The sequence below is a fragment of the Isoptericola sp. NPDC056134 genome (assembly GCF_042264825.1).
GTDB classification, from domain to species: domain Bacteria; phylum Actinomycetota; class Actinomycetes; order Actinomycetales; family Cellulomonadaceae; genus Isoptericola; species Isoptericola nanjingensis.
Map to the genome: position 1 here is coordinate 46,027 of NZ_JBHJVM010000010.1, position 55,016 is coordinate 101,042.

The window sequence follows — 55,016 nt, forward strand, 5'->3', positions numbered from 1 at the left end:
AGGAAAGAGGGGGAGGGGGAAAGATGACAAGGGAGGGGTCAGCCGCGGGGGGGGGGTGGGGGAGTCTCTTTTTCCGCCGGGGGAGGCGGGGACCCGCGCCTCGGGGCCCCCACCCCCCCCCACGGCGTCCGCCCCCCGCGTCGTGGCCGCGACCAGCCGGACGCGGCGGTCGCGGGGGTCCGGCCGCCGGGACGCCATCCCGGCCGAGACCAGGCGGTCGACGATGCCCGTCACCGTCGCGGGCGCGACCCCCATGACCTCCGCCAGCCGGTGGGAGCTCGTCTCTCCGTCGAGCTGGAGGATCGCCAGCGCGCGCAGCTGCTGGACGGTCAGGCGGGTGTGCAGCAGCGGCTCCAGCCGCTGGGACAGGAAGGTCTCGCCGATGGCGTGGTGGATCCGGACCAGCTCGTCGAGCAGAGCGCGGCGCTCGTCGTCGGGGCCGGCGTTCCCGGGGGCGTCGCCGGAGGACGCGGCGGGCTCGTCGGTCGTCGGGATCACGGGGCAGACTGTATCCCGATCCCTGGGAACCCGCCGGCGTTCCTTAGCGTTACCCTAAGGAATCGCGACGGCGTCGTCGTGCCGTCCTGCCGACCGCCCGTCTGGAGTGAGCGTGTTCCGACTTGCCCGCCTGTCCCTGGCGAACCGCGCCGTCGTCGCCCTGGCGACGATCGCGATCTTCGTCTTCGGGGCGATGAGCCTGGGCTCCCTCAAGCAGGAGCTCATCCCGTCCCTGGAGCTCCCGGCGGGCGCGGTCGTCGCGACCTACCCGGGCGCGTCGCCGGAGGTGGTCGAGCAGCGTGTCACCGAGCCGCTCGAGGCCGCCGCGCAGTCCGTCGAGGGCATCGAGTCCATCGGCTCGACGGCGTCGACCGGCAGCTCGGTCACCACCGTGCAGTTCGAGTACGGCACCGACATGGACGCGGCCACCCAGCGGCTCCAGACCGCCGTCACCCGCATCCAGTCCCAGCTCCCGGAGGACGTCGAGCCGCAGGTCGTCACGGGCTCGCTCGACGACCTGCCCGTGATCCAGCTCGCAGCGGCCGGCGCGGACGGGGACGTGGACGCCGCGGCGCTCGCGGACACCGTCGACACCGTCGTCGTGCCCGCGCTCGAGGACCTGGACGGCGTGCGCTCCGTCGCCGTGACCGGCGGCGAGACCGACCAGGTGCTGGTCGACGTCAAGACGAAGAAGCTCGCCGAGGCGGGCCTCACGACGCAGGACGTCGCCGACGTGCTCAAGGACTACGGCGTGGTGCTCCCGGCGGGCACCATCACCGACGACGACGTCACCTACTCCGTGCAGGCCGGCTCCAGCATCGACAGCGTCAAGGAGCTCAAGGCGCTGCCGCTCGTGCCGGACCCGGCCGCCGCGGGCGCGACGACGGGCGCTGGCGACGCGACCGGCGGCACCACCGGCGAGGTCGGCGACGGCACGGGCGCCCCGCCCGCGGCCGACGGCGCCGCGCAGGACCCCGCGCAGGGCGCCGAGGGCGCCACCGCCCCGCAGACCCCGGCCGCCCCGGAGCCCGTGACGCTCGCCGACGTGGCCACCGTGAAGGTCGTGCCGGTCGAGGCGACGTCGCACTCCCGGCTCGACGGCGAGTCCTCGCTGGGCGTCGCCATCACCAAGACCCCCGACGGCAACACCGTCGACGTCTCCCACGCCGTCCAGGACGCGATGGACGACCTGAAGCCCGAGCTCGAGGACGCCGGGGTCACCACCGCCGTCGTGTTCGACCAGGCGCCGTTCATCGAGGAGTCCATCGAGGGGCTCGCGACCGAGGGCGGGCTCGGCCTGCTGTTCGCCGTGATCGTCATCCTCGTGTTCCTCGTCTCGCTGCGCTCCACCCTCGTGTCGGCCGTGTCGATCCCGCTGTCGCTGGCCGTGACCTTCGTGGTCATGAACGCCACGGGCTACACGCTCAACATCCTCACGCTGGGCGCCCTGACCATCTCGATCGGTCGCGTCGTCGACGACGCCATCGTGGTCATCGAGAACATCAAGAGACACCTGTCGTACGGCGAGGACAAGAAGGCCGCCATCCTCACCGCCGTGCGCGAGGTGGGCGGCGCGATCACCGCGTCGACCATCAGCACGGTCGCCGTCTTCCTCCCGATCGCGCTGGTCGGCGGCATGGTGGGCGAGCTGTTCCGCCCCTTCGCGATGACCGTCGCGATCGCGATGCTCGCGTCGCTGGTCGTGGCGCTGACGATCGTGCCCGTGCTCGCGTACTGGTTCGTCAAGGCGCCCGCCGTCGCCACCGACCCGGCCGAGGCGGAGCGCGTCCGCGAGGCCGCCGAGGCCAAGGAGCGCCGCGGGCTGTGGCAGCGCGCGTACGTCCCCAGCCTCGGGGCCGCGCTGCGCCACCCGTGGGTCACCCTCGTCGTCGCGGTCGCCGTCCTCGGCGGCACGCTCGCGCTGGTGCCCCGCCTGGAGACCAACTTCATCGGGGACTCCGGCCAGGACACCGTCACCGTGACGCAGACGTTCGAGACCGGCGCGTCCCTCGAGGCGCAGGACGCCGCGGCGGGCGAGGTCGAGGACGCCCTGGCCGACGTCGACGCCGTCGAGAGCGTGCAGACCACGGTCGGCTCCGGCGACGCCGCGATGGCCGCGTTCATGGGCGGCGGGTCTTCGCCGCAGGCCACCTTCGCGATCACCCTCGACCCCGACGCCGACGGCGTCGAGGCGCAGAGCGAGATCCGTGACGCCGTCGAGCCGCTCGCCGACACCGGCGTCACGACCGAGGTCAGCGTCTCCGGCGGGGACTCCGGCTTCGGCTCCAGCACCGTGGACCTCGTCGTGCAGGCGCACGACAGCGGCGACCTCGAGTCCGCGGCCCAGCAGGTCACCGACGCGGTGTCCGACCTGGACGGCGTGGCCGAGGTGACCAACGACCTCTCCGCCGCGCAGCAGGTCGTGCAGGTGTCCGTCGACCGCGAGAAGGCCGCCGAGGCGGGCCTGACCGAGACCCAGGTGTCCGGCATCGTGTCGGGCGCGATGGACCCGGAGCAGACCGCCGGCGAGGTGGACCTCGGCGACGGCCCGATCGACGTCGTCGTGAAGACCGGCGACGCCCCCGCCACCCAGTCCGAGATCGAGGACCTCGAGGTCCCGACCGCCGCCGGCACGGTGCCGCTCACCGACGTCGCGACGGTCGAGAAGGTGGACGTGCCGACGTCGATCTCCCGCACCGACGGCCAGCGGTCCGCGACCGTGTCGGTGACGCCCGAGACGCAGGACGTCGGCACGCTCAGCGCCGACATCACCGCCGCGACGGACGACCTCGACCTGCCCGCGGGCGCGACCGTCGAGATCGGCGGCGTCGCGGCGGACCAGGCCGACGCGTTCTCCGACCTGGGCCTGGCCCTCGTGGCCGCGATCGCCATCGTCTACCTGGTGATGGTCGCGACCTTCGGGTCGCTGGTGCAGCCGCTGATCCTGCTGGTCTCGGTGCCGTTCTCGGCCACCGGCGCGCTGCTGGCGCTGCTCGCCACGGACACCCCGCTGGGCGTCCCGGCGCTGATCGGCGTGCTGATGCTCGTCGGCATCGTGGTGTCGAACGCGATCGTGCTCATCGACCTCATCAACCAGTACCGGGACCCGGCGCACGGGCACCCCCGGTCGCTGGACGAGGCGGTGCGCGAGGGCGCCCGCAAGCGACTGCGCCCCATCGTCATGACCGCGCTGGCGACGATCTTCGCGCTGACGCCGATGGCGATCGGGCTCACCGGCGGCGGGTCGTTCATCAGCCAGCCGCTGGCGCTGGTGGTCATCGGCGGGCTCATCTCCTCGACGCTGCTCACGCTGTTCGTGGTGCCGGTGCTCTACGAGCTCATCGAGCGCCGCAAGGAGCGCCGCGGCACCAAGCGCGACTCGCGCGTGGTGCGCAAGGCCGAGAAGGCGGAGCGTGCCGCGGCGCGCGCCGCGGAGAAGGCGGAGGCGGCCGGGGAGGCCGCCGCCGTCGCCCGCCGCCAGGCGGGCACCGACCCGGCCTGATCGTCGCGGGCGCGATCTCGGGGACTGTGCGCGACCGGACAGTCCCCGAGATCGCGCCCGCAACGATCAGGGGTCAGGCGTCGCGGCGCTTGAGCGTGATCGCCGCGGCGACGAGCAGCACGACGGTGTACCCGACGAGGACGGCGTAGCCCACCCACGGGTCGAGCAGGGCGTCCGTCTCGGCGCCGCGGGAGATGATGCGCTCGCCGGCCACGCTGGGCAGCAGCTTGTTCACCCAGTCCGTCCACGCGGCGTCGGACGCCTGCACGACGATGCTGAAGATGAGCGGCACCACGAAGAAGATCGCCACGATCGTGAAGATGGCGCCGGCGCTGTGCCGCATGAGGGTGCCGACGGCGAGCGCGAACGCCGCCACCGTCGCCAGGTAGAGCACGCAGCCGACCAGCGCGCGCACCTGCTCGGGGTCGGAGAGGTCCACGCTCATCCCGGCGTCCTCGAGCAGGGGCGTAGTGGAGACGAACGCGATCACCAGGGCGACGGCCACCACGACGGCGGTGGTGAGCACGATGACGACCAGCTTGGCCCACAGCACCGGCAGGCGGCGCGGGACGGCGGCGAACGTGGACCGCACGGTGCCCGTGGAGTACTCGCTGGTGACGATGAGCGTGGCCAGCACCCCCACGGCGAGCGCGCCGAACGAGTAGCCGAACGACACGATCGTCGTGCCCGTGAGGCCGATGGCCTGCAGGCCCGGGTCCTGCGACATGCCCTCGGCCATCTCGGGGGTGTCGACCATCGTGCGGACGATCGCGGCCATCATCAGCGCCAGCCCCACCATGACGACGGCCGTGATCACCACGGTCCACACGGTGGAGCGCAGGGTGCGGAACTTGATCCACTCGCCGCGCAGCACGCGGCCGAACGTCACGCGGTGCACGACGACGGCCGGCGCGGCCTCGCGGGCGGGTGCGGTGGCGGTCATCGGGGCGCTCCGTCCGTCGTCGCGCCGGTCTCGGCGCCCGTCGCCCGGCCGGCGTCGTCCAGGGCCTCGGCCTGGTACTCGACCGAGTCGGCGGTGAGCTCGAGGTAGGCCTCCTCGAGGGTGGAGGACACGGGCGTCAGCTCGTGCAGGACGGCGCCGCCCGCGGCGGCCAGCTCGCCCACCCGGGCGGCGTCGAGGCCGGTGACCTCGAAGGCGCCGTCGTCACCCGGCGCGACGTCGCCGCCCTCGCGCCGCAGGGCGTCGGCAAGGTCGGCGGCCTGCGGCGAGCGCACCCGCACGAGGCGGCGGGAGGCGCCGTCGACGAGCTGCTGCACCGGCATGTCCGCGAGGATCCGCCCCCGCCCGATGACGATGACGTGGTCGGCGGTGAGCGCCACCTCGCTCATGAGGTGGCTGGACAGGAACACCGTGCGGCCCTCGCCCGCCAGGAAGCGGGCGAGGTTGCGCACCCACAGCACGCCCTCGGGGTCGAGGCCGTTGACGGGCTCGTCGAGGATGAGGGTGCGCGGGTCGCCCAGCAGCGCCACCGCGATGCCGAGCCGCTGCCCCATGCCGAGGGAGAAGCCGCCCACGCGCTTGCGGGCCACCGCCGAGAGGCCGGTGAGCTCGATGACCTCGTCCACCCGCGAGGGGGCGATGCCGTGGGTGGCGGCCAGCGCCAGGAGGTGCTGGCGCGCCGTGCGGCCGGGGTGCGCCGCCTTCGCCTCCAGCAGCGCGCCCACCTCGGCCAGCGGCCGGCCGTGCTGCGGGTAGGGGCTGCCGTTCACGGTGACGTTGCCCGCCGTCGGGCGGTCGAGGCCCATGATCATCCGCATGGTGGTGGACTTGCCGGCGCCGTTGGGGCCGAGGAAGCCCGTCACGACGCCGGGTTGCACGGTGAACGTCACGTCGTCCACCGCGAGCTTGGGTCCGTAGCGCTTGGTCAGGCCGTGTGCTTCGATCATGTCGCCCCTGGAGATCTTCTCGGGTGCCGTCGTCATGCCGTCGTCACGGGGAGCACGGGTCCTTCCCGAGCCTACGTGCGGGTCGACCCCGCGGCATGGGCAGGGGCCGGGTGATCTCCGCCGACAGGGCATGCTGCGGCCATGGATGCTCGTGACCTGCCCGGGGACCTCGACCTCGCCCTCGCGGCGGCCCTCTCCGGCGCCGCGCTGGGGCTGCGGTACTTCGCGCACGTGCGGGACCTCGCGCGCGACCACAAGCTCGACGGGTCCGTCGTGACCGAGGCCGACCTCGCGGTCGAGGAGCGGGTGCGTGCCGTGCTGCTCGCGGCACGGCCCGACGACGCGTTCCTCGGCGAGGAGACGGGCGCGCTCGGGTCCTCGGGCCGCCGGTGGATCCTCGACGGCATCGACGGCACGCTCGTCTTCGTCGAGGGCGACGACCGGTGGCAGACCCTGATCGCGCTCGAGGAGGGCGGCGAGGTGACCGTCGGGGTCGCGATCCTGCCCGCGCAGGGACAGGTCTGGTACGCGGCCCGCGGCCGGGGCGCGTACGTCGCGGACGTCGTCGACGGTCACGTGACCGGCGCGCGGCGCCTGCGCGTCGGCGCGCCGCCGGGGTCGCTCGGTCCGGCGCGGACGGCGGTGCTGCCCCCGCTCGCGATGGTGGCGGCGCGGTACCGCGCCGAGGTGGAGCCGCTCGTCGAGGTGGTCGAGGTCGCGGAGTGGCGCGTGCACGGCGCCCTGCTCGTCGCGGCCGGCGAGCTCGACCTCGCGGTCCAGGTGGGCGGCAAGGTGTGGGACTACGCGCCGCTGTCCCTCATCGTCACCGAGGCGGGCGGCGTCTTCGGCGGCGACCACGGGCAGCCGCACCCCGTGACCGGGACCGGGCTGTTCGCCGTCGACGAGGCGACGGCGGAGGCCGCGCGCGGCGTCCTCGGAAAGAGTCGCCGACCTGGGAACGTCTGAGGAACGCCGCGCGTTCACTACGATGGATCGCACGGCCAGCGACCCGGCCCTGCGCGCGCGACGACCCGTCGTCGGGCACCCGGCAGCCGCGACCAGGAGGAGTTCATGACCAACCCCGTCTTCTCGAGCAGCGACGTCTTCGGCGAGCCGCGCCGTACCGGGGCTCGCCAGGGATCCCGCCCCGGCGGCACCACCACCGCGCAGCCGCAGTACGGCGCGTACGGTGCCGGGGCGGCCGGCACCACGGGCGCGCAGGCCGCCGACGCCGCGAGCCTCGACGCCATGTACCAGGCGCCGTCCGCCACCACGGCCGACACCAAGCGCCTCACCTACGACGACGTCATCATCAAGACCGGCGGCCTGCTCGCGCTGCTGATCGTGGTGGCGGCCGCGACGTGGAACTTCGCCCCGAACCTCTGGCCGATCGGCATGATCGCCGGCCTGGTGCTGGGGCTGGTGAACGCCTTCAAGAAGAAGCCCAGCCCGGCGCTGATCATCGCCTACACGGTGGCCGAGGGCGTGTTCCTCGGTGGCATCTCGATCGCGTTCGCGTCGATCGCCGTCGGCAGCTCGGGCGCCCCGCTCTCCGGGATCGTGCTGCAGGCCGTCGTGGCGACGCTGGCGACGTTCGCCGCCGCGCTGTTCCTGTTCAAGTCCGGCAAGGTGCGCGTCACGCCGAAGTTCACCCGTTGGCTGCTCATCGCCATGGTGGGCTACCTCGTCTTCTCGCTCGTCAACGTCGTCCTGACCTGGACCGGCGTCCTCGACGGCTGGGGCATGCGCGGCGGCGTGATCGGGATCATCGTCGGGCTCGTCGCGGTCGGCCTGGCCGCCGCGTCGCTCATCGTCGACTTCGACTCGATCAAGCGCGGCGTCGAGCAGGGCGTCCCGGCGCAGTTCGCCTGGACGGCGGCCTTCGGGCTGATCGTCACCCTGGTGTGGCTGTACCTGGAGTTCCTGCGCCTGCTGGCGATCTTCCAGAGCGGCGACTGACCCTTCGGTACGCCTCCGGAACGCCTGGCCCGACGGCCGGTCACCCTGCGGGGTGGCCGGCCGTCGTCTTGCCCGGTGCCGGTGCGCGGCGCACCGCCCACGCGACCAGCAGGAGCCCGGCGGCGACCAGGACACCGTGCCCGACGCGCACCGCCGGGGTGCCGAAGAACTGCGGCAGGTAGAGCAGCAGCCCGGCGGCCAGCGGGACGCCGGCCCAGCGCGGTCGGAGCGCGCCGCGCCACCATGCGACGGCGGCGAGGACGCCGGCCGCGGCGACCAGCGCCAGGCCCAGGCCGAAGAGGGTCATCGCGGCAGGCTGCTCGCGGAGCACGTCGACGTCGGCGAGCAGCGCCGGGTCCTGCGTGCGCAGCGCGGCCTGCGCGATCGTGCGGATGCCGAAGATCTCGGCGCCGAAGTAGAGGGAGCAGAGCGCGGCCCCGGCCCAGGCGGTGACGACGGCGCCGGTGGCGGCGCGCGCACCCGGGGCGACGGTGCCCGGGGCCCTGCTCCCGCGCAGCAGCGCCCGCAGGCCGAGGAACGTCGGCGCGAGCAGGCCGAGCCCCGTGATGCCGCACAGGTGCGCCAGCACCCACCGGCCGGAGGCGAACGACTCCGCCAGCGCGAGGGTCGGCACGGACTCGTCGGGCCACGGACGGAGCGCGGGGAAGAGCAGCAGGAGCACGCCTGCCGCGACGGCGCCGCCCGCGGTCCAGGCGGTGGTCCGGGAGGTGGGCGCCGGGGTTGTCGTCGGGCCTGATGCCGGGCCTGCCGTCGGGGCGGGCATCGTCGTGCGGGCGGCGTGGGTCGTGCGGGTCATGGCTGCTCCTTCGGTGCGGGCGGAGACGAAGCGTCCGCGAGGGTGGTGACCCCGGCGACGAGCATGTCGACCAGGGCGTCGAAGCTGCGGTCCAGGTCCTCGGGCAGGCGGAAGCCGCCGGAGAGCTCGAGGGCGACGAAGCCGTGCACGCCGGCGCGCACCACGCGGACGGCGTCGATCGTGCGGTCGTCGGGGAGGCCGAAGCCGTGCAGCACCGCCCCGACGAGCGCGACCACGCGGGCCCCGGCGGCGCGGTGCTCGGCGTCCTCGGGGGCGTCGGGGTCGGGGGCGAGCTGGACGGCGGCGTACCGGCCGGGGTGCGCGCGGGCGTAGTCCCGCCACGCGCGGGCGAGGGCGCGCAGGGCGTCGGGGCCCGCGCGGCCGACGGTCGCCGCGGCGCTCGCCGTCGTCAGCTCGTCGAGGGCGACCAGCGCGACCTCGCGGCGCAGCGCCGCCAGGGAGCCCACGTGCTTGTACAGGCTGGGGGTGGCGACCCCGGCGGACGCGGCGACCTTCGCGAGGGTGAGGTCGGCGAGCCCGGTGGGCCCGCCCGCGTCCACCTGCTCCAGGGCGAGGCGGACCACGGCGTCCCGCGACAGCCCGGCCCTAGGCACAGGCACCCCGCCCGTCGGCGCCGTTCTCCTGAGGGGCAGAGTGGGCGGGGGCGGCGGGCAGGCCGGCGAGGAAGTCGAGCACGGCCGGGGTCACGACCTCCGGCGCCTGGTGCTGGGGGTAGTGACCGACGCCGGGGACCAGGAGCTCCTGGCCGTCGAGCGCCTCCCGCATCCGGGCGAGCTCCGCGCCCGCGTCCTTGTAGTCGGGGTCCAGCTCGCCGACGACGACGAGCGACGGCGCCTGCACCTTCGCCACGAGGGGCTCGATCACGGAGTGGTCGAGCGCGACGGCGAGGTCGCGGAACGAGCGCAGGTGCGCCGCGTCGGCCATGCTGCGCCGGATCTGCGCGACGTGCTCCGCGTGCCGGGGGCCCTTGCGGCCCTTGGCGAACATGGAGGTGTAGAGCGACGCCCACGCCGCCGCGCCCCACGGGCGGACGAACAGCGCGCGGTACAGCAGGCGGTAGGTCCGGGCCTGGGCGGGCGAGGCGGTCTCGCGCAGGTGCGGGGCGAGCAGCACCAGCCCGCGCACGAGGTCGGGGCGCTCGGCGGCGGCCCACACGGCGGCCGACCCGCCCATGGAGCTGCCCAGCAGCACGGCGGGGCCGGCGTCGAGGTGCTCGACGAGGGCGACGAGGTCGGTGCCGGTGGCCACGTCGCCGTGGGCGGTGAAGGTGGTGTCGGAGTCGCCGTGGCCACGCAGGTCCGCGACGACCACGCGGTGGCCGGCAGCGACGAGCGCGGGGACGACGTCGTCGTAGGTGGAGCGGAGGTCGCCCATGCCGGGGACGGCGACGACGAGCGGGCCGCTGCCCGCGTCGGTGTACGCGATCCGCCCCTCGGGGCGGGCGAGGTATCGGAGCTCGAGCTTCGCGGTCATGTCCATAGCCATCAAGCTAATGCTATTAGCCACGCTTGGCAAGAGGCTTCTCGAAGAAACTTCCGGGGCGATGTCGATCCGGCGGTTCCCCGTTCGACCTGGGGATGAGAAGGTCGCCACGAGGGTGACCGTGACCACGACAAGGAGCGGGACGATGGCCAAGTACATGCTGATCATGCGGGGGACCGACGAGGGCCAGGCCGCGTACGAGGAGATGGACTTCACCGAGGTCATGGCGGCGATGGGTCGCTACAACGAGTCGATGATGAACGCCGGCGTGCTCGCCGCGGGCGAGGGGCTGTCCGACGCGTCCGAGGGCGCCGTCGTCGACTTCTCCACCGACACTCCCGTCGTCACCGACGGTCCCTACGGCGAGACCAAGGAGCTGTTCAACGGCTTCTGGATCGTCGACGTGGCCTCGAAGGAGGAGGCGATCGAGTGGGCCAAGCGGGCGCCGCTGAGCGGTGCGGGCACGAAGCTCGAGGTGCGTCGCGTCAACGGTCCCGAGGACTTCCCGCAGGACAACGAGTGGGTGCAGAAGGAGCAGGGGTGGCGCGAGGAGCAGGCCCAGCGGGCCCAGTGAGCGCCGTCGAACCGCACGACGAGGGCCGCGCCGACGACGGTGCGGCCCCTCGTCGCGTCGTCGAGGCGGTCTGGCGCATCGAGTCCAGCCGCATCGTCGGCGCGCTCGCCCGGTACACGAACGACTTCGCGCTCGCGGAGGACGTCGCGTCGGAGGCGCTCGCGGAGGCGCTGGTCGCCTGGCCGCGCGACGGCGTCCCGCGCGACCCGGTCGCGTGGCTGCTCGCGACCGGGCGGCGTCGCGCGATCGACGCGTTCCGGCGTCGGTCCGGGCGCGACGAGCGGTACGCGGCGCTGGCCCGCGAACTCGGCGAGGGCGGCGCCGTCACGGGCGGGCCGGGCGCCGTCGTCGAACCGGCCGACGACCTGCTGTGGGACCCGGACAAGATCGAGGACGACCGCCTCGCGCTGCTGTTCGTGGCCTGCCACCCCGTGCTGTCCAAGGAGGCGCGGGTCGCGCTGACCCTGCGCGTGGTGGCCGGGCTGAGCAGCGAGGAGATCGCGCGGGCGTTCCTCGTGCCCGTGCCCACGGTGCAGGCGCGCATCACCCGCGCGAAGAAGACGCTGACGGCGGCGCGGGTGCCGTTCGAGGTGCCGGCCGCCGAGGACCGCGCGGAACGGCTCGGCTCGGTGCTGAACGTCGTCTACCTCATCTTCTCGGAGGGGTCGACGGCGTCGGGCGGGGACGACTGGATGCGGCCCGACCTGGCGTACGAGGCCGTCCGCCTCGCCCGCGTCCTGACGCGCCTCGCGCCCGAGCCGGAGACGTTCGGGCTGCTCGCGCTGCTGGAGCTCACCGCGGCGCGGTTCCCCGCGCGCACCGGGCCGGACGGCGAGCCGGTGCTGCTGGAGGACCAGGACCGGCGCCGCTGGGACCGGTCCGCGGTCCGGCGGGGACGCGACGCGCTCGCCCGGGCGGTCGCCGTCGGGCGCGGGCTGGGGCCGTACGGGCTGCAGGCCGCCATCGCGGAGCAGCACGACGTCGCGCCCTCCGTCCCCGAGACCGACTGGGACCGCATCGTCGTGCTCTACGAGGCGCTGCACCGCGTGGCGCCGTCGCCCGTCGTCGAGCTCAACCGCGCCGTCGCGGTCGCGATGGCGGCGGGCCCGGCCGCCGGGCTCGCCGTCGTGGACGACCTCGTCGCGCGCGAGGTGCTGTCCGGGTCGTACCTGCTGCCGTCCGTGCGCGGCGAGCTGCTGGCCCGGCTGGGGCGGACCGAGGAGGCACGGGGCGAGCTGGAGCTCGCCGCCCGGCTGTGCGGCAACGCCCGCGAGCGCGGCGTGCTGGAGGCGAAGGCCGCCGCCCTCTGACCCGCGACCTGTCAGAGCCACGCGCAGGTTCTGATGGTCGTGGCCCTGACAGGTCCCTGGTCCGCCGAGTAGTCAGGGCCACGCTCATGGATTCGTGATCCTGGTCCTGGCAGGTCGGCGGGGGAGGGTCGCGACGGCGACGCCGGCCAGGGCCAGCACGCCGCCGAGCAGGACGACGGCAGCAGGCACCTCGTCGAGCAGGGCCCAGGACATCAGCACGACGAGCGGCGGGACGGCGTACGTCGACGCCGCCGCACGACCGGCGCTGACACGGGCCAGGGCGTACCCCCAGGTGGTGAACGCGATCGCGGTCGGGAACACCCCCAGGTAGACGACGCCGAGCAGGGACGACGACGGCGCGACGGACGCCTGCGAGATCAGCGCGGGCAGGAACGGCAGCGCCGCGACGGTGCCGGCGAGGCAGCCGAGCCAGGTCATGGTGAGCGCGTCGGCGTGGGGGAGCAGGCGCTTCTGCAGCGTGGCGGCACCGGCGTACAGCACGGCGGAGGCGAGGCCGAGCGCCACGCCGGCGACGTCGAACCGGCCCGTCGTCGTCGCGACGGCGATGACGACGACGCCCGTGAACGCCACGGCGATGCCCGCGAGCAGGCGGCGTGGGAAGCCCTCGCGCAGCAGGACGCCGGCGAGGACGGCGACGAGCATCGGCGCGATGTTGACCAGCAGCGCGGTGGTGCCGGCGTCGAGGTGCTGCTCCGCGGCGTTGAGGGTGAGGTTGTACGCGCCGAACCAGGCCACGCCCCAGGCGAGCACGAGCAGCAGCACCCGGCCGCGCGGGAGGCGCACGGGGGTGCGGCGGCGGACGCGGGCGACGAGCAGGATCACGGTCAGCGCCACGGAGCCGACGGCGACGCGGCCGAGGGTGAGCGCGCCGGCGTCGAGGTCGTGCCCGACGGCGCGCACGCCGACGAACGCCGAGGCCCACAGCACGACGGTGACGGCCATGGCGGCCGCGGTGAGGGCGCCGGCGCGGCCGGCGGTGTTCCCCGGCGTGGCGCTCGGTGCGGGCGGCGCGGTGCGCGCGGTGGTCTCGGCCATGGGAACGATCGTCGCCGACGTATCCCGTGAGCACCAGTTCATATATCTACCGAATGCTTCAGTGTCGCTGTATCGTCGCGAGCATGCTCGACGTCCACCGGCTCCGCGTCTTCCGCTCCGTCGTCGCCAGCGGCTCGGTCGCCGCGGCGGCCGCCAACCTCGGGTACACGCCGTCCGCCGTGAGCCAGCACGTCGCCGCGCTCCAGCGCGAGACCGGGCTGCAGCTGCTCGCCCGGCACGGCCGCGGCGTGCGCCCCACCGCGGCGGGCCAGGCGCTCGCCGCGCAGGCCGACGGGCTGCTCGCCCGCCTCGGGGAGGTGGAGACGTTCGTCGCCGACCTGCGCTCCGGGCGCTCGGGCAGCCTGTCCGTCGCCTACTTCGCCTCCGTCGGGGCGGCGTGGCTGCCGGCCGTCGTCAGCGCGCTCAGCACCGGGTTCCCCGGCGTGCGGCTCGACCTCGAGCTCACCGAGGAGATCCCCACCGACCCGTCGAAGCGCGCCGACCTGCAGCTCGCCGTCGCGCAGCCCGATTTCCGGCCTGCCGCCGGCACGACCGCCCACCACCTGCTCGACGACCCGTACGTCGCCGTCGTCCGCCAGGACCACCCGCTGGCCGGGCGGGACGAGATCGAGCTCGCGGAGCTGGTCGGCGACCGGTGGATCGACAACGACTTCGCGCGCGGCTGGTGCCGCCGCAACCTGCTCGAGGCGTGCCGCGCCGCCGGGTTCAGCCCGGCGTTCGCGGTGGAGGCCCACGACTACCCGACCGCCCTCGCGTTCGTCGCCGCCGGCATCGGCATCACCGTGCTGCCCGCGCTCGGCTCCGCGCGCCCCGCGAGCGGGACGGTGGCCGTGCCCGTGGTGCGGCCCGTGCCGGTGCGATCCATCTACGCCCTGGTGCAGGACGCCGTCGCCGACACCCCGCCGGTGCTGGCCGCGCTCGCGGCGCTGCGCGACGTCGCCGGGTGCCCGGTGCCGTCCGCCGCGTAGGCTGGACGGCGCAGCCCCGCCGGGCATCGCCTGGCCTCTGCACCCCGACTCTGCACGACGACGAAGACGAGGTACCCCTGTGACCACGCTCCCCACCGCCACCGGCGGCTTCGGCGACAAGCCCCAGATCACGTTCCCCGAGGGCGACGCCCCCGCCGGCCTGCAGGTGCAGGTGCTCGAGGAGGGCACCGGCCCGGTGGTCGACGCCGGCCGCACCATCGTCGTGAACTACCTGGGCCAGACCTGGGGCGGCGGGGTGTTCGACAACTCCTACGACCGGGGCCAGACCATCGACTTCCCGATCGGCGTCGGCGCCGTCATCGGCGGCTGGGACAAGGGCCTGGTCGGCCGCAACGTGGGCGACCGCGTGCTGCTGTCCATCCCGTCCGAGCACGGCTACGGCCAGCGCGGCGTGCCGCAGGCCGGCATCCCCGGCGGCGCGACGCTCGTCTTCGTCGTCGACGTCGTCGGCGTGCGCTGACCTCTTTCGATCGCGAGGTAGTGCGGAAGCTGCCGAGGTCGTACGAGCCGCGTCTCGTACGACCTCGGCAGCTTCTGCACTGCCTCGGCAACTTCCGGACGACCTCGCGTGCGGGTCAGCGGCGGCGGGACCGCGTGACCGTGAACTTCGGGTTCTGCGCGACGTGCACGGTGGGCCCGGCGGCGCGGGTCAGCGCCTCCCGGTAGTGCAGCGCCGTGTTGAAGACGCACCACAGCTCGCCGCCCTGGCGCAGCGCCCGCCCGGCCGCGCGGAACATGCGGTGGGCGGCGTCGGTGCGCACGGCCGTGCGGTCGTGGAACGGCGGGTTGAGCAGGATCAGGTCGGCGCTCGCGGGCTCCAGGTCCTCGCCCGCGTCCCCGCGCAGCGCGACGACGCGCCCGCCGACGCCGTTCGCCTCCGCCGTCGCCTGCGTGGACGCCACGGCCGCGGCGGAGCGGTCCGTCCCCACCACGCGGGCGTCCGGGTACCGGAGCGCGAGGACCGTGGCGAGCAGGCCGCTGCCGCTGCCCAGGTCGACGGCGTCGTGCACGCGGTCTGCTCCCGGCCACTTCTCCGCCGTCGTGAGCAGGAAGCGGGTGCCGAGGTCGAGCGTCGTGCCCGCGAACACCCCGCCGTGCGCGGCGACGGTGACGTCCGCCGGCGACGTCCCGCCCGACGGTGCCGCGGCCGCCAGCAGCTCCCGGTCGCGCAGCACGGCGCGGGCGGGGAAGGCGGGGGCGGCGTCGCGCGCCTCCGGCCGGACCCCGGTCGCGACCAGCGCCCGCGACTTCTGACGAGCGAGAGTGGCGCGCACGTCGGTGAACGACGCGGCCAGCACCTCGTTCATCGAGCGCGTCATGTGCTTGACCCGCCCGCCGGCCAGCACGACGACGTCGTCCGCGGCGTACCTGGCGACCGCCTCGGCGATCTCCGTGAGCTCGGCGAGGGACGGCGGGAGCTGGAGCAGCACGAGCCGCGCGCCGGCGAGCAGGTGGGACGCCTCGGTGTACAGGTCCGCGCGGACGAGGTGCACCTCGCGTCGCCCACCCCGAACGAGGTCAGCGAGGTCTGCGGAGAGGTGGTGGTCGAGCGCTGCCTCGGCGGTCACCGCGTCGGTGAAGGACCGCACCCGGGACGGTCCGAGCGTCAGCGCCCCCAGGGTGAGCGCGCCGAACCGGTCGCCGATGACGACGACGTCGTCCGGACCGGCGTCGGCCAGGAGGGGAGCGGCCTCGTCGAGCAGCAGCCGATCGGTGGCGTCGACGGCGACGGGGCCGTCCGGCCGCGAGCCGTCCTCGGGCCACGGGGCGAGCGCGCCGAGGACGGCGGCCAGCCGCGCGGCGGGGTCGAGGCTCTCGAAGGGCTCGGTGGGGGCGGGGGAGTCGGGCTCGGAGGCGTGGTGCACCCGACCAGTCTCCCTGACGGGGACGCCGGCGCCCGACCGGGCGCCCTACCCTGGCGCCATGAGCGAAGCCCCCGCCGCGCCGGAGCCGACGTCGACCGCGCGCGTGTCGATCACCTACTGCACGCAGTGCCGGTGGCTGATGCGCGCGGCGTGGGTGGCGCAGGAGCTGCTGCAGACGTTCCGCACGCGGCTCTCCGAGGTCGCGCTGGTCCCGGGGACGGGCGGCGTCTTCCGGGTGGAGCTCGACCCGGGCGACGGCCGGGACGCCGTGCTGCTGTGGGACCGCGCCGCCGAGGGCGGGTTCCCGGAGATCCCGCCGCTCAAGACGGCGATCCGCGACGCCGTCGCGCCGGACCTCTCGCTCGGGCACACGGACCGGGTGCAGCCGCGGGGTTGAGCCGATCTGTTCGGCAGCTCGTCGATCTCCTCGGCACGTTCGGCTGCCGAAGAGATCGATCCGCTGCCGAACTGATCGGGAGTGGCGCTCAGCGGGACCGGCGGGCGGACTTCTCCGCCTTGCGCGCGGCCTCGGCCGCGACGCGGTCCTCCTCCTCGCGCACCTTGGCCGCCGTCGCGCGCTCGTCGACCAGCCACTGGGGCGGGTCCTGGCGCAGCTCGTCGATCTGCTCGGTGGTCAGCGGCTCGGTGACGCCGCCGCGCGCGAGGCCGGCGATGGAGATGCCGAGCCGGCCGGCGACGACGGGACGCGGGTGGGGCCCGAGGCGGCGCAGCTCCTCGAGCCACTGCGGCGGATTCGTCTCGAGCTGCTCGAGCTCGGCGCGCGTGATGCCGTGCTCCTGGAACTCGGGCGGGGTCGCGGGCAGGTACACCCCGAGCTTCTTCGCCGCGTTCGTCGGCTTGAGGACCTGCTGGGAGAAGGGGGTTCCGGCCATGGGCACCAGGGTAGTCGCGGCGGGCGGCGCGGCACGCCCACGTAGCCTGGTGCCGTGACCGACCAGCCGGGCGAGGCCCTCGACGACACGGTGGACGACGAGCCGGACGACGCCGTCGAGAGCGAGGACGCCCTCGTCGAGGCGGCCGACGACGGACGTCCCACCTTCCGGCTCGGGTACGTGCCCGGCGCAACGCCGGGCCGCTGGGCGCGCACGTGGCGCGACCGGCTCCCGGGCGTCCGGCTCGCCCTGGTCCAGGTCGACGCCGCCGACGCGCCCGCCGCGCTGGTCGAGCGGCAGGTGGACGCGGCGCTCCTGCGCCTCCCGGTCGACGGCGACGTCCTGCACGCCATCCCGCTGTACACGGAGCTACCCGTGGTCGCCGTCTCGCGCGACCACCTGCTCGCGGCGACGACGGAGGACGAGGTCGTCGCCGCCGACGACGTCGCGGACGACGTCGTGTGGCTGCCCGCGGACGACGTCCTCTACCCGGCGGGAGAGCCCGTTCCCGGCCGGGCGCCGGAGGCGTACGACGACGGCGCGGGCGGCCTCGTGGAGCCCGAGCGGCCCGCGACGGCGGCCGACGCGATCGCCCTGGTCGCGACCGGGGTCGGGGTCACGGTCGTGCCCATGTCGCTGGCGCGGCTGCACCACCGCAAGGACGTCACCTACCGGGTGCTCGACGGCGGGCCCGGCGCGCCCGTCGGCCTGGGGTGGCTCGTGGACGGGCTGCCCGACGACGTGCGTGAGCTGGTGGAGGAGATGATCGGCATCGTGCGCGGCCGCACCGCCAACAGCTCCCGGGGCCGTGCCGCGGCCGGGCGGTCGGACGCGAAGACCGCGGAGGTCACGAAGCCGGCGAGGGCGCAGGGCCAGCGCGGCGGTGGCGCTGCCCAGGGGCGTGGCTCCGGCCAGCGCGGCGCGGCGCGGCGCGGCGGGGGCTCGCGGCCGTCGCCGCCGCGCAAGGGCCGGCGGCGCGGCAGCCGCTGACGGAGCCGGCCACCGCGCCCGGTGGGCGGTCGCTCAGCGCCCGGCTCAGCCGGCTGTGCTTCCGGAGGCCGCCGCCAGGGCGCGCACGGTGTCCACCGTGTCCGCCTCGGCGGCGGACTTGTCGTCGCGGTAGCGCACCACCCGCGCGAACCGCAGCGCCATGCCCCCGGCGTAGCGGGTGGAGCGCTGCACGCCGTCGAAGGCGATCTCGACCACCTGCTCGGGACGCACCTGCACGACGTACGACGACCCGTCGGCGGGCGACGTCGCCAGCTCGGTGAACCGCTCGGTCTGCCAGGTGAGCATCTGGTCGGTCATGCCCTTGAACGTCTTCCGGGTTACAAGTGCAGGAACGACGTGTCGGTGCGGTAGCGCACGACTCGTGCGGAGCGCAGGACCACGCCTCCCGTGTAGCGACTCGATCGCTCGACGGGCGCCGATGGCGACCTCGACAACCTGCTCAGGACGCACGTAGACCGCGTGGCCCTCGCAGTGCGTCTCAAGTTCGAGCAAGCGTTCCGTCTGCCAGGCGAGCATCTCGCCGGTCATCCCCTTGAAAGTCTTCCCGGCCATCAGCCAGCCGCTTCGTTCAGGATCTTGTGACGTCATCCAAGGTCCCCAGTCACCAACGCGACCATCTGTGCCAGGCTCTGCCCGTGGACTCCAGTCGCGAGATGTTTCGCATCCTCCCGTTCCCGTTCAGGGACGACAGGTTTCCTCCATCGCTCGGCGCTGTGGTGCAGACGACGGTCTTGGACGGCGTCGAACCCGCGCGCGAGGTGGTTCATTTCTCGGACGGGGCGTGGGCGATCGGTGACGGGCGCAACGACCCGAACGTGCCAGGCGCGTCAATCGCGACTCATATCGCTCATGCGATCGAGCGGAACAGTTCGATCGCCACACTCGCGACGATGCCCCCAGGATTCATCGCAAGGAGGTCCGGGCCTGGAGGCAGGTGGACGGTTGCACTGCTCGACGAGTCTGACTGACGGTCGGCTTGGTCTCGCGTGGCGGTCCCGTCTCAGGACGGGAGATAGGAGCGCAGCGTTTCGATCGTGTCGGCCTCGGTCGCGGGCTTGTCGTCGCGGTAGCGGACCACCCGCGCGAACCGGAGGGCGACTCCTCCGGCGTACCTGCTCGACCGCTGCACGCCGTCGAAGGCGACCTCGACCACCTGCTCCGGGCGAACGTGGACCACATGACCCTCGCGATGCGTCTCAAGTTCGAGGAAGCGTTCCGTCTGCCAGACGAGCATCTCGTCGGTCATCCCCTTGAAGGTTTTTCCGACCATCGCCCAGCCGCTTCGGTCAACATCCTTCGAGGTCTTGCCGAGCATGACGAAGCCGCCGGCGCCGGGGTCGCGCGCGCCGAGGTGGATGTTGGACAGCCAGCCCTGGCGGCGGCCGGAGCCCCACTCCACGGCGAGCACCACGAGGTCGAGCGTGTGCCGGGGCTTGACCTTGACCCAGCCGGCGCCGCGGCGGCCGGCGGCGTAGGGCGCGTCCAGGGCCTTGAGCACCAGCCCCTCCTGACCGACGGCGACGGTGTCGGCGAAGAACCGTTCGACCTCCCCGACGTCGGCGGAGACCAGTCGCGGCACCACGACCTCGGGCGGGAGCACGCGGTCCAGCACCTCGAGGCGCTCGGCCGCGGGCGCGTCGATGAGGTCGGTGCCGTCGTGGTGCAGCACGTCGAAGAACCGCACGCTGAGCGGCACGGTGGCGCTGCCCGCCTCGGCGTCGTGGCTGCCCGTGCGGGCGGCGGTCTCCTGGAAGGGGCGCGGGCGGCCGGCGTCGTCGAGGGCGATCGCCTCGCCGTCGAGCACCACCGTGCGCACGTCGAGGGAGCGTGCGACGGCGACCACCTCGGGCAGCCGCTCCGTGACGTCGTCGAGCGAGCGCGTGAAGACGACGACGTCGTCGCCGCGGCGGTGCACCTGCACGCGGATGCCGTCGAGCTTGGTGTCGGCGGCGACGGCGCCGCCCTCGAACCGCTCCAGGGCGGCGGCGACGTCGGGGGCCGACGCCGCGAGCATCGGCCGCACGGGCCGGCCGGGCTCGAGCCGGAACGCCTCCAGGGCGGGCGCGCCGCCGTCGAGCGCGGCCCGGGCGATGGGCCCGGTGAGGGCGCTGAACATCGCCGCCCGGCGCACCACCGGCAGCGGGACGTCGGCCGCGGCGGCGATCGCGTCGAGCAGCAGCGAGTCGAGCGCTCCCTGGCGCAGCTCGCCCAGCACGAGGCGGCGCACGAAGTCCTGCTCGTCGGCCGTGGCGCGCCCGAACAGCTCGTCGACGGCGGACCGGCGGGCGGCCTGCGAGCCGGCGCCCGCGAGCTGCTCGAGGCGGCCGAGCGCGCCGTCGACGTCGGCGGGCGTGAGGGACGGCTCGGCCGCGGGGTCGGGGAGGCTGCCCAGCGTGCGCCACCCCAGGCCGGTGCGGCGCTGCCGCGGCCTGCCCGACAGGAACGCCGCGACGACCTCCACCTCGTCGCCCGGCTCCGCGGCGCGCAGCGACTCCGCGAGCAGCTCCCGCTTGCGCAGCCGCGAGCGCGTCGCGGCGACGGCGGCGTGCGTGGTGACCAGCTCGGAGAGCAGCACCCGACGATCGTCGCACCCGCCTCCGACGCTGTCGCGGCGCCGTCGGACCCCCGGCCTGCTGCGGTGGGCAGAACCGCGTGCGTCCGGAAGGTCGCCCTGGGAGCGTGGCGGCATGGGAGCGACGAGTGAGCTGGGCACCGTCGCGGTGCTCTCGGACGTGCACGGCGTGCTGCCCGTCCTGGAGGCGGTCCTCGACGAGCCGGACGTGCGCGCGGCCGACGCCGTCGTCGTCACCGGCGACCACGCCGCGGGACCGCAGCCGCTGGCGGTGCTCGACCGGCTGCGGGCGCTCGGCCGCCGGGCGGTGCTCGTGCGCGGCAACGCGGACCGCGAGCTCGTCGCGCACGCCCGGGACGGCTCGGGCCCCGTGCCCGACCCCGTCGCCCCCTGGGCGGCGGCGCAGCTGCGCCCCGCCGACGTCGCGCTGCTGGCCGGGCTGCCGCACCCCGTGGAGCTGCGCGTGCGCGGGTTCGGGCGGGTGGTGGCCTGCCACGGGACGCCGCGCGACGACGAGGAGGTCGTGCTGGTCGACTCCTCGCTCGAGCGATGGGCCGAGGTGCTGGGCGGGCTGGACGACGACGTCACGACGGTGCTGTGCGGGCACACGCACATGCCGTTCGTGCGGCTGGTGGACCGGCGCCTCGTCGTGAACCCGGGCAGCGTCGGGATGCCGTACGGCCGTGCCGGCGGGTCGTGGGCGCTGCTGCGCGGCGGCCAGGTCGAGCTGCGACACACGGCCGTCGACGTGGACGCCGCCGTGGCGGCGCTGGTGGCGGGATCGTCATACCCGAACGTCCAGGAGTGGGCCGACGAGTACCTGCGGTCGGCGGCGAGCGACGCGGACGCGCTGCGCGTCTTCGGCCCGCGGGACGGGCGCGACGCCCGCCCCGCGGGTGGCGACGAGGTGGGTCAGAGCTCCTCGTAGACCGCCGGGTCCTGGTCGGCGGTGCGCCCGTCGGGGCGGCCGAGACCGGTGATGCGGGCCATCTCGTCGTCGGTGAGCTCGAACGAGAACAGGTCGAGGTTGTCGGCCTGCCGCTCCGGGCTGGACGCCTTGGGGATGGGCACGACGCCGAGCTGCACGTGCCAGCGCAGGATGGCGCGCACGGGCGAGACGCCGTGGGCCGCCGCGACCTCCGCGATCACCGGGTCCCCGAGCATGTCGCTCGCCCGGCCCAGGGGGCTCCACGCCTCGGTGACGATGCCGCGCTCGGCGTCGGCGGCACGCTGGGCGGCCTGCGGGAAGTACGGGTGCAGCTCGACCTGGTTCACGACCGGGGTCACGCCGGTGGCCTCGATGACGGCGTCGAGGTGCTCGGGCAGGAAGTTCGAGACCCCGACGTGCCGGATCAGGCCGCGCTCGCGGCAGTCGACCAGCGCCTGGTACGCCTCGACGTACTTCCCGATGCGCGGGTTGGGCCAGTGGACGAGGTACAGGTCGAGGTGGTCGAGCCCGCTGCGGTACACCGACTCCTCGACGGTGGCGACGGCGTCGTCGTAGGCCTGGCGGCGGCCGGGCAGCTTCGACGTGATCAGCAGCTGCTCGCGCGGCACCGAGGAGGCCCGTACGGCGCGGCCGACGGTGCCCTCGTTCTCGTAGCTGAACGCCGAGTCGATCAGCCGGTAGCCGGCGTCGATGGCGCGGGCGATCGCGTCGGCGCCGCCGTGGCCCTTGAGCTTGTACGTGCCGAAGCCGACGGCGGGGATCGCGGTGCCGTCGGCGGCGTTACGGGTGGGGACGTCGGGCGTGGTGCTCTGCTCGCTCATGCCCCCATTCCACACCCGCGGCCACACCGGCCGTCCAGCGGCCGCCGCGCCCGGATGGTGCTGCGCGCGACGTCCGCCCTGCTGTGGGGGCCGGCGCGCGGGCTCACCGAGGACCCCGTGCGCTGCCGGCGGCTGCTCGACGTCTTCGCCTGGCACGCGCACGGCCCGCCCCCGGAGCGGGGACGGGCCGTGCGCGGTACGTGCGTCAGGCGGCGTCGGGGTAGGGGACGCCCGTCGTCGCGTGGCAGCGGTAGCCGTGCGGGTTCTTGTCGAGGTACTCCTGGTGGTAGTCCTCGGCGTAGTAGAACGGGCCGGCCTCGACGGCCGGTCGCAGCTCGGTGGTGATCGGGTCGTAGCCCTTCGCGGCGAGCACCTCGGAGTACCGCATCGCCGTCTCGCGCACCGCCTGCTCCTGCTCCGGCGTGGTCCAGTAGACCGCCGAGCGATACTGCGTGCCGACGTCGTTGCCCTGCCGGAAGCCCTGGGTCGGGTCGTGCCGCTCCCAGAAGATCTTGAGCAGCTCGGCCTCGGAGACCTTCGCCGGGTCGTAGGCCACCAGGGTGGTCTCGGTGTGCCCGGTGCGCGCCGTGCACACCTCCTCGTACGTCGGGTTCGGCGTCGTGCCGCCCATGTACCCGACGGCCGTGCTCACGACGCCGGGCACCTGCCAGTAGATCTCCTCGGCGCCCCAGAAACAGCCCATCGCCAGGTACAGCACCCGCGTGCCCTCGGGCCACGGGCCCGTGAGCGACGTGCCGAGCACCGTGTGCGGGCGGGCGGCGGGCAGGACGGGAGACTCGCGCCCGGGCAGCGCGTCCTCCGGCGCCACCATGGTGGTCTTGCCGGAGCGGCCGAGCAGCTGGTCGAAGATCGAGTTCATCGGGTTACCTCCTTGAGAGGGACGCGGTGGTCCCGTAGTGCGCAACGACATCGCCCGCCGGGGTGTTCCATGCTCGAGGGCGAGCCGGGCGCTACGGTCCCGTCATGGCCGACGACCGCCCCGACCTGCCCGACCAGCTCCTCCTGCCCGACCCGGCGGCGTGGCGGGCCTGGCTCGACGAGCACGAGGACACCACTCCCGACGGCGCGTGGCTGGTGCTCGCGAAGAAGGGGCGCCCGTCGCCGACGACGCTCACGCACGCGTCAGCGCTGGAGGAGGCGTTGTGCAGCGGGTGGATCGACGCGCAGATGCGGAGCCTGGGCGCCGACACGATGCTGCAGCGGTTCTGCCCGCGCCGGACGCGCAGCCGCTGGTCGGTGCGCAACCAGGAGATCGTGGCCCGCCTGACCGACGAGGGCCGGATGCGGCCCCGCGGGCAGGCGGAGATCGACGCGGCGAAGGCGGACGGGCGCTGGGAGGCCGCGTACCACGGCTCCGCGCGCGCCGAGGTGCCGGACGACCTCGCCGCGGCGATCGCGGCCAGCCCCGCGGCGTCGGCGATGTTCGAGGTCCTCACGGCGCAGAACCGGTACGCGATCCTGCACCGCCTGGGGGCCCTCAAGACGGCGGAGGCGCGCGAGCGCAACGTGGCGAAGTACGTCGCGATGCTGGAGCGCGGCGAGACCGTCCACCCGCAGCGGCGGCGTCCCGCCGCAGGGTGACGGGGCCGCCAGGAGGTCCCGTCAGCGTCCAACCTGTGGACGCGCCGTGAAGATCCCGGTCGACGGCCGACCGCCGCGCCGGCGCGCGGGCGTGGCCCCCGCGCGTCGAGACCCCGGGCCGCCTAGGGTTTCCGCGTGAGCTCGGAACGTACCTCCCCCTCGGGCGCGGACAGCGTCCCACTGAGCGTGCGCGCGGCGGCCTCCTGGTCGTGGCGCGTCCTGCTGATCGCCGCCGCCGTCGCCGCCTTCCTGTGGCTGCTGGCGGCGCTCAAGACCATCGTCGTGCCGGTCGCCATCGCGCTGCTGCTGACGATCCTGCTGGCGCCCGTGCGCCGGACGCTGCAGCGGTGGCACCTCAGCAAGGGCCTGGCGACGGCCGTGTCGATCGTCGGGCTGATCGTGCTGGTGGGCGGCCTGGTGACGCTCGCCGGCACGTCCATCGTCAGCGGCTTCCAGGATCTCGCCGACCAGGCCGTCGAGGGCTTCCGCCAGTTCACGACCTGGCTCGCCGAGGGCCCGCTGAAGCTCGACTCCGACCAGCTGTCCCAGTACGGCCAGCAGCTCCAGAGCTCGCTGGTGGAGAGCTCCGGCCTCGTCTCGGGCGCGCTGGGCGCCGCGACCACCGTGGGGCACGTCTTCGTCGGCGCGCTCATCGCCCTGTTCTGCACGATCTTCTTCCTGCTCGACGGCCGCACCATCTGGACGTGGCTCGTCAACCTGCTGCCCGTGCGGGCCCGGGAGAACGTGCACCAGGCGGGCCGTCGGGGACTCGTCACGCTGTCGGCCTACGTGCGCACCCAGATCCTGGTCGCGTTCGTCGACGCCGTCGGCATCGGGATCGGGTCGGCGTTCTTCGTCCCCGCGCTCGCGCTGCCGATCGGCATCCTCGTCTTCGTCGGCTCGTTCGTGCCGATCATCGGTGCGATCGTCACCGGTGCGATCGCCACCGCCGTCGTGCTGGTGGCGAACGGCTGGGTCGCGGCCCTCATCATGCTCGGCATCGTGCTGCTGGTGCAGCAGGCCGAGAGCCACATCCTGCAGCCGTTCCTCATGGGCCACGCGGTGTCCCTGCACCCGGTGGCGGTGGTGCTCGTGGTCGCGGCGGGCAGCCTCGCCGCGGGGATCGTGGGGGCCCTGTTCGCGGTGCCGCTCGCGGCCGTGCTGAACACGATCCTGCTGTACCTGCACGGGCACGACAAGTTCCCCGAGCTCGGCACCGAGGACCACGTGCCGCTGCTGCGCCGGCGACCCCAGCTGCCCGGTACCCTGCTCTGGTCGGGACGGGCGTCGCAGGACACGGCGACGGCGGGCGGTACCTCGGACGGCAGCACGACCGACGCCCCTGCCCCGCCCGACGCGGGCCCGGCAGGAGAGAACAGGTAAGTGGCAGCACACCCCCCGATCGACCGCGTCACCCTCGAGGACGTCCGCACCGCCGCGGCCCTCCTGGACGGCGTCATCACCCGCACCCCGGTGCAGGCCTTCCGCGCGATGTCCGAGGTGGCGGGCGCGCCCGTCGTCCTCAAGTGCGAGAACCTGCAGCGCGCCGGGTCGTTCAAGATCCGCGGCGCCTACACGCGCCTGAGCCGGATGTCCGACGAGGAGAAGGCGCGCGGCGTCGTCGCCGCCAGCGCGGGCAACCACGCGCAGGGCGTGGCCCTCGCGGCCCAGATGCTCGGCATCCACGCCATCGTCTACATGCCCGTGGACGCCTCGGTGCCGAAGCTGCGGGCCACCCGCGGCTACGGGGCCGAGGTGCGGCAGGTCGGCGAGAGCGTGGACGAGGCGCTCGTCGCCGCCCGCGCGGAGGCAGCGCGCTCCGGGCGCACGCTCATCCACCCGTTCGACCACCTCGACGTCGTCACCGGTCAGGGCACGGTCGCGCTCGAGATCCTCGAGCAGGTGCCCGACGTCGGCACGGTCGTCGTGCCGCTCGGCGGCGGCGGGCTGGTCGCGGGCATCGCGACCGTCCTCGCCGAGGCCGCACCGCAGGTCAAGGTCGTGGGGGTGCAGGCCGAGACGGCCGCCGCGTACCCGCAGTCGCTCGTGGCCGGGCGACCGGTGCCGCGCGCGCTCGGCGCGACGATGGCCGACGGCATCGCCATCGGCACCCCCGGCGACGTGCCGTTCGAGGTGCTGGCGCGCCTCGGCGTGGAGGTGCGCACCGTCTCCGAGGAGGAGATGTCGCGCGCCCTGCTGCTCGTGGCGGAGCGGGGCAAGCTCATCGTGGAGCCGTCGGGCGCCGCCGGGGTCGCGGCGGTGCTGGCCGCCGAGCCCGGCTCGCTGCCGGGCACGATCGTCCCCGTCCTCACCGGCGGCAACATCGACCCCCTGCTGCTGCTGCGGGTGGTGCAGCACGGCCTCGTCGCCGCCGGCCGGTACCTGCAGCTGCGCGTGTGCATCGACGACAAGCCGGGCTCGCTCGCCGAGCTGCTCGACGTCGTCGCGCACGCCGGCGCGAGCATCGTGCAGGTGGAGCACACCCGCACCGACACCTCGCTCACCGTGGCGCAGGTGCTCGTGAACCTCCAGCTCGAGACCAAGGGGCAGGAGCACTGCGAGGCCGTCGTCGAGCGCCTGCGCGCCGCGGGGTTCGCGGTCGCGTGACCCGACCTGCGCCGCCCCGGCCGCGCCCGGGTCAGCGCAGCGCGCGCCGGTAGTCGCCGGGCGCGTACCCGCAGATCTGGCGGAAGGTGTCGTAGAAGCTGCTCTGCGACGTGAACCCTGCCGCGTGCCCGACCTCCACCGTGGTGGCGCCCGTCGTGATGAGCAGGCGCTGCGCCTCCGCCACCCGGCACCTGGCGATGTAGGTGCCGAGGGTGGTGCCCACCACCCGCTTGAACAGCGTCATCGCGTGGCTGGGGCTGAGGTGCACGGCGCGCGCGACGTCCGACGGCGAGATGGGGGAGCGGTAGTGCTCCGCCACGAACTGCGCCATCGCGGTGGCACACGCGGCCGCGCCGGACGGCCCGGCCGCGCCCGCCGCGTCGCCCGCCGGGCCCGGTGTCCCCGCGGCCTCCGCGGCCGCGAGCGTCCGGCGCACGAACGCCTGCACCTCCAGCATGACGACGACGTGGTCGCCGCCGGCCAGGACGTCGCGGTGCCATGTCGCGAAGAGCGCGTCGACGTCGCGGGCGAGCGCGGCGGAGGGCACGACGACGGGGCGCGCCCGCAGCAGCACCGCGATCTGCTCGGCCGGCAGGGCCCAGCCGAGCACCTCGGTGAGCGGCACGTGCACCCACGACACGGCGGACTCCACCGCGTCGGGCTCGACCAGCTGGTGCGGCGTGCCGCCCCAGAAGAGCGCCACCTCGCCCGCCTCGACCCGCAGCGTCGACCCGCCGAACAGGTACTCCAGGCGACCCGAGTGCACGAGGTTGAGCTCGAGGTCGTCGTGCCGGTGCGGGTGCTCCATCACCGGGGGTGCGCCGCGGCGCACCCACAGGGCGGCCTCCTCCAGGCGGACGTCGTCGACCGTCAGCGTCATGCCGGGAGCCTAGGGCGATCGAAGGATCCCGGAAAGCGGGGCGACCGATCCGGAGGATCGACCGCCATCCTCGGGCCTAGCGTCGCTGCATGGCTCATTCCCCGAAGATCACCATCATCGGCGCCGGCGGCTTCGTGTTCCCGTTCCGGCTCATCGGTGACCTGCTCAGCTTCCCTGCCCTGCGCGACGCCACGCTCTGCCTCATGGACCTCGACGCCCACCGCCTGGACCGGGTGGCGGGCGCGGCCCGCGAGCTCGTGGACCACCACGGGCTGCCCACCGTCGTCGAGCAGACCACGGACCGGCGGGCGGCCCTCGACGGGGCCGACTTCGTCATCATCACGTTCCAGGTGGGCGGCGTGGAGTCCTACCGGCACGACGTCGAGATCCCGCGCCGCTACGGCGTCGACCAGACCGTGGGCGACACGGTCGGCCCCGGCGGGGTGTTCCGCTTCCTGCGCTCGGTGCGCGCGTACCAGGACATCGCGGCCGACGCGCTGGAGGTCTGCCCCGACGCGCAGTTCATCAACTACGCCAACCCGATGGCGATGGCCACCGCCTACCTCAACGCCCTCGGGCTGCGCACGGTGGGCCTGTGCCACAGCGTGCAGGGCACGACGCGCATGCTCGCCCGCACCCTCGGCGTCCCCTACGAGGAGGTCTCCTACCGGTGCGCCGGCATCAACCACCAGGCCTGGATCCTCGAGTTCCGCCGCGGCGCCGAGGACCTGTACCCGCGCCTGCGCCGGGTCATGGCCGAGCGTCACGTCCGCGGCCGGGCGGCGGCCGACCTGCTCGCCGACGACGGCGACCACTCGGACGCCGCGCTCGCCGCCAGCACCTACGAGGGCGGCAACGAGCAGGTGCGCACCACGCTGATGAACCACTTCGGGTACTTCGAGACGGAGTCCAGCCACCACGCGTCGGAGTACGTGCCGTGGTTCCGCAAGGATCCCGCCACGACGCTCGAGTACCTCCCGGAGCGCTGGGACTACTACGAGATCTGCTCCTCCCACGACGAGCAGGGCGACGTGGACGAGCAGCTCGAGCGGCTCAAGGCCGACCTCAGCCCGTCCGTCGAGTACGGGGCGTCGATCGTCAACGCCGTCGTCACGGGGGTGCCCGCCGTCGTCTACGGCAACGTGCCCAACGCGGGCCGGGTCATCACGAACCTGCCCGACGACGCCTGCGTCGAGGTCGCCTGCCTGGTGGACGCCGACGGCGTGCAGCCGACGTCGTTCGGGGAGCTCCCGCCGCAGCTCGCGGCGATCAACCGCACCAACGTCAACGTCCAGACGCTCGCCGTCCGGGCCGCCCTCACCGGCGACGTCGAGCACGTGCACCACGCCGTCGCCCTCGACCCGCTGACGTCCGCGCACTGCACGCTCGAGCAGGTCCGGGCGATGACGGACGAGCTCCTCGAGGCCCACGCCGCGCTGCTGCCCGCCGCGCTGCGGCCGGCGTCGTCCGCGTCGTCGTCGGCGTCCACCGTCGAGCGCGACCCCGTCCTGGCGCACTGAGCCCTCGTGGTGCCCCCGCGACGCCTCACCGTGCCGGTCGGGCTGTCCACCCTGACCAGCAACCCGGCGTTCGCCTCGCCGTGGGGCGCCGTGATGGCCGTGGCGACCGTCGCCGTCGTGCCGCTCCTCGTGGTGTTCCTGGTCTTCCAGAAGACCTTCGTGCAGGGGATCGCGAGCACGGGGATCAAGTAGTCGTCGGCGAGGTGTCTGTCGGGAGGTCTCCCGTTCGTCGTGCTCATGTACACGGCCACGAGGGCCGTGCAGGATGAGGAACCGACCCGAAGGAGATCGTCGTGCGCTACCTGATGCTGGTGCTGTCCACCCCCGAGGACCCGGAGCTGCGGCCGGAGGACGCCGCGGGCGCGCCGCCCATCGAGGGGTGGGTGGAGAAGTACTACGGCAGCGGCGCCGCCGTGCTCGGCGACCGGCTCCGCCCGCCCGCCGACGCGGTCGGGGTGCGGGTGCGCGGCGGGCGCGCGCTCGTCACCGACGGGCCGTTCTCGGAGACCAAGGAGGCGATCGGCGGGTTCGACGTGATCGACGCGCCCGACCTCGACACGGCGATCACCATCGCGTCCGAGCACCCCATGGCCCACGGGGGCGCCATCGAGCTGCGGCCGTTCTGGCCGCTGGGCCTCGACGGCTCCGGCGCGACGGACGGGGGCGCGTGATGCGGTACCTGATGCTGGTGATCGAGCCCGACGTGCCCGACCGCGAGCCGGACGCCGACATCGAGGACTGGGTGCGCCGGCACGACGCCGACGGGTCGCGCGTGCTGGGGGAGCGGCTCCGGCCGGCCGCCGACGTGCGGCGCGTGCGGGTGTCCGACGGCCGCACCCTGGTGACCGACGGGCCGTTCACCGAGACGAAGGACGTCATCGGCGGGTTCGACATCGTCGAGGCGCCCGACCTCGAGGCCGCGCTCGCGATCGCCGCCGAGCACCCGGGCAGCCGGGGCGGCGGCACGGTCGAGGTGCACCCCTTCTGGCCGACCGACGGGAGCGCACCGGCGTGACGGGGCCGGCCGCCGTCGCCGTCGAGGACGCCTTCCGCGGCGAGTGGGGGCGCGTCCTCGGCGCGGTGGCCCGCGCCACCGGCGACCTCGACCTCGCGGAGGAGTCCGCGCAGGAGGCGTTCGTGGCGGCGCTGCGCACCTGGTCGCGCGACGGCGTCCCCGACCGGCCGGGCGCGTGGCTCACGACGACGGCGCGGCGGCACGCCCTCGACGTGCTGCGTCGCCGCCGCGTCGAGGCGGAGAAGAGCGAGACCGCGGTGCGGCGGGGCGAGCGGGTCGACGGGCCGGGACGGGCCGGCGACAGCGTGCACGACGAGGTCGAGCGCGGCCTCGACGACGGGGGCTGGTCGCCCGACGACCCGGACGGCGACCTGGTGCGGTTGCTGTTCACGTGCTGCCACCCGGCCCTGCCGCTCGACGGCCGGGTGGCGCTGACGCTGCGCTCCCTCACCGGCATGACGACGGGGCAGGTCGCACGCGCCTTCCTCGTGCCCGAGGCGACCATGTCGCAGCGGCTGGTGCGCACCAAGCGGCGCATCCGTGCCACCGGCATCGCGTTCCGGGTGCCGCCGCCGGCGCTGCTCGCCGGGCGCACGGACGCGGTGCTCGCGGTCCTCTACGTGCTGTTCACGGAGGGCTACGACGCCTGGGCGGAGCCCGCCGACGAGGTCGAGGGATGCGCCGAGCGTCGCGCGCTGGCCGGGGACGCGGTGCGGCTGGCCCGGCTCGCCGCCCGGCTGCTGCCCGACGAGCCCGAGGCTCGCGGCCTGCTCGCCCTCCTGCTGCTGCAGCATGCGCGCCGCGACGCGCGCACCGGGGACGACGGCGTCGCGCTGACCCTGGCGGAGCAGGACCGCACGCGGTGGCGCCGCGAGGAGATCGACGAGGGGCTGGCGGTGCTCGACACGGCGCTCGCGGCGCGTCGACCGGGGCCGTACCAGGTGCAGGCCGCGATCGCGGCGCTGCACTGCCGCGCGACGACCGCGGCGGAGACGGACTGGGCGGAGGTGCTCGCCCTCTACGACGTGCTGCTCGACCTGGCGCCGTCGCCCGTCGTCGCGCTCAACCGGGCCGTGGCCGTGGCCGAGGTGCGCGGCGTCGACGCCGCTCTGGCCGCCGTCGACGCCGTCGGGCAGGACCCGGCGCTGGCGGGCTACCACCTGCTGCCGGCCCTGCGGGCGGACCTGCTGACGCGCGCCGGGCGCCCCGCCGACGCCGTCGTCGAGCTGCGCCTCGCCCTCGACCAGGTCGACCGCGAGGGCGACCGACGCCTCCTGAGCGCCCGCCTCGCCGCCCTCGCGCCGAGGTAGTACGAGACCTGCCGAGGTAGTACGAGACCTGCCGAGGTAGTGACTACCTCGCGAAGGCTCGTACTACCTCGGCAGATTCGGTACTACCTCGGCGTCGGGCGGGTCAGACCGCGGCGGCCTCCGGCTCGGTGACCATCGGGTAGACGCCGTTCTCGTCGTGCACCTCGCGGCCGGTGACCGGCGGGTTGAACACGCACACGCACGTGATGTCGGTGCGCGGGCGCACCTTGTGCTTGTCGTGGTCGTTGAGCAGGTACAGCGAGCCGGGCTTCAGCTGGTGCACCTCGCCGGTGCCGAGGTCCTCGATCTCGCCCTCGCCGGACGTGATGAAGACGGCCTCGATGTGGTTGGCGTACCAGAAGAAGCTCTCGGTGCCGGCGTACAGGGTGGTCTCGTGCACGGAGAAGCCGACACCCTCCTTCGCCAGGACGATCCGCTTCGAGCGCCAGTTCTCGCTCTTGACGTCGGCGTCGGTGTCGGTGATCTCGTCGAGCGTGCGCACGAGCATGGGTGGTACCTCCGGTGGTTCGGGTGCGGTGGGTCGGGGGCGGGTCAGGCCGTCGGCGCGGGCAGGACGGCGGCCACGGAGTCGCTGATGATCCGCAGGCCGCGCTGCAGCTCGTCGTAGGTGATCGTCAGCGGCGGCAGCAGCTTGACGACCTCGCCGTCGGGGCCCGAGGTCTCCATGAGCAGCCCGCGGGAGAACGCCTCGTCGCAGATGCGGCCCGCGGTCTCGCCGTCGGGCGTCTGCAGACCGCGCGCGAGGCCGCGGCCCTTGGCGACCAGCACGTCGTCGCCGTAGCGGGCGACGAGGGAGTTGAAGTGCGCCTCGACGAGCGCGCCCTTGTCGGTCGTGGCGGTCTCGAGCGTGTCGTCCGTCCAGTAGGTCCGGATCGCCTCGGCGGCCGTCGCGAAGGCGGGGGCGAAGCCGCGGAAGGTGCCGTTGTGCTCGCCCGGCTCCCAGATGTCCAGCTCGGGGCGCACGAGGGTGAGCGCCATCGGCAGGCCGTAGCCGGAGATCGACTTCGACAGGCAGATGATGTCGGGCACGATGCCGGCCTCCTCGAACGAGAAGAACTTGCCGGTGCGGCCGCAGCCCATCTGGATGTCGTCCAGGATCAGCAGGATGTCGTGGCGCTTGCACAGGTCGGCCAGGCCGCGCAGCCACTCGGCGCGCGCGGCGTTGATGCCGCCCTCGCCCTGCACCGTCTCGACGATGACGGCGGCGGGCGCGTTGAGGCCCGAGCCGCTGTCCTCGAGCAGGCGCTCCAGGTACACGAAGTCGGGCACGTCGCCGTCGAAGTAGTCGTCGTACGGCATCGGGGTGGCGTGCACCAGGGGGACGCCGGCGCCGCCGCGCTTCATGGAGTTGCCCGTCACGGACAGCGCGCCCAGCGTCATGCCGTGGAATGCGTTGGTGAAGTTGATGACCGACTCGCGGCCCGTCACCTTGCGCGCCAGCTTGAGGGCCGCCTCCACCGCGTTGGCGCCGCCCGGGCCGGGGAACACGACCTTGTGGTCCAGCCCGCGCGGCTCCAGGATCACCTCGTTGAACGTCTCGAGGAACTCGCGCCGCGCCGAGGTGAACATGTCCAGCGTGTGCACCATGCGGTCGTCGGCGAGGTAGTCCAGCAGCACCTGCTTGAGCAGCGGGTTGTTGTGCCCGTAGTTGAGGGTGCCGGCGCCGGCGAAGAAGTCGAGGTACTCGGTGCCGTCCTCCGCGTACACCGTCGCGCCCGAGGCCCGGTCGAACACGACGGGCCAGGAACGCGAGTAGCTGCGGACCTCGGACTCCAGGGCGGTGAAGCCCAGTGGGTCGTCGGCGGCGGACGCTTCGGTGGTGGGGACGGTCGGGGTTGTCACGAAGGACACTCCTTGAGGTGGTGCGCGCCGGTGCGGTGTCTTGTGGTGGAGAGGGCTGCGTCGTCACCTGCGCGCCGAACCGGCGCAGCCCGAGGTCTGGGACCTGAGAGGTACGGACGTCAACGGGGAGGGCGGATGCCCTCGATCACCAGCAGCGGCTCGGCCTCGTGGCCGTCGGGGAAGTGCGCTGCCTCGTAGCCCGGCGTCTCGTGCAGGGTCGCGCCGCGCTCGGCGGCCCACCGCGCGAACACGCGCCGCGAGGACGCGTTGTCCGTGGTCACGGTGGTGTGCAGCCGGGTGACGGCGGGGCCGTCGCCCTCCGCCGTCGCGTCGACGACGGCGTCCAGCAGCCGCCCCGCGACGCGCCGGCCGCGGGCCCGCGGGTCGACGGCGACCTGCCACACGAACAGCGTGGCGGGGTCGGCGGGCAGCCGGTACGCGGAGACGAAGCCCACGGGCTCGCCCTCCGTGCCGGTGTCGTCGGGGAGGAACGCCAGGCGGCAGGTCGCGGCGAAGTGGTCCGCGAGCAGCAGGTAGGCGTAGGAGGAGTTGAGGTCGAGCGAGCCCGAGTCGCGCGCCAGGCGCCACATCGCGGCGCCGTCCTGCGTCGTCGGCGGGCGCACCGTGAGGCCCGGGAGGGGCTCCGCGGCGCGGGACGACGCGGTGTCGTCGGCGTCGTCGATCACGCTCTCGGTCGAGCTGTCGTCGGTCGAATGGTTGGTCGTTGCGGTGTCCGTCGTGTCCATACCGCCATCGACCATAGACGCATCGCGGGGGAAAGTTCACCTTGGCCATGACCGTTCCTCGACCGGCCGGGCGTGGCGGCGGGGCTCTGATCGTTGGCAGCGCAACGAAAGGTCGTGTCGACCATCGACGGATCATCGACGGTTCTGTGGATCGCCATCTGTCTCGGATGATGAGACCGGCGGGGGTGAAGTCGCCGGGGTGTGTCGCCGGGACGACGATGGGCGTGCCCGTCGGGACGGGCACGCCCAGGGCATGCGTCGGTGCCGGGCAGGGCCCGGGGGAGGTCAGCCCGCGAAGGGCGTGGCCTTGAGGATCTCGACGGGGATCTCGCGACCGTTCGGCGCGGTGTAGGCCACCTTCTCGCCGATGCGGTGCCCGTCGATCGCGGCGCCGAGCGGCGACGTCGGCGAGTACACGTCGAGGTCGGTGGTGCCGGCGATCTCGCGGGAGCCGAGCAGGAACGTCATCTCGTCCCCGGCCACGACCGCGGTGACGACCATGCCGGCCTCCACCACGCCGTCGTCCGCGGGCGTGCCGATCTGGACGTGCCGCAGCTTCTCGGTGAGCTCGCGGATGCGGGCCTCGTTCTTCGCCTGCTCCTCGCGGGCGGCGTGGTAGCCGCCGTTCTCCTTGAGGTCGCCCTCGTCGCGGGCGGCGGCGATGCGCTCGGCGATCTCGGTGCGGGCGGGGCCGGAGAGGTGCTCCAGCTCGGCCTGCAGCCGGTCGTGAGCCTCCTGGGTGAGCCAGGTGACAGTGCTCTCGGTCACGAGGGCTCTCCTTTCGTGGTGCTCGATGGCCTGTTTCGGCCGTGCGCGGGCGACCGACGGGCGTCGGCACGCGCGTCGGCTGGGGCAGGACTGCGTGTGAATCCCTCAGGATAGCCCGGGCAGGCGACAGAACCCAGGCCTCTGCCCTGGGCGAACAGGGTGACCCCGGTCGGACGTCGGGCCCGGGGCGGCGTCAGGAGGCGTCGGGGACGTCGCAGGACTCGACGACCGCGGTCGTGGCCTCCTCGGACGTGCGCACGGTGACGGAGTACGTGGAGGTCTGCTGCTCGACCGGGCCGACGGGCACCTCGAGGGTGCCGACCTGGGCGTAGCTCTGCGCGAGCGCCTCCACGTCGCAGACCGCCGTCGTGCCGGGCGGCATGTGCACCTGGAAGGTGACGTCGACCTGCTCGGCGTCGCGGACGTCGAAGCCCACCATCTCCACCGTCACCGGGTCCCGGCGGGTCTGCTCGACCGAGAACCAGGCGGCCACGCCGACCGCCGCCGCGAGGGCGGCGCCGATCGCCACCTTGGCCCCCGTACCGAGCGGGCGGCGGCCGTCCTGCCGACCGGGCGACGTGCCGTACCGGTCGGCGGGGGGAGTGGGGCTGCCGGGCTCGCTCATGGTGCACCATTGTCCCTGAACCTCAACGCCGACCCGTCACCCCGGGAGGGACCTTGTCCTCCGCCTCCTCCGTGCCGCCCACCCCGCGGCCCGAGCCCCTGCGTCTGATGGCGGTGCACGCGCACCCGGACGACGAGTCCAGCAAGGGCGCCGCGACCACCGCGCGGTACGCCGCCGAGGGGGTCGAGGTGCTCGTCGTGACCTGCACGGGCGGCGAGCGGGGCGACGTGCTCAACCCGAGCTTCCAGGTGCCCGAGGGGCACGAGTTCGACAGCATCGAGGGTCGCCTGGCGGTCCGCCGCCTGGAGATGGCGGCCGCGGCCGAGGCGCTCGGCGTGCGGCAGGCCTGGCTCGGCTTCGTGGACTCCGGGCTGCCGGAGGGCGACCCGCTGCCGCCCCTGCCCGAGGGCTCGTTCGGCCTGGTGCCGCTCGACGAGGCGGCCGCGCCCCTCGTCGAGCTCGTGCGCGAGTTCCGCCCGCACGTCATGACGACGTACGACCCGTCCGGCGGGTACCCACACCCCGACCACATCAAGTGCCACGAGGTGTCGTTCGAGGCCTACCACGCGGCGGGCGACGCCTCCCGGTACGTCGTCGAGGGCGGCGCGGAGCCCTGGGAGCCGCTGAAGCTCTACTACAACCACGGCTTCTCGATGGCGCGCATGCGCGCCGTGCACGAGGCGATGCAGGGCGCCGGCCTGGAGTCGCCGTTCGGCGACTGGATCGAGTCGCGGGCGGCGCGTGAGATCCCCGAGCGGGAGGCGACGACGCACGTCGCCGTCGCGGACTTCTTCGCCCAGCGGGACGCGGCCCTCGTGGCGCACGCGTCGCAGATCGACCCGGACGGGTTCTTCTTCGCCGTCCCGCGCGACCTCGAGGCCGACGTGTGGCCCACGGAGGAGTACGAGCTCGCCGACTCGCGTGTGCCGACGTCGCTGCCCGAGGACGACCTGTTCGCCGGCCTCCGCGAGGAGGTCCGATGAGCGCCGTCTGGACCCTGCTCGCCGCCGCGCCCAGCCCGAGCCCCAGCCCGGGCCAGGGGCCGGACGAGCTCCAGGTGACGCCGGGCCTCGCCGGGTTCGTCGCGACGTTCGCCGTGGCCGTCGCCTGCGTGCTGCTCTTCCTGTCGCTCACGCGGCACCTGCGCCGCGCGCAGCGCAACGCCGAGGACCAGGGCATCCCGCTCGAGGAGCCCAAGCACTTCGGGCTCCACGGCCCGGGGCGGGGCCCCGGTGCGCCCGGCGACGCGTCCGACGGTGACGGGCCGCGCGGCGACGGCGGTGCCGGCGACGGCGGGACGGGTGACGACGCGGACGGCGAGCCCGGCCGATGAGCGCGAGCGTGCGGGTCACGGTCGGCCAGCTCGCGATCACGGCCGACCACGACGCCAACCGCGAGGCGGTCGCCGAGGCCTTCCTCGCCGCCGGCCGCGTGGGCGCGGACCTGCTCGTGCTGCCCGAGTACTCCTCCGGCTACGACCCGCACGGCGTCGGCGTCGAGCACGCCGAGCCGCTCGACGGCCCGTTCGTCACCGCCCTGCGCCAGCACGCCGCGCGGTACCGCATCGCGGTGGTGGCCGGCACCACCCTGCCCGCCTACGGCGCCCCGGCCGCGAGCACCGGCCAGCACCCGGCCGTGACCGGCGCGTTCCCCGCCGTCAGCGGCGCGTTCCCCGCCGTGACGGGCGCGTTCCCCGCCGTGACGGGCTCGTTCCCCGCGGTGACGGGCTCGCTGCCCGCCATCACGGGGACGACGCCGGCGGCAGGCTCGGCGCCCGAGCCCCCCACGCGCGCGTTCAACACCGTCGTCGCGGTCGACGCGACGGGCACGGTCGTCGGCGCGTACCGCAAGGTGCACCTCTACGACGCGTTCGGCACGCGCGAGTCCGACCGTCTCGAGCCCGGCCCGGCCGGTGTGCCGCCCCTCGTGCTGCGGCTGGGGGACCTCACGTTCGGCGTCGTCACCTGCTACGACCTGCGCTTCCCGGAGTCGGCGCGCCGGCTCGTGGACGCCGGGGCCGACGTCATCGTCGTCCCGGCGGCGTGGGTGGACGGCCCGCTCAAGGCGGACCACTGGCGCACCCTGATCCGCGCGCGGGCCATCGAGAACACGGCGGTGGTGATCGGCGTCGGGATGTCCGGCCCCGGGCTGGTGGGCCGGTCGCTCCTGGCCGGGCCGGACGGCGTCGTCGGCCTCGAGCTCGACGAGACCCCGCAGGTGCGCACCGTGGACCTGGACCCGGAGCCGCTGGCCCAGGTGCGCCGGCAGAACCCGTCGCTGGCGAACCGGCGCTACCTCGTGGTGCCCGCGGGCTGAGCCGGCCGGGCCCGGCCGCGCGCGGCTACAGGGCCGCCAGGTAGATCGCCACGGTGTGGCAGGTGAAGCCGACCACGGTGAGCGCGTGGAAGATCTCGTGGAACCCGAACCAGCGGGGCGACGGGTCCGGGAACTTGGTGCCGTACACGACGGCGCCGAGGATGTACGCGATGCCGCCCGAGGCGACCAGCCAGGCGACGGCGGCGCCGCCCGCGGCGGCGAACTGCGGGATGTAGCCGACGGCGACGCAGCCCAGCGCCACGTAGACCGGGACGTAGAGCCAGCGCGGCGCACTCATCCACAGCACGCGCCCGACGAGGCCGAGGATCGCGCCGCTCCAGACGACGGCGAGGAGCACGGTGGCGGTGCCGCGCGGCAGCAGCATCACGGCCAGGGGCGTGTAGGTGCCGGCGATGATGAGGAAGATGTTGGCGTGGTCCAGGCGTCGCAGGACGGCGGCGGTGCGGGGCGACCAGGTGCCGGTGCCGAGGTGGTAGACCGCGCTGGTGCCGAACAGCATGACGGCGGTGACGCCGAAGACCGCGCACGCGACCTTGTCGGCGGTGGTGTCGGCGAGGACGACGAGCACGATCGCGGCGGCCAGCGCCAGCGGCGTCGTCACGGCGTGGATCCAGCCCCGCAGGTGCGGCTTGAGGAGGGCTGCCTTCCCGGCGGCCGCCGCCGACACGGTCTGCACGGCGTCGCCCATGACGCCCTTCGCCTCGCGGGCGACCTCCTTGACGTCGTCGACGTCGAGGCGGTCGGCCCGGTGGCCGTTCGGCTGGGCGGCTGCTGCCACGGGTGCTCCTTCTCGATCGGACGACAAACCTACGCATCCGTAGGTTACGCCAGCGTAGGGGACGCGGCGCGGGCGCAGCGACCCCGCGCCGTGAAGATCGTGCGCAGGGGTTGCGGGGCGTCGCCGGGCGTCCGCCAGGCCCGGGACCTGCGGGTCCACGGGAGCGGTACCGTTGTCCCGCTCTCCGTCCGTCCCGCCCCCGCCGGGTGCCCGCGCCGTCGCGCGCCCGCGGCCCGGCCCGAACCCTCGAGGTCCCGCGTGCGCATGCCCCACCTGCTCTACGGCCTGTACGAGCGGCGCCTGGCCGCCTCGCTGCCGACGGCGCAGACGCCCCGGCACGTCGGCGTCATCCTCGACGGGAACCGGCGGTGGGCCCGGTCGTTCGGCGAGACCGCGGCCACGGGGCACCGGCGCGGGGCGGACAAGATCGCGGAGTTCCTGGGCTGGGCCGAGGAGCTCGGCGTCGAGGTCGTCACCCTCTGGATGCTGTCCACCGACAACCTCGCGCGCCCCGCGTCCGAGCTCGCCGACCTGCTCGACATCATCCGCGACGCCGTCCAGGACCTCGCGGAGTCGGGGCGCTGGCGGCTGCGCGTCGTGGGCCGGCTGGACCTGCTGCCGGGCGAGCTCGCGGACGCCGTGCGCTCCGCGGCCGAGGCGACGAAGGACGTCCGGGGCCTGCAGGTGAACGTCGCCGTCGGTTACGGCGGCCGGCACGAGATCGCCGACGCCGTCCGGTCGTACCTCAAGCAGGAGTCCGCCACCGGGGCGTCGCTCGAGGAGCTGGCCGAGCGGATCGACGTCGACGACATCGCCGCCCACCTGTACACCAAGGGCCAGCCCGACCCGGAGCTCGTCATCCGCACGTCGGGCGAGCTGCGCGTGGGCGGGTTCCTCATGTGGCAGAGCGCGCACTCGGAGCTGTACTTCTGCGAGGCGTACTGGCCCGACTTCCGCCGCGTGGACTTCCTGCGCGCGCTGCGCGACTTCTCCCGGCGGGAGCGACGGCTCGGCCGCTGAGCCGGCCTGACGGGGACGTCGTCGGGCGTCCGTCGGAGGCCTGCGGCACACTGCGACGGTGACCCCGCCCGAGCCGACGCCGACGTCCCCCACCCCGCCCGAGCGCCACGTCGGGACCCGGCCGCCGGCCCCCGACGTCCGCCTCGCCGCCGAGGCCTGGGAGTCGCTGTTCCGGGCGCAGGTCACGCTGATGCGCCGCTTCCAGGCCGACGACATCTGGCGCGACCTGTCGATGCGGGAGTACGACGTGCTGTTCACCCTGTCGCGCGCGCCCCGGGGCGAGCTGCGGCTGCGCGACCTCAACGAGGGGATGCTCATCGCGCAGTCGTCGCTGTCGCGCATGGTCGAACGGCTCGAGGGGCGCGGGCTTGTCGCCCGCTCGGTCCCCGCCGACGACGCCCGCGGCACCCTGGTGCGGCTCACCGCGGAGGGGGCGCGGCGGCAGCGCGAGACCGGGCTCGCGCACGTGCGCACCATCGCCGAGTACGTGGGGCAGGCGCTCCCGACCGAGGAGCTCGAGCGGCTGCGCGACGTGCTGGACCGGCTCCGCCTCGCGCAGGCGGGCATCCCTGACCGGAGATGACAACGCGTGCCATCAACGTCACGTCGGCCGGGGGCCGTTCTCGACGGGCCGGCTCCCGGGCCGGTGCCATGATGGCAGTCATGTCGCTGACCCCCCAGTCGGCCGATGCCGGCCCTTACGACGCCCTGCTCCTGTACTCCTTCGGTGGTCCGAACAAGCCGGAGGACGTCGTCCCGTTCCTCCGCAACGTGACCGCCGGCAAGGGGATCCCCGACTCGCGGCTCGAGGAGGTCGGCGAGCACTACTACGGCTTCGGCGGCAAGAGCCCCATCAACGAGCAGAACCTCGCGCTGAAGGCGGCGCTGGAGGCCGAGCTCGCCGAGCGCGGCCTCGACCTGCCCGTCGTGTGGGGCAACCGCAACTGGGAGCCCTACACCACCGACGCGATCGACGAGCTCGAGCGCCTGGGCGCGAAGCGCGCCGTCGCGCTCGTCACGTCCGCCTACTCGTCCTACTCCGGCTGCCGGCAGTACCGCGAGGACCTCGCCGTGACGCTGGAGAAGCGCGGGCAGCTCGGCGCCGAGGGCTCCACGAGCGTCCAGTTCGACAAGATCCGCTCCTACTTCAACCACCCGGGCTTCGTGGCGGCCAACGCCGAGGCCGTCCTCGAGGGCTACGAGGCGCTCGAGGCGAAGGGCGGCGTCCCGGCGGCGGCGAAGCTCGTCTTCGTCACGCACTCCATCCCCGACACGATGGAGGCGGCGTCCCAGGTCTCGCACGCCACGTACTCCGCGCAGCACCTCGACGTCGCCGCCGTCATCGCCGCCGTCGTCTCCGAGGTGCGCGGGCACGCCGTCGAGTGGGAGCTGGCGTACTGCTCGCGCTCCGGCCCGCCGTCGCAGCCGTGGCTCGAGCCGGACGTCAACGACCTGCTCACCGAGCGCGCCGGCCAGGGCCTCAAGGACGTCGTCCTGTCCCCGATCGGGTTCGTCTCCGACCACATGGAGGTGGCCTACGACCTCGACACCGAGGCGATGGCCACGGCCACCGAGCTCGGCATGACCGCGGTCCGGGCGGGCACCGTCGGCACCCGGCCGGCGTTCGTGTCCGGCCTGGTGGACCTGCTGCTCGAGCGCGCGGCCATCGCCCGCGGCGAGGACGTCGTGGAGGAGACGGTCGGCAACCTCCCCGCCTTCCGCTCGGTGTGCGCGCCCGGCTGCTGCCTGCGGCGTGACGGCGAGCCGAGCGGCATCCCCGCCCTGTGCAGCGTCGACCTGCACTCCTGACCCGCCCCGAGAGGACGTCATGACCGACAGCCACATCCACGGCGACACCGGCGAGACCGTCGACGCCGCCTCGATCAACGAGTCCATCCGGTACGCCATGATCGCGGTCTTCTCCACCGCCGAGCCGCTGCCGGCGGGCGACGCCGAGCGCGCGGAGCTCGCCGCGGAGGCGGACGCCGCCCTCTGGGACGGCCAGCCCGACGACGCCCGCGACCCGGCCCGCGCCGAGGGCGACGTCGTCGTGCGCGGCGTGTACGACGTCGCCGGCCTGCGCGCCGACGCCGACCTCATGGTGTGGGTGCACGGCCCGTCGGTCGAGTCCGTGCAGGGCGCCTACCAGCGGCTGCGCGCCTCGCGTCTGGGTGCGTCCCTGGCGCCCGAGTGGTCGGTCGTGGCGCTGCACCGCGCCGCCGAGTTCAACAAGGGCCACGTGCCCGCGTTCCTCGCCGGCGAGCGCCCCCGCGACTACCTCTCCGTCTACCCGTTCGTGCGCTCCTACGACTGGTACCTGCTGCCCGACGACGAGCGCCGCACGATGCTGCGCGACCACGGCATGGCCGCGGCCGGGTACACGGACGTGCGCGCCAACACGATGAGCACGTTCGCGCTGAGCGACTACGAGTGGCTGCTGGCGTTCGAGGCGGACGAGCTGCACCGCATCGTCGACCTCATGCGCGACCTGCGCGCGACCGAGGCCCGGCGCCACGTGCGCGAGGAGGTGCCGTTCTTCACCGGCCCGCGCGTCACCCTCGCCGACTGGGCGGAGAAGCAGCCCCGCGCCTGACCGTGAGGTAGGGAGGATTCTGCCGAGGGAGGACCAGCAGGCGCTCCGCACCCCTGTCCCCCGCACTTCACGCAGTGCGACCGGACGAATCTCGGTGAGGTAGTCGATGACCTCGGCCGGTCTCGTCCTCCCTCGGCAGAGTCCTTGCTACCTCGTGTCCAGGGTGGCGACGACGACGGTGCCGCCGGTGGCGTCCTCGGCGTCCGGGTCCTCGTCGGTGACGAGGGCGGCGCGCAGCCCGTGCGCCTCGACGAGCGTCGTCGCACCGGGCACCTGGTCCGTGCCGACCTCGAAGAGCAACGACCCGCCCGGCGCGAGCCAGCCGGGCGCCGCCGCGACGACGCGGCGCAGCACGTCCAGGCCGTCGGCGCCGCCGTCGAGCGCGACCGCGGGCTCGTGGTCGCGCGCCTCGGGCGGCATCGTCGCGATGGCGTCGGTGGGGACGTAGGGCGCGTTGCACAGCAGCAGGTCGACGCGGCCGCGCAGCACGGAGGGGACGACGGAGAGGAGGTCCCCCTCGTGCACGGCGGCGCCGAGCGGCGCCAGGTTGCGCCGGGCGTGCACGACCGCGGCGGGCTCGACGTCGCTCGCGTGCAGCACGGGATCGGTCCCGGCGGCGCGCAGCCCCAGCAGCACGGCACCGCCCACCGCGCCGCAGCCGCAGCACAGGTCGAGCACGGTGGCCGGGGCGGGGAGCGCGAGCGCTGCGGCGACCATCAGCTCCGTGCGGCGCCGGGGCACGAACACGCCGGGCCCCACCGACCAGCGGCGGCCGGCGAACTCCACCCACCCGAGCACGTGCTCCAGCGGCTCGCCGCCCGCGCGCCGCGCGACCAGGCCCTCGAGCTCGGCCGCGTCGTCGGGCGCGGCCTCCAGCAGCAGCGCCGCCTCGTCCTCCGCGAACACGCAGCCCGCCGCCCGCAGCCGTGCGACGAGGGGCTCCAGGTCGGGTCCCAGGTCGTCGGCCGCGGGCGACGCGGGGTCCGTCCGGTCGGTGCTCAGGGGTACAGCCCCCGGATGCGGTGCGCCTCGGCGGTGCGCTGCACGCCGATGACCAGCGCGGCGTCGCGCAGTGACAGGCCCTCGCGCTTGGCGAGCGCGGAGACGTCGCCGTACGCGGAGGTCATGCGGTGCTCGAGGCGGTCGGCGATCTCTTCCTCCGACCACCAGTAGGTCTGGTTGGCCTGCACCCACTCGAAGTAGGAGACGACGACGCCGCCCGCGTTGGCGAGCACGTCCGGCACGACCGTGACGCCGTTCGCGGCGAGCACGCTGTCGCCGTCGGTGGTGGTCGGTCCGTTGGCGCCCTCGACCACCCAGCGCGCCCGCACGGAGGCGGCGGTGACGCCGTCGAGCACGCCCTCGACCGCGGCGGGCACGAGGACGTCGACGTCGAGGCCGAGCAGCTCCTCGTTGGACAGCGGGTCGGCGCCGTCGAAGCCGACGACGGAGCCGGTCGCGGCGACGTGCGAGAACAGGCGGTCCATCGCGAGGCCCGCGTCGTTGCGGACGCCGCCGTACTGGTCGCTCACCGCGACGACGGTGGCGCCGCGGGCGGCGAAGATGGCGGCGGCGTGCGAGCCCACCTTGCCGAAGCCCTGCACGGCGACCGTGACGTCGGTCAGCGGCACGCCAGCCTCGCCGAGCGCCGCGGCGGTGACGTGCACGATGCCGGCGCTGGTGGCGGTGCCGCGGCCGCGGGATCCTCCCAGCGCCAGCGGCTTGCCGGTCACGACGGCGGGGATCGTGTACCCGCGGTTCACCGAGTAGGTGTCCATGACCCAGGCCATGGTGTGCTCGTCGGTGCCCATGTCGGGCGCCATGATGTCGGTGTCCGGGCCGATCATCGGCATGATCTCGGAGGTGTACCGGCGGGTGACGCGCTCCAGCTCGGCCGTCGAGTAGTCGCGCGGGTCGATGGCGACGCCGCCCTTGGCGCCGCCGTACGGCAGGTCGACGATGGCGCACTTCCAGGTCATCCACATGGCGAGGGCGCGGACCTCGTCGATGTCGACGCCGGGCGCGTAGCGCAGGCCGCCCTTGCCGGGGCCGCGGGTGATGTTGTGCTGCACGCGGAAGCCGTGGAAGAGGACGGTCTCGCCGTCGTCGCGCCGCAGGGGCACGGCCACGTGGATCTCGCGGCGGGGTGTGGCCAGCATCTGGCGCTGGCCCGCGTCGTAGCCGAGCACGGCCACCGCGCTGTCGAGCTGGCTGTGCGCCGTGTCGAGCGGGGAGCTCGTCCGCGGGGCGGGGGCGGCCGGCGCGGCCGGGGTGTCGGGCAGGGGTGTCGAGGTCATCGACGTCGTCGTCGTCACGGGTCCTCCAGGACACGGTGCCGAGGACCCCGGTCAGGGGCCCCGGCAGGGGTGGCGCGGCCCGGGATGGTGGGCCTCGGCGCCCACCGTAGCCGCTCCCGCAGGCCCTCCAGCGGGCGAAACCCGCCACCTTACGGAGCCGTGTCCGGGCGTTGACCCGACGATGCCGCCGGTTGAGCTTGTCGAGACCGAGGGGCGGCGATTCGACAAGCTCGACCGGCGGCTCGGGGCGCGCCTCAGCGCACGAACCGCCAGGCGGTCGGCAGCAGCGCGGCGGCGAGCGCGGCCTTGAGCGCGTCACCGGGCAGGAAGACGACGGCGCCGGAGAGCAGCGCGGCGCCCACGGGCATCCCGGTGCTCACCGCGAGCCACGGCACGCCCACGGCGTAGACGGCGAGGGTGCCGAGCGCGTAGGTGCCGACGGTGGACAGCACGCGGCGGTCGGCGCCGCGGCGCGCGAGCGCCCCGACGACCACGCCCGCCAGGAGGAAGCCGACGAGGTAGCCGCCGGACGCGCCGGCGACGGACTCCCAGCCCGCCGTCGCGCCGGCGAACACGGGCAGGCCCGCGACGCCGGCGGCGAGGTAGACCGCCTGGGCGGCGGCCCCGCGCCAGGGGCCGAGGGCGGCGGCGCCCAGCAGGACGGCGAACGTCTGGCCGGTGAGCGGCACCGGCAGGCCGGGCACCGGGACGACGACCTGGGCGGCCAGCGCGGTGAGGGCGGCCACCGCGACGACGAGGACGGCGTCGCGGGCGAGCGCCCCGGGCAGCAGGTCCGCGAGGACGCGGCGCGGGCGGGCGGGGGAGAGAGGAAGCACGGCTGCGGTCATGACGACGACGCTAGGGGCGGCAGGCGGTCGCGGTCATGACCGAGGTGGACCAACGCTCGGGGGAGTCCGTTTGTGCAGGTCGTACACACGCGGCGAGGCGGCGGGCGTGCTGGGGCGGCTCTCTTGTGGGAATCGTGCAGCGGGGCCCGCCGACGCACCCGGTATGTCACAGGACCGGAACATCCGTGCGGTAGCCTCCGGCGACATGGCTGACAAGGACGTCACACCCCCCGCCCTCGACCGAGACCTCGACCACGGCTCCGACGTGGAACGCCCCCGCTGGCGCCTGGTGGGCCCCGGCCTGGTCGTCGCGGCCACGGGCATCGGCGCCGGGGACCTGGTCGCCACGCTCGTCGCCGGCAGCAAGTTCGGGTACACCCTGCTCTGGGCGGCCGTCCTCGGCGTGATCATCAAGATCGTGCTGGTGGAGGGCGCGGGCCGCTGGTCGCTCGCCACGAACCGCACGATCTTCGACGGCTGGAAGTCGCTGGGCGCGTGGGCGAGCGTCTACTTCGGCGTCTACATCGTGGTGTGGGGCTTCAGCTACGGCGCCGCGGCGATGTCGAGCTCGGCGCTGCCGCTCGTCGCGCTGTTCCCGCAGGTCGACCTGATCTGGTTCGCGATCGGCATGGGGTTGATCGGCGCGGCCATCGTCTGGCTCGGGAAGTACAAGATGTTCGAGGTCGTCATCGCCGTGCTCGTGGGCGTCATGTTCGTGACGATCGTCGGCTCCGCGGTCCTCACGGTGCCGAACCTCGGCCAGATCCTCGGTGGCCTGGTGCCCCGCATCCCGGAGGGCTCGATCCTCTACACGCTCAGCCTGGCGGGTGGCGTCGGCGGCACGATCACGCTGGCGGCCTACGGGTACTGGCTGAAGGAGAAGGGCTGGTACGCGCCGCGCTGGATGAAGGTCATGCGCATCGACAACGCGATGGCGTACGTCATATCGGGCGTCTTCGTCATCTCCATGCTCATCGTGGGCGCCGAGCTGCTGTACTCCTCCGGCATCACGGTCGCCGACGGCGAGGGCGGCCTGGTCGACCTCTCCGACGTGCTCGCCGAGCGGTACGGGACGTTCATGGCGCCGCTGTTCCTCGTCGGCTTCTGGGCGTCGTCGTTCTCGTCGGTGCTGGGCGTGTGGAACGGAGTCTCGCTGATGTTCGCGGACTTCGTCGCCACGGTCCGCGGGCTGGCGGAGGACGACCCGCGGCGCAAGGCCGGCGGCAGCTACTACAGGGCGTACATCCTGTGGCTCACGTTCCCGCCGATGCTGCTGCTCCTGCTCGACAAGCCCATCGCGCTCGTCGTCGCCTACGGCGCGCTCGGCTCGCTGTTCATGCCGTTCCTCGCGATCACGCTGCTCATCCTCATGAACTCGTCGCGGGTGCCGGAGCGGTGGCGCAACCGGCCGCTGACGAACGTGATCCTCGGGCTGGTGACGCTGATGTTCGTGGTGCTCGGCGTGCAGCAGCTGGTCGAGGCGCTCGCGCCCGTGCTCGGCGGGTGAGCCTCAGCCCGCGGCGCGGGCGCGGCGCCGGAACGACGACGGCGTCTCGCCCGTGAGCCGGGCGAACGTGCGGGTGAACGACGGCTGGTCGTAGAAGCCCGCCGCGGCGGCGACCTCCGCGAGCGGGGTGGTCGTGGACGTCAGCAGGTGCGCGGCGCGGTCCACCCGCGTGCGCAGCACGAGCTGGCGCGGCGAGAGCCCGAAGACCTTGCGCACCCGGCGGTCCAGGACGGCGGGCGTGCTGCCCGACAGCCGCGCCAGGTCGGCCACGGACAGCGGGTCGCCGGGGGAGGCGTCGAGGTGCCGCTCGACGGCGGCCACCAGGCGCGCCATCGCGTCCATCGTCGCGTCGTCGGCGTCGCCCGAGCGCAGGTCCTGCGACACGGAGACGAGGCCGACGACGCGGCCCGCGGCGTCGCGCACGGGCAGCTTCGCGGTGAGGAACCAGCCGGGCGTGCCGCCCACCCGGCGGATGAGCTCCAGCTCGTTGCGCAGCGGGCGGCCCGTGCGCAGCACCTCGGCGTCCTGCGCCTCGTAGCGCTCGGCCAGCTCGGGCACGAAGAGGTCGACGGCGCGGCGGCCCAGCACCTGGCGGCGGGAGCGCTCGTTGGTGCGGCGCACGAACACCTGGTTCACGGCGAGGTAGCGGCCGTCGGCGTCCTTGGCGCAGAACATCACGTCCGACAGCTCGTCCATGAGGTCCACCATCACGGGGGACAGGGCGGCCATGAGAGCCGCGGTGCCGGGGACGTCCGGCGCGGCCTCGGCGCGGACCGGCGCGGGGTCGCCGACGGGCTCTCCCGGGGCGTCGCCCGCGGTGCCGGTGGTGTTGTCGGAATCTGCTCCCATCGCGCGCCCGATCGTACAAGACGGGCCCCGGCCGGAGGGCGCACCCTGGGGGCATGAGTACCTCCGTTCCGGCGCGCGGCGGCGCCACCCCATCCGCCGTGCAGAGCGCCCCCACCGACGCGGGCGCCGAAGCCCTGGTCGAGGACGCCGTCGCCCTCGCCCACCACTGGATCGCCGTCGCCTCCGGCTCCTCCGGCGCTGCCGGGTCGACCACCCGCGCCGACCGGAAGACGCGCGCCACCGCCGAGCGGCTCGGCTCGCTCGTCTCCGACCCGGCCGGGCTCGAGCTCGCCGTCGGGTTCGTCGACGACGTCGCGCGCCCGCAGGACGTCGGCGTCGCCGCCACCGCGCTCGCCCGCCTCGGGCGGGACGCCGGCTCGGCGACCTTCCTCGGCCCCGTCGACCGCACCCTGTTCAAGGTCGGCGCCGTCGTCGCCCCCGTGCTGCCGTCCGTCGTCGTCCCCGCCGCGCGCGTGCGCCTGCGCCAGCTCGTCGGCCACCTCGTCGCCGACGCCGGCAAGGGCCTCACCGCGCACCTCGCCCGCACCCGCGCCGAGGGCTACACGCTCAACGTCAACCTGCTCGGCGAGGCGGTGCTCGGCGACGACGAGGCCGCCGCCCGCCTGCAGCGCACCATCGACCTGGTGCGCCGGCCCGACGTCGACTACGTCTCCGTCAAGGTGTCCTCCGTCGCGGCGCAGCTCGTCACCTGGGACCTGGACGGCTCGCGCGAGCGCGTCGTCGAGCACCTGCTGCCCCTGTACCGGGCCGCGCGCGACCACGGCGTCTTCCTCAACCTCGACATGGAGGAGTACAAGGACCTCGCGCTGACCACCGCGGTCTTCACGCAGGTGCTCGACCGCGAGGAGTTCAAGGACCTCGAGGCCGGCATCGTGCTGCAGGCCTACCTGCCCGACGCGATGGGCGCGCTCGACGAGCTCACCGAGTTCGCGCAGAAGCGCGTGGCCGACGGCGGCGCGCGCATCAAGGTGCGCCTCGTCAAGGGCGCCAACCTGGCGATGGAGCACGTCGAGGCCGAGCTGCACGACTGGGCTCAGGCGCCGTACCCCACCAAGCCGGACGTGGACGCCAACTACGTGCGCATCCTCGACCACCACCTGCGCGCCGACCGCACCTCCGCGGTCCGGCTGGGGGTGGCGTCGCACAACCTCTTCCACGTCGCGCTCGCCGTGCTGCTCGCCCGCGGCCGCGGCGTCACCGAGGGCCTCGACATCGAGATGCTGCAGGGCATGGCCCCCATCGAGGCGCGCCTCGTGCGCGACGAGGTGGCCAAGGACGGCGGCCACGTCGTGCTGTACACGCCGGTGGTGCGCGACGAGGACTTCGACGTCGCGATCTCCTACCTGGTGCGCCGCCTCGAGGAGAACGCCGCCGAGCAGAACTTCCTGCACGCCGCCTTCGCGCCCGCCACCGGTGCGACCGGCGTCGCGTCCACCCCGATGGAGCGCCAGGAGCTCGCCTTCCGCGCGTCCGTGACGCACGGCGTGCACTACCGGCCCGTGGACGTCGCGCCGCGCCGCCGCGACCGGTTCGCCGGTGGGGCCACCGCGCCCACCGCCGCCGGCTGCCCGACCGCGGAGCCGTTCCGCAACGCCGTCGACACCGACCCCGCCGTGGCCGCGCACCGCGCGTGGGCCCGGAGCGTCGTCGGGCCGGAATCCGGGTTCGTCCCGGTGCAGGCTCCCGAGGTCGCCTCGACCGAGGCGATCGACGACGCCGTCGCCCGCGCCGTCGCCGCCCAGCGCGCCTGGGGCGCCGTCGCGCCCGCCGACCGCGCGCGCGTGCTGCGCGCCGCCGCCCGCGAGCTCGAGGGCCGCCGCACGGACCTCGTCGCCGCCATGGTGCACGAGCCGGGCAAGACCGTCGCCGAGGCCGACCCCGAGGTCAGCGAGGCGATCGACTTCGCCCGCTACTACGCCGCGATGGCCGAGGCCCTGGAGCAGGTGGACGGCGCCACGTTCACGCCCGACGGCGTCACGCTGGTCACCCCGCCGTGGAACTTCCCCGTCGCCATCCCGACGGGCGGCGCCCTCGCGGCGCTGGCGGCCGGGTCGACCGTGCTCGCCAAGCCGGCGCCGACCACGCCGCGCTGCTACGAGCTCGCGATCGAGGCCGTGCACGCCGCGCTCGACCAGGTCGCGCCGGAGATCGGCCTCGACCCGCGGGTCGCGCGCGACGTCGTGCAGTTCCTGCGGGTGCCGGACGGCGACCTCGGCCAGCACCTCGTGACGCACCCCGACGTCGCCCGCGTGATCCTCACCGGCTCCATCGAGACGGCCGAGCTGTTCGCCTCCTGGCGGCCGGAGCGCCCGGTGCTCGCGGAGACGTCGGGCAAGAACGCGCTGGTCGTGACGCCGTCGGCGGACCTCGACCTCGCCGTGTCCGACCTGGTCAAGAGCGCCTTCGGCCACGCCGGGCAGAAGTGCTCGGCCGCGTCGCTGGTCATCCTGGTCGGCTCCGTGGGCGACCCGGCCACCGAGACCGGCAAGAGGTTCCGGCGCCAGCTCGTCGACGCCGTGCAGTCGCTCGCGGTGGGCTCGCCCACCGAGCTGTCCACCGTCATGGGACCCCTGACCGAGCCCGCGCAGGGCAAGCTGCTGCGCGCGCTCACGACCCTCGAGCCAGGGGAGTCGTGGCTCGTGCGCCCGCGCCGCCTGGACGACGCGGCCGCCGCGGCCGGCATCGAGGCGGACCGGCTCTGGTCGCCGGGCCTGCGCGACGGCGTCGCGCCGGGGTCGTTCTTCCACCTCACCGAGGTGTTCGGCCCCGTGCTCGGCATCATGACCGCCAAGGACCTGGACGAGGCGATCCGGCTGCAGAACCAGGTGGACTTCGGCCTCACCGCGGGCATCCACTCCCTCGACGACGACGAGATCGCGACGTGGCTCGACCGCGTCGAGGCCGGCAACGTGTACGTCAACCGGCACATCACCGGCGCCATCGTGCAGCGGCAGTCGTTCGGCGGCTGGAAGGCCTCGGCGGTCGGCCCGGGCGCCAAGGCCGGCGGCCCCAACTACGTCGCCGAGCTCGGCGCGTGGGCGGACGCCGACGTCCCGTCGCGCACGAACGACCCCGAGGGCTGGCTCGCCGCGGCGCAGGCGTCGGACGACGCCGCCTGGGCCACGGAGATCGGCGTCGGGCACGACAAGTCGGGCCTGACGGTGGAGGAGAACACCTTCCGCTACCGGCCGATCGACCGCCTCACCGTGCGCGTCGGCGACGGCGCCCTGCCGATCGAGGTGCGGCGCGTGCTCGCCGCGGCGAAGCGCGCCGGCGTGCCGGCCGTCGTCGTCCCCGACACGGACTCCGGCTGGGGCGTGCCGCACGAGGCGCCGACGTCCCACGAGGACTTCGCCGCCGCCGTCGCCGCGGGCCGCGTCACCGGCCGCGTCCGCGTGGTCGGCCGCGCGCCGGGCCTGCGCGAGGCCGCCGCGACGCGCCTCGGCACCGTGACCGTGCTCGACGCTCCCGTGGTCGCCAGCGGCCGGCGCGAGCTGCTCGCCGTCGTGCGCGAGCAGGCCGTCAGCCGCACCCGCCACCGGTACGGGCACGTGCACGCCTGACCGCGAGAGGGGAACCCCCTCCCGCGGGACAGAGAATCTCTGTCTCGCGGGAGGGGGTTTCTCCGTCTCGCGCGGGTGCCCTCTCGATCTCGGCGTGGCACGATCGCGGCCATGACGGTGGCGTTCGTGCTCGGCGGCGGCGGTGTGCGCGGCGCCGTCCAGGTGGGCATGCTGCAGGCGCTGTTCGAGGCGGGGGTCGCCCCCGACCTCGTGGTCGGCACGTCGATCGGCGCGATCAACGGCGCCGCCGTGGCGGCCGACCCGAGCGTCGCCGTCGTCGACCGCCTCGGTGCCGCGTGGGCGTCCCCGACGGCGAACGAGGTCTACGGCGAGGCCTGGTACCGGCAGCTCGGCCGCCTCGCCAAGTCCCGCACGCACCTGTACGACCCGGCCGCGCTGCGCCGGCTCATCGCCGGCACCCTGGGCGAGAAGACGACCTTCGACGACCTCGCCGTGCCGCTCGTCGTCGCCGCCGCGAGCATCGAGCGGGCGTCGGAGCACTGGTTCGACTCCGGGCCGCTGGTCGAGGCGGTGCTCGCGTCGGCGTCGGTGCCGGGCGCGCTGCCGCCCACCGAGATCGGCGGCGAGCACTACGTGGACGGCGGCATGGTGAACTCGATCCCGCTCGGCGAGGCCGTGCGCCGCGGCGCGACCACGGTCTACGTGCTGCAGGTGGGGCGGGTCGAGGAGCCGCTCACGGTGCCGTCCAAGCCGTCCGACGTCGCGCGCGTCAGCTTCGAGATCGCCCGGCGGCACCGGTACTTCCGGGAGCTGGAGGAGGCCCGCCGGGTCGCGACCGTGCACGTGCTGCCGACCGGCGGCGCGCTGCCGGGGGACGAGAAGCTCGGCGCGTTCCGGCGCATGGACTCCACCGCGTCGCGCATCGCCCAGTCCTACGCCGCCGCTCGGGAGTACCTCGCGGCGGCGCCGCCGCCCGGGTCACCGCCGCCGGACGCGGGGCAGCCGTGATCGCGCCCCCGCCCCGGTGGGTCCGCCGGGTCGTGCTGGCGCCGCTCGTGGTGCTGCTGGCCGTGCTGCTGGTGCCGACGTCGATCATGCTGGCCCTGGTGGTCGGCGCCGCGCTGACCTGGCTGCTGCCGGGGCGCCTGCGGGTGCTGCGGCTGCTGTGGATGCTGTCGTTCTACGTGCTGTGGGACGCCGCCGCGCTGGTGGTGCTGTTCGCGCTGTGGGTGGCGTCCGGCTTCGGGCTGGCGATGCACCGGCCCTGGGTGCAGCGGGCGCACGTCGCCGTGGCGCGGGCCGCGCTGGCCGTCCTCTTCTGGCAGGTGCGGTGGACGCTGCGGCTGACCATCGTCGTCGAGGTCGAGGAGGGCGCGAGGCTGCCCGACGTCCCCGTCCTCGTGCTCAGCCGGCACGCCGGGCCGGGGGACTCGTTCATCCTGGTCGACGTCCTCCTCGGTCGCGCCCGCCGTGCACCCGCCGTCGTCCTCAAGGACACGCTGCAGTGGGACCCGGCGATCGACGTCCTCCTGGGCCGGCTGCCCGCGGCCTTCGTCACGCCCCTGGCACGCCGCAGGCCGGGGCAGCCCGGCGCCGCGGAGACCATCACGCGCATCTCGGCCGACCTGGGCGCCGACGACGCCCTCGTCCTGTTCCCCGAGGGCGGGAACGTGACGCCCCGGCGCCGTGCGCAGCGGATCGAGGCGCTCCGGGCCCGCGGCAAGGACGCCCTCGCCGACCGGGCCGAGCGCATGCCGCACGTCATGGTGCCGCACGCGGGCGGGTTCCTGTCCGCGCTCGACGCCGTCGCCCCCGACGCCGCCGTGCTGGTCGTCGCGCACACCGGCCTCGACCGCCTCGTCACGGTCAAGGACATCTGGCGCGAGCTGCCGATGGACAAGACCATCGTGCTGGGCGGCACCCTGACGCGCGTCGACGACCTGCCCGCCGACGTCGAGGGGCGGGAGCTCTGGCTCTTCGACCAGTGGGAGCGCGTGGACGCCTGGATCACCGCACGCTCCGCGGACCTCGACGCCCCGGCGCGTCCCGCCGCCCCGCACGAGTGACGGCGGAGCGCGACCGGGCGTAGCGTCGAGCTGCGCTGAACACCCCGTTCACCGCGGCGGCCGGGCGGTGTAAGGTCTCCCGGCCGCCGAGACCCGGTGGTACAGACCACTCCCGTAAGGAGTCTCAACGATGCAGCTCATGCGGAGGCGCTCGATCGAAGCGACGATCGCGGCGTCCGACGAGCCCCAGCGCCAGCTCAAGCGCACCCTCGGTGCCTGGGACCTCATGGTCCTCGGCATCTCCGTGGTGATCGGCGCCGGCATCTTCTCGAAGGCCGCGCAGGTGTCGGCCACGCAGACCGGCCCGTCGGTCGTGATCTCGTTCGTCATCGCCGGCGTCGTGTGCGCCCTCGCGGCGCTGTGCTACGCCGAGTTCGCGTCGTACATGCCGGTGGCCGGCTCCGCGTACACGTTCTCCTACGCGTCGATGGGTGAGCTGCTCGCCTGGATCATCGGCTGGGACCTCATCCTGGAGATGTTCTTCGCCGCCTCCGTCGTCGCCAAGGCCTGGGGCCTGTACTTCGACAACTTCCTCAACGTGTTCGGCCTCGGCGGGGTGGACGCGGACGGCGTCGCGTCCGGGGTCCACAACACGATCCACCTCGGCGGCGTGTCCTTCGACTGGGGCACCGCCATCCTCATCGTCGTGCTCGCCACGCTGCTCGCCGTCGGCACGAAGCTCTCGACGCGCGTCACCGGCGTGCTCACGGCCATCAAGGTCGCCATCGTGCTGCTCATCATCGTGGTGGGCTTCGCGTTCTTCAGCGCGTCGAACCTCAGCCCGTTCGTGCCGAGCCCCGAGTCGTTCGGCGAGTCCACGACGCACAGCACCACGATGACGCAGACCCTCTTCTCCTGGATGGCCGGCGCCGAGCTGTCCGTGGGCGGCGTGATGGGCATCCTCGCGGGTGCCGGCACCGTGTTCTTCGCGTTCATCGGGTTCGACGTCGTCGCCACCGCGGCGGAGGAGACCAAGAACCCTCGCCGGAACGTCCCGCGCGGCATCCTCGGCGGCCTCGCGATCTGCACCGGCCTCTACATCGCCGTCTCGATCGCGCTCTCCGGCATGGCCACCCCGCAGCAGCTGCGCGACGCCACGCCCGACGGCGGAGCGTCCGCGACGATCATCACCGCGTTCCAGCTGCAGCCGAACGCACCGGCGTGGGCCACGCAGGTCATCACGGTCGGCATCCTCGTGGGCCTCACGACCGTGGTCATGGTGCTCATGCTCGGCCTCACCCGGATCGTGTTCGCGATGAGCCGCGACGGCCTGCTGCCCCGCGGCATGTCGAAGACGTCGGAGCGCGGCACCCCGGTGATGATCCAGGTCGGTACCGCCGCGCTCCTGGTGATCGTCACCTGCTTCTTCTCGGTCGACGTGCTCGGCAACATGGTGAACATCGGCACCCTGTCGGCGTTCGTCCTGGTGAGCTTCGGCATCCCGATCCTGCGCCGGCGCCAGCTGAAGGCCGGCGGCGGCGAGGCCCACGCCGACCACTTCCGCGTGCCGTGGTCGCCGGTGCTGCCGATCGTCTCGGGCGTGCTGTGCCTGTGGCTGATGCTGCAGCTGGACGTCGAGACGTGGCTGCGGTTCCTCGTGTGGCTCGCGCTGGGCTTCGCGATCTACTTCCTGTACGGCTACCGCAACTCGCAGCTGGGCAAGAACCCGTCGCAGCTCGCCGCCGACTACCGGGAGGCCGTGCAGACGGCCGTCGGCGTGGACGACGACACCCCGCGGCGCGGCTGACCGATCGCGCCCGGCACACGGCGGCGGCCCGTCAGAGCGATCTGGCGGGCCGCTGCCGTGCGCCCGGGCGGGACGCGCGGTCAGCCGGCGAGCGACTCCAGCACCTTCGCGACCCGGCGGTCGCGCGTCTCGTCGGTCCTGGCGCCGTCCACGCTCAGGGCGTGCGCCTTCTGCCTGCTCGGCGAGAGCCTCGCCCAGGCGGCGGTGGCCGCCGGGTCGGCGGCGAGCGCGGCCGCCAGCGCGGG

The 55,016-nt window shown here is 74.3% G+C and carries 55 protein-coding genes and 1 pseudogene (1 of these 56 running past the window's edge); 31 read left to right on the forward strand and 25 right to left on the reverse strand.

Going from position 1 to position 55,016, the window contains the following annotated elements; all coding sequences use genetic code 11:
• Positions 1–498, reverse strand: a 498-nt coding sequence (locus ACFCZN_RS11625) for a MarR family transcriptional regulator (protein ID WP_430556898.1), incomplete at its 3' end; no start/stop codon positions are given.
• Positions 499–610: 112 nt separating this feature from the next.
• Between ACFCZN_RS11625 and ACFCZN_RS11630 the strand changes: the two genes are divergently transcribed.
• The gene (locus ACFCZN_RS11630; protein ID WP_430556899.1) at positions 611–4,000 is read left to right on the forward strand and encodes an efflux RND transporter permease subunit; all 3,390 of its coding nucleotides are present in this window, start codon (positions 611–613) and stop codon (positions 3,998–4,000) included.
• 73 nt (positions 4,001–4,073) lie between these two features.
• Here ACFCZN_RS11630 and ACFCZN_RS11635 read toward each other — a convergent pair whose 3' ends face one another.
• Positions 4,074–4,943 (reverse strand): ABC transporter permease subunit, encoded by an 870-nt coding sequence (locus tag ACFCZN_RS11635; protein ID WP_430556900.1) that lies wholly within the window; start codon positions 4,941–4,943, stop codon positions 4,074–4,076.
• A complete protein-coding gene (locus ACFCZN_RS11640; protein WP_430556901.1) occupies positions 4,940–5,908 on the reverse strand; it encodes an ABC transporter ATP-binding protein in 969 nt (322 codons plus the stop codon). Before ACFCZN_RS11640 ends, ACFCZN_RS11635 begins: the two co-directional genes overlap by 4 nt.
• A gap of 141 nt (positions 5,909–6,049) precedes the next feature.
• Here ACFCZN_RS11640 and ACFCZN_RS11645 point away from each other — a divergent pair, with 141 nt between their 5' ends.
• Complete coding sequence (locus ACFCZN_RS11645; RefSeq protein ID WP_430556902.1) at positions 6,050–6,874, forward strand: inositol monophosphatase family protein; 825 nt, start codon at positions 6,050–6,052, stop codon at positions 6,872–6,874.
• Positions 6,875–6,979: 105 nt separating this feature from the next.
• The gene (locus ACFCZN_RS11650) at positions 6,980–7,867 is read left to right on the forward strand and encodes a Bax inhibitor-1/YccA family protein (RefSeq protein ID WP_430556903.1); all 888 of its coding nucleotides are present in this window, start codon (positions 6,980–6,982) and stop codon (positions 7,865–7,867) included.
• Positions 7,868–7,907: 40 nt separating this feature from the next.
• Here ACFCZN_RS11650 and ACFCZN_RS11655 read toward each other — a convergent pair whose 3' ends face one another.
• Genes ACFCZN_RS11655 through ACFCZN_RS11665 form a run of 3 tightly spaced genes read right to left on the reverse strand, consistent with a single transcriptional unit; the run spans position 7,908 to position 10,190 of the window.
• On the reverse strand, positions 7,908–8,684 hold the full coding sequence (locus ACFCZN_RS11655) for a hypothetical protein (RefSeq protein WP_430556904.1): 777 nt from the start codon (positions 8,682–8,684) through the stop codon (positions 7,908–7,910).
• Positions 8,681–9,304 (reverse strand): TetR/AcrR family transcriptional regulator, encoded by a 624-nt coding sequence (locus ACFCZN_RS11660; protein WP_429764531.1) that lies wholly within the window; start codon positions 9,302–9,304, stop codon positions 8,681–8,683. Before ACFCZN_RS11660 ends, ACFCZN_RS11655 begins: the two co-directional genes overlap by 4 nt.
• The gene (locus tag ACFCZN_RS11665) at positions 9,291–10,190 is read right to left on the reverse strand and encodes an alpha/beta fold hydrolase (RefSeq protein ID WP_430556905.1); all 900 of its coding nucleotides are present in this window, start codon (positions 10,188–10,190) and stop codon (positions 9,291–9,293) included. The genes ACFCZN_RS11660 and ACFCZN_RS11665 overlap by 14 nt, the downstream gene beginning before the upstream one ends.
• 142 nt (positions 10,191–10,332) lie before the next feature.
• Here ACFCZN_RS11665 and ACFCZN_RS11670 point away from each other — a divergent pair, with 142 nt between their 5' ends.
• Positions 10,333–10,761: a YciI family protein gene (locus tag ACFCZN_RS11670; RefSeq protein WP_429764533.1), complete on the forward strand. Its 429-nt coding sequence runs from the start codon at positions 10,333–10,335 to the stop codon at positions 10,759–10,761.
• Positions 10,758–12,071: an RNA polymerase sigma factor gene (locus ACFCZN_RS11675; protein ID WP_430556906.1), complete on the forward strand. Its 1,314-nt coding sequence runs from the start codon at positions 10,758–10,760 to the stop codon at positions 12,069–12,071. The genes ACFCZN_RS11670 and ACFCZN_RS11675 overlap by 4 nt, the downstream gene beginning before the upstream one ends.
• A gap of 84 nt (positions 12,072–12,155) precedes the next feature.
• On the opposite strand, the gene ACFCZN_RS11680 is transcribed toward ACFCZN_RS11675, so the two are convergent.
• Entirely contained in the window at positions 12,156–13,127 is a 972-nt protein-coding gene (locus ACFCZN_RS11680; protein WP_429764535.1) for a DMT family transporter, read from the reverse strand.
• A gap of 83 nt (positions 13,128–13,210) precedes the next feature.
• On the opposite strand from ACFCZN_RS11680, the gene ACFCZN_RS11685 reads away from it, so the two are divergent.
• On the forward strand, positions 13,211–14,116 hold the full coding sequence (locus tag ACFCZN_RS11685; protein WP_430556907.1) for a LysR family transcriptional regulator: 906 nt from the start codon (positions 13,211–13,213) through the stop codon (positions 14,114–14,116).
• A 79-nt stretch (positions 14,117–14,195) separates the two neighbouring features.
• The gene (locus ACFCZN_RS11690; protein WP_429733276.1) at positions 14,196–14,597 is read left to right on the forward strand and encodes an FKBP-type peptidyl-prolyl cis-trans isomerase; all 402 of its coding nucleotides are present in this window, start codon (positions 14,196–14,198) and stop codon (positions 14,595–14,597) included.
• 115 nt (positions 14,598–14,712) lie between these two features.
• On the opposite strand, the gene ACFCZN_RS11695 is transcribed toward ACFCZN_RS11690, so the two are convergent.
• The gene (locus ACFCZN_RS11695) at positions 14,713–15,930 is read right to left on the reverse strand and encodes a class I SAM-dependent methyltransferase (protein WP_430556956.1); all 1,218 of its coding nucleotides are present in this window, start codon (positions 15,928–15,930) and stop codon (positions 14,713–14,715) included.
• A gap of 130 nt (positions 15,931–16,060) precedes the next feature.
• Here ACFCZN_RS11695 and ACFCZN_RS11700 point away from each other — a divergent pair, with 130 nt between their 5' ends.
• The gene (locus tag ACFCZN_RS11700) at positions 16,061–16,399 is read left to right on the forward strand and encodes a SelT/SelW/SelH family protein (protein WP_429764537.1); all 339 of its coding nucleotides are present in this window, start codon (positions 16,061–16,063) and stop codon (positions 16,397–16,399) included.
• 88 nt (positions 16,400–16,487) lie between these two features.
• Here ACFCZN_RS11700 and ACFCZN_RS11705 read toward each other — a convergent pair whose 3' ends face one another.
• Entirely contained in the window at positions 16,488–16,895 is a 408-nt protein-coding gene (locus ACFCZN_RS11705; protein ID WP_429764538.1) for a DUF5997 family protein, read from the reverse strand.
• Positions 16,896–16,949: 54 nt separating this feature from the next.
• Here ACFCZN_RS11705 and ACFCZN_RS11710 point away from each other — a divergent pair, with 54 nt between their 5' ends.
• Complete coding sequence (locus ACFCZN_RS11710; RefSeq protein ID WP_430556908.1) at positions 16,950–17,885, forward strand: LysR substrate-binding domain-containing protein; 936 nt, start codon at positions 16,950–16,952, stop codon at positions 17,883–17,885.
• 45 nt (positions 17,886–17,930) lie between these two features.
• On the opposite strand, the pseudogene ACFCZN_RS11715 reads toward ACFCZN_RS11710, so the two are convergent.
• A pseudogene (locus ACFCZN_RS11715) lies at positions 17,931–18,218 on the reverse strand (ATP-dependent DNA ligase); the annotation flags it as partial.
• Between the two features lie 323 nt (positions 18,219–18,541).
• Between ACFCZN_RS11715 and ACFCZN_RS11720 the strand changes: the two are divergent.
• Positions 18,542–18,874, forward strand: a complete 333-nt coding sequence (locus tag ACFCZN_RS11720) for a hypothetical protein (protein ID WP_430556909.1) — start codon at positions 18,542–18,544, stop codon at positions 18,872–18,874.
• Between the two features lie 32 nt (positions 18,875–18,906).
• Here ACFCZN_RS11720 and ACFCZN_RS11725 read toward each other — a convergent pair whose 3' ends face one another.
• Positions 18,907–20,481: an ATP-dependent DNA ligase gene (locus tag ACFCZN_RS11725; protein WP_430556910.1), complete on the reverse strand. Its 1,575-nt coding sequence runs from the start codon at positions 20,479–20,481 to the stop codon at positions 18,907–18,909.
• A 112-nt stretch (positions 20,482–20,593) separates the two neighbouring features.
• On the opposite strand from ACFCZN_RS11725, the gene ACFCZN_RS11730 reads away from it, so the two are divergent.
• Positions 20,594–21,406 carry a metallophosphoesterase family protein gene (locus tag ACFCZN_RS11730; protein WP_430556911.1) on the forward strand — a complete coding sequence of 271 codons (813 nt, stop codon included), beginning with the start codon at positions 20,594–20,596 and terminating at the stop codon, positions 21,404–21,406.
• Here ACFCZN_RS11730 and ACFCZN_RS11735 read toward each other — a convergent pair.
• Positions 21,391–22,248, reverse strand: coding sequence for an aldo/keto reductase (locus ACFCZN_RS11735; protein ID WP_429764543.1), 858 nt, complete (start codon positions 22,246–22,248; stop codon positions 21,391–21,393). The two genes, ACFCZN_RS11730 and ACFCZN_RS11735, sit on opposite strands and share 16 nt — an antisense overlap.
• 205 nt (positions 22,249–22,453) lie before the next feature.
• A complete protein-coding gene (msrA, locus tag ACFCZN_RS11740) occupies positions 22,454–23,128 on the reverse strand; it encodes a peptide-methionine (S)-S-oxide reductase MsrA (protein WP_430556912.1) in 675 nt (224 codons plus the stop codon).
• Between the two features lie 104 nt (positions 23,129–23,232).
• Here msrA and ACFCZN_RS11745 point away from each other — a divergent pair, with 104 nt between their 5' ends.
• The 3 genes from ACFCZN_RS11745 to ilvA all read left to right on the forward strand — a co-directional run bounded on the left by ACFCZN_RS11745 (position 23,233) and on the right by ilvA (position 26,457).
• Complete coding sequence (locus tag ACFCZN_RS11745; RefSeq protein ID WP_429764545.1) at positions 23,233–23,850, forward strand: YdeI/OmpD-associated family protein; 618 nt, start codon at positions 23,233–23,235, stop codon at positions 23,848–23,850.
• Between the two features lie 135 nt (positions 23,851–23,985).
• Positions 23,986–25,233 carry an AI-2E family transporter gene (locus tag ACFCZN_RS11750; RefSeq protein WP_430556913.1) on the forward strand — a complete coding sequence of 416 codons (1,248 nt, stop codon included), beginning with the start codon at positions 23,986–23,988 and terminating at the stop codon, positions 25,231–25,233.
• Entirely contained in the window at positions 25,234–26,457 is a 1,224-nt protein-coding gene (gene ilvA / locus ACFCZN_RS11755; RefSeq protein ID WP_430556914.1) for a threonine ammonia-lyase, read from the forward strand.
• A gap of 31 nt (positions 26,458–26,488) precedes the next feature.
• Here the strand turns inward: ilvA and ACFCZN_RS11760 are convergent, their stop codons facing one another.
• Positions 26,489–27,337 (reverse strand): helix-turn-helix domain-containing protein, encoded by an 849-nt coding sequence (locus ACFCZN_RS11760; protein ID WP_430556915.1) that lies wholly within the window; start codon positions 27,335–27,337, stop codon positions 26,489–26,491.
• An 89-nt stretch (positions 27,338–27,426) separates the two neighbouring features.
• Between ACFCZN_RS11760 and melA the strand changes: the two genes are divergently transcribed.
• The 5 genes from melA to ACFCZN_RS11785 all read left to right on the forward strand — a co-directional run bounded on the left by melA (position 27,427) and on the right by ACFCZN_RS11785 (position 31,182).
• Positions 27,427–28,857, forward strand: coding sequence for an alpha-galactosidase (melA, locus tag ACFCZN_RS11765; RefSeq protein ID WP_430556916.1), 1,431 nt, complete (start codon positions 27,427–27,429; stop codon positions 28,855–28,857).
• Between the two features lie 6 nt (positions 28,858–28,863).
• Positions 28,864–29,049, forward strand: a complete 186-nt coding sequence (locus tag ACFCZN_RS11770) for a hypothetical protein (protein ID WP_430556917.1) — start codon at positions 28,864–28,866, stop codon at positions 29,047–29,049.
• Positions 29,050–29,150: 101 nt separating this feature from the next.
• Positions 29,151–29,528: a YciI family protein gene (locus tag ACFCZN_RS11775; protein WP_429764551.1), complete on the forward strand. Its 378-nt coding sequence runs from the start codon at positions 29,151–29,153 to the stop codon at positions 29,526–29,528.
• Entirely contained in the window at positions 29,528–29,872 is a 345-nt protein-coding gene (locus tag ACFCZN_RS11780; protein ID WP_430556957.1) for a YciI family protein, read from the forward strand. The genes ACFCZN_RS11775 and ACFCZN_RS11780 overlap by 1 nt, the downstream gene beginning before the upstream one ends.
• A complete protein-coding gene (locus ACFCZN_RS11785; protein ID WP_430556918.1) occupies positions 29,869–31,182 on the forward strand; it encodes an RNA polymerase sigma factor in 1,314 nt (437 codons plus the stop codon). The genes ACFCZN_RS11780 and ACFCZN_RS11785 overlap by 4 nt, the downstream gene beginning before the upstream one ends.
• Before the next feature lie 103 nt (positions 31,183–31,285).
• Here the strand turns inward: ACFCZN_RS11785 and ACFCZN_RS11790 are convergent, their stop codons facing one another.
• The 5 genes from ACFCZN_RS11790 to ACFCZN_RS11810 all read right to left on the reverse strand — a co-directional run bounded on the left by ACFCZN_RS11790 (position 31,286) and on the right by ACFCZN_RS11810 (position 35,184).
• Entirely contained in the window at positions 31,286–31,690 is a 405-nt protein-coding gene (locus ACFCZN_RS11790; RefSeq protein ID WP_430556919.1) for an ectoine synthase, read from the reverse strand.
• A gap of 44 nt (positions 31,691–31,734) precedes the next feature.
• Positions 31,735–33,045, reverse strand: coding sequence for a diaminobutyrate--2-oxoglutarate transaminase (ectB, locus tag ACFCZN_RS11795; protein WP_429764555.1), 1,311 nt, complete (start codon positions 33,043–33,045; stop codon positions 31,735–31,737).
• 119 nt (positions 33,046–33,164) lie between these two features.
• On the reverse strand, positions 33,165–33,791 hold the full coding sequence (gene ectA / locus ACFCZN_RS11800; protein WP_430556920.1) for a diaminobutyrate acetyltransferase: 627 nt from the start codon (positions 33,789–33,791) through the stop codon (positions 33,165–33,167).
• Between the two features lie 285 nt (positions 33,792–34,076).
• Positions 34,077–34,559, reverse strand: a complete 483-nt coding sequence (gene greA / locus ACFCZN_RS11805; protein WP_429764557.1) for a transcription elongation factor GreA — start codon at positions 34,557–34,559, stop codon at positions 34,077–34,079.
• Between the two features lie 193 nt (positions 34,560–34,752).
• Positions 34,753–35,184 carry a DUF4307 domain-containing protein gene (locus tag ACFCZN_RS11810; protein WP_429764558.1) on the reverse strand — a complete coding sequence of 144 codons (432 nt, stop codon included), beginning with the start codon at positions 35,182–35,184 and terminating at the stop codon, positions 34,753–34,755.
• A 107-nt stretch (positions 35,185–35,291) separates the two neighbouring features.
• Here ACFCZN_RS11810 and mca point away from each other — a divergent pair, with 107 nt between their 5' ends.
• Genes mca through ACFCZN_RS11825 form a run of 3 tightly spaced genes read left to right on the forward strand, consistent with a single transcriptional unit; the run spans position 35,292 to position 37,500 of the window.
• Positions 35,292–36,167 carry a mycothiol conjugate amidase Mca gene (mca, locus tag ACFCZN_RS11815; protein WP_429764650.1) on the forward strand — a complete coding sequence of 292 codons (876 nt, stop codon included), beginning with the start codon at positions 35,292–35,294 and terminating at the stop codon, positions 36,165–36,167.
• Positions 36,164–36,517 carry a hypothetical protein gene (locus ACFCZN_RS11820; RefSeq protein WP_429764559.1) on the forward strand — a complete coding sequence of 118 codons (354 nt, stop codon included), beginning with the start codon at positions 36,164–36,166 and terminating at the stop codon, positions 36,515–36,517. Before mca ends, ACFCZN_RS11820 begins: the two co-directional genes overlap by 4 nt.
• On the forward strand, positions 36,514–37,500 hold the full coding sequence (locus tag ACFCZN_RS11825; protein ID WP_429764560.1) for a nitrilase-related carbon-nitrogen hydrolase: 987 nt from the start codon (positions 36,514–36,516) through the stop codon (positions 37,498–37,500). Before ACFCZN_RS11820 ends, ACFCZN_RS11825 begins: the two co-directional genes overlap by 4 nt.
• Positions 37,501–37,525: 25 nt before the next feature.
• On the opposite strand, the gene ACFCZN_RS11830 is transcribed toward ACFCZN_RS11825, so the two are convergent.
• Entirely contained in the window at positions 37,526–38,299 is a 774-nt protein-coding gene (locus tag ACFCZN_RS11830; RefSeq protein WP_429764561.1) for a PAQR family membrane homeostasis protein TrhA, read from the reverse strand.
• A 258-nt stretch (positions 38,300–38,557) separates the two neighbouring features.
• Between ACFCZN_RS11830 and ACFCZN_RS11835 the strand changes: the two genes are divergently transcribed.
• From ACFCZN_RS11835 to hemQ, 4 genes are all read left to right on the forward strand, one after another.
• A complete protein-coding gene (locus tag ACFCZN_RS11835) occupies positions 38,558–39,319 on the forward strand; it encodes an isoprenyl transferase (protein ID WP_429764562.1) in 762 nt (253 codons plus the stop codon).
• Positions 39,320–39,377: 58 nt separating this feature from the next.
• Positions 39,378–39,902 carry a MarR family winged helix-turn-helix transcriptional regulator gene (locus ACFCZN_RS11840; RefSeq protein ID WP_430556921.1) on the forward strand — a complete coding sequence of 175 codons (525 nt, stop codon included), beginning with the start codon at positions 39,378–39,380 and terminating at the stop codon, positions 39,900–39,902.
• Positions 39,903–39,982: 80 nt separating this feature from the next.
• Complete coding sequence (locus ACFCZN_RS11845) at positions 39,983–41,128, forward strand: ferrochelatase (RefSeq protein ID WP_429764564.1); 1,146 nt, start codon at positions 39,983–39,985, stop codon at positions 41,126–41,128.
• Between the two features lie 19 nt (positions 41,129–41,147).
• Positions 41,148–41,912 carry a hydrogen peroxide-dependent heme synthase gene (gene hemQ, locus ACFCZN_RS11850; protein ID WP_429764565.1) on the forward strand — a complete coding sequence of 255 codons (765 nt, stop codon included), beginning with the start codon at positions 41,148–41,150 and terminating at the stop codon, positions 41,910–41,912.
• A gap of 147 nt (positions 41,913–42,059) precedes the next feature.
• On the opposite strand, the gene ACFCZN_RS11855 is transcribed toward hemQ, so the two are convergent.
• From ACFCZN_RS11855 to ACFCZN_RS11865, 3 genes are all read right to left on the reverse strand, one after another.
• A complete protein-coding gene (locus ACFCZN_RS11855; protein ID WP_430556958.1) occupies positions 42,060–42,869 on the reverse strand; it encodes a putative protein N(5)-glutamine methyltransferase in 810 nt (269 codons plus the stop codon).
• Positions 42,870–42,910: 41 nt separating this feature from the next.
• A complete protein-coding gene (locus ACFCZN_RS11860) occupies positions 42,911–44,209 on the reverse strand; it encodes a Glu/Leu/Phe/Val dehydrogenase (RefSeq protein WP_430556959.1) in 1,299 nt (432 codons plus the stop codon).
• A gap of 254 nt (positions 44,210–44,463) precedes the next feature.
• Complete coding sequence (locus ACFCZN_RS11865; RefSeq protein WP_430556922.1) at positions 44,464–45,057, reverse strand: biotin transporter BioY; 594 nt, start codon at positions 45,055–45,057, stop codon at positions 44,464–44,466.
• Positions 45,058–45,262: 205 nt separating this feature from the next.
• On the opposite strand from ACFCZN_RS11865, the gene ACFCZN_RS11870 reads away from it, so the two are divergent.
• Positions 45,263–46,564 (forward strand): Nramp family divalent metal transporter, encoded by a 1,302-nt coding sequence (locus tag ACFCZN_RS11870; protein ID WP_429764568.1) that lies wholly within the window; start codon positions 45,263–45,265, stop codon positions 46,562–46,564.
• A gap of 3 nt (positions 46,565–46,567) precedes the next feature.
• On the opposite strand, the gene ACFCZN_RS11875 is transcribed toward ACFCZN_RS11870, so the two are convergent.
• On the reverse strand, positions 46,568–47,413 hold the full coding sequence (locus ACFCZN_RS11875; protein ID WP_430556923.1) for a helix-turn-helix domain-containing protein: 846 nt from the start codon (positions 47,411–47,413) through the stop codon (positions 46,568–46,570).
• A 53-nt stretch (positions 47,414–47,466) separates the two neighbouring features.
• On the opposite strand from ACFCZN_RS11875, the gene ACFCZN_RS11880 reads away from it, so the two are divergent.
• The 4 genes from ACFCZN_RS11880 to ACFCZN_RS11895 all read left to right on the forward strand — a co-directional run bounded on the left by ACFCZN_RS11880 (position 47,467) and on the right by ACFCZN_RS11895 (position 54,771).
• On the forward strand, positions 47,467–50,997 hold the full coding sequence (locus ACFCZN_RS11880; RefSeq protein ID WP_430556924.1) for a proline dehydrogenase family protein: 3,531 nt from the start codon (positions 47,467–47,469) through the stop codon (positions 50,995–50,997).
• A 111-nt stretch (positions 50,998–51,108) separates the two neighbouring features.
• Positions 51,109–51,966 (forward strand): patatin-like phospholipase family protein, encoded by an 858-nt coding sequence (locus tag ACFCZN_RS11885; RefSeq protein WP_430556925.1) that lies wholly within the window; start codon positions 51,109–51,111, stop codon positions 51,964–51,966.
• On the forward strand, positions 51,963–53,024 hold the full coding sequence (locus tag ACFCZN_RS11890) for a 1-acyl-sn-glycerol-3-phosphate acyltransferase (protein WP_429764572.1): 1,062 nt from the start codon (positions 51,963–51,965) through the stop codon (positions 53,022–53,024). Before ACFCZN_RS11885 ends, ACFCZN_RS11890 begins: the two co-directional genes overlap by 4 nt.
• A gap of 130 nt (positions 53,025–53,154) precedes the next feature.
• Complete coding sequence (locus ACFCZN_RS11895) at positions 53,155–54,771, forward strand: APC family permease (protein WP_430556926.1); 1,617 nt, start codon at positions 53,155–53,157, stop codon at positions 54,769–54,771.
• Between the two features lie 80 nt (positions 54,772–54,851).
• Here the strand turns inward: ACFCZN_RS11895 and ACFCZN_RS11900 are convergent, their stop codons facing one another.
• A protein-coding gene (locus ACFCZN_RS11900; RefSeq protein WP_430556927.1) for a YdeI/OmpD-associated family protein crosses the window boundary here: on the reverse strand, positions 54,852–55,016 show its 3' portion. 297 nt of this gene lie beyond the right edge of the window; the window shows 165 of its 462 coding nt (coding positions 298–462); its start codon lies beyond the right edge, outside the window; the stop codon is at positions 54,852–54,854.

Excerpts from the sequence above, each read along its gene's own strand:
- ACFCZN_RS11635 (WP_430556900.1), bottom strand. The coding sequence starts at position 4,943 with ATGACCGCCACCGCACCCGCCCGCGAGGCCGCGCCGGCCGTCGTCGTG.
- ACFCZN_RS11640 (WP_430556901.1), bottom strand. The coding sequence starts at position 5,908 with ATGATCGAAGCACACGGCCTGACCAAGCGCTACGGACCCAAGCTCGCG.
- ACFCZN_RS11645 (WP_430556902.1), top strand. The coding sequence starts at position 6,050 with ATGGATGCTCGTGACCTGCCCGGGGACCTCGACCTCGCCCTCGCGGCG.
- ACFCZN_RS11650 (WP_430556903.1), top strand. The coding sequence starts at position 6,980 with ATGACCAACCCCGTCTTCTCGAGCAGCGACGTCTTCGGCGAGCCGCGC.
- ACFCZN_RS11655 (WP_430556904.1), bottom strand. The coding sequence starts at position 8,684 with ATGACCCGCACGACCCACGCCGCCCGCACGACGATGCCCGCCCCGACG.
- ACFCZN_RS11665 (WP_430556905.1), bottom strand. The coding sequence starts at position 10,190 with ATGGCTATGGACATGACCGCGAAGCTCGAGCTCCGATACCTCGCCCGC.
- ACFCZN_RS11670 (WP_429764533.1), top strand. The coding sequence starts at position 10,333 with ATGGCCAAGTACATGCTGATCATGCGGGGGACCGACGAGGGCCAGGCC.
- ACFCZN_RS11680 (WP_429764535.1), bottom strand. The coding sequence starts at position 13,127 with ATGGCCGAGACCACCGCGCGCACCGCGCCGCCCGCACCGAGCGCCACG.
- ACFCZN_RS11685 (WP_430556907.1), top strand. The coding sequence starts at position 13,211 with ATGCTCGACGTCCACCGGCTCCGCGTCTTCCGCTCCGTCGTCGCCAGC.
- ACFCZN_RS11700 (WP_429764537.1), top strand. The coding sequence starts at position 16,061 with ATGAGCGAAGCCCCCGCCGCGCCGGAGCCGACGTCGACCGCGCGCGTG.
- ACFCZN_RS11705 (WP_429764538.1), bottom strand. The coding sequence starts at position 16,895 with ATGGCCGGAACCCCCTTCTCCCAGCAGGTCCTCAAGCCGACGAACGCG.
- ACFCZN_RS11730 (WP_430556911.1), top strand. The coding sequence starts at position 20,594 with ATGGGAGCGACGAGTGAGCTGGGCACCGTCGCGGTGCTCTCGGACGTG.
- ACFCZN_RS11735 (WP_429764543.1), bottom strand. The coding sequence starts at position 22,248 with ATGAGCGAGCAGAGCACCACGCCCGACGTCCCCACCCGTAACGCCGCC.
- msrA (WP_430556912.1), bottom strand. The coding sequence starts at position 23,128 with ATGAACTCGATCTTCGACCAGCTGCTCGGCCGCTCCGGCAAGACCACC.
- ACFCZN_RS11745 (WP_429764545.1), top strand. The coding sequence starts at position 23,233 with ATGGCCGACGACCGCCCCGACCTGCCCGACCAGCTCCTCCTGCCCGAC.
- ACFCZN_RS11760 (WP_430556915.1), bottom strand. The coding sequence starts at position 27,337 with ATGACGCTGACGGTCGACGACGTCCGCCTGGAGGAGGCCGCCCTGTGG.
- melA (WP_430556916.1), top strand. The coding sequence starts at position 27,427 with ATGGCTCATTCCCCGAAGATCACCATCATCGGCGCCGGCGGCTTCGTG.
- ACFCZN_RS11780 (WP_430556957.1), top strand. The coding sequence starts at position 29,528 with ATGCGGTACCTGATGCTGGTGATCGAGCCCGACGTGCCCGACCGCGAG.
- ACFCZN_RS11790 (WP_430556919.1), bottom strand. The coding sequence starts at position 31,690 with ATGCTCGTGCGCACGCTCGACGAGATCACCGACACCGACGCCGACGTC.
- ectA (WP_430556920.1), bottom strand. The coding sequence starts at position 33,791 with ATGGACACGACGGACACCGCAACGACCAACCATTCGACCGACGACAGC.
- ACFCZN_RS11810 (WP_429764558.1), bottom strand. The coding sequence starts at position 35,184 with ATGAGCGAGCCCGGCAGCCCCACTCCCCCCGCCGACCGGTACGGCACG.
- mca (WP_429764650.1), top strand. The coding sequence starts at position 35,292 with ATGGCGGTGCACGCGCACCCGGACGACGAGTCCAGCAAGGGCGCCGCG.
- ACFCZN_RS11820 (WP_429764559.1), top strand. The coding sequence starts at position 36,164 with ATGAGCGCCGTCTGGACCCTGCTCGCCGCCGCGCCCAGCCCGAGCCCC.
- ACFCZN_RS11825 (WP_429764560.1), top strand. The coding sequence starts at position 36,514 with ATGAGCGCGAGCGTGCGGGTCACGGTCGGCCAGCTCGCGATCACGGCC.
- ACFCZN_RS11845 (WP_429764564.1), top strand. The coding sequence starts at position 39,983 with ATGTCGCTGACCCCCCAGTCGGCCGATGCCGGCCCTTACGACGCCCTG.
- hemQ (WP_429764565.1), top strand. The coding sequence starts at position 41,148 with ATGACCGACAGCCACATCCACGGCGACACCGGCGAGACCGTCGACGCC.
- ACFCZN_RS11860 (WP_430556959.1), bottom strand. The coding sequence starts at position 44,209 with ATGACCTCGACACCCCTGCCCGACACCCCGGCCGCGCCGGCCGCCCCC.
- ACFCZN_RS11865 (WP_430556922.1), bottom strand. The coding sequence starts at position 45,057 with ATGACCGCAGCCGTGCTTCCTCTCTCCCCCGCCCGCCCGCGCCGCGTC.
- ACFCZN_RS11870 (WP_429764568.1), top strand. The coding sequence starts at position 45,263 with ATGGCTGACAAGGACGTCACACCCCCCGCCCTCGACCGAGACCTCGAC.
- ACFCZN_RS11875 (WP_430556923.1), bottom strand. The coding sequence starts at position 47,413 with ATGGGAGCAGATTCCGACAACACCACCGGCACCGCGGGCGACGCCCCG.
- ACFCZN_RS11880 (WP_430556924.1), top strand. The coding sequence starts at position 47,467 with ATGAGTACCTCCGTTCCGGCGCGCGGCGGCGCCACCCCATCCGCCGTG.
- ACFCZN_RS11885 (WP_430556925.1), top strand. The coding sequence starts at position 51,109 with ATGACGGTGGCGTTCGTGCTCGGCGGCGGCGGTGTGCGCGGCGCCGTC.
- ACFCZN_RS11895 (WP_430556926.1), top strand. The coding sequence starts at position 53,155 with ATGCAGCTCATGCGGAGGCGCTCGATCGAAGCGACGATCGCGGCGTCC.